The organism is Micromonospora sp. BL4 (assembly GCF_003667505.1).
Taxonomy (GTDB): Bacteria; Actinomycetota; Actinomycetes; order Mycobacteriales; family Micromonosporaceae; genus Micromonospora.
In genome coordinates this window covers 1-55,929 of sequence record NZ_RCVJ01000119.1, presented here as the reverse complement: position 1 = coordinate 55,929, position 55,929 = coordinate 1, and the positions used below count along the sequence as shown (strand labels likewise).

General features: G+C 72.8%; 55 protein-coding genes, 2 tRNA genes and 1 pseudogene (1 of these 58 only partly in view). 34 read left to right on the top strand and 24 right to left on the bottom strand.

Annotated elements, in window-relative coordinates; all coding sequences use genetic code 11:
* From EAD89_RS13850 to EAD89_RS13820, 7 genes are all read left to right on the top strand, one after another.
* Positions 1–693: the 3' portion of a PDZ domain-containing protein gene (locus EAD89_RS13850; RefSeq protein ID WP_199723318.1), read on the top strand. Its footprint begins 321 nt before the window's first position; the window shows 693 of its 1,014 coding nt (coding positions 322–1,014); the start codon falls outside the window, past its left edge; its stop codon occupies positions 691–693.
* 97 nt (positions 694–790) lie between these two features.
* Positions 791–3,793, top strand: a complete 3,003-nt coding sequence (locus EAD89_RS13845) for a UPF0182 family protein (RefSeq protein ID WP_121653233.1) — start codon at positions 791–793, stop codon at positions 3,791–3,793.
* A gap of 182 nt (positions 3,794–3,975) precedes the next feature.
* A complete protein-coding gene (locus tag EAD89_RS13840) occupies positions 3,976–4,485 on the top strand; it encodes a SigE family RNA polymerase sigma factor (RefSeq protein WP_121653225.1) in 510 nt (169 codons plus the stop codon).
* The gene (locus EAD89_RS13835; RefSeq protein WP_121675978.1) at positions 4,475–5,398 is read left to right on the top strand and encodes a hypothetical protein; all 924 of its coding nucleotides are present in this window, start codon (positions 4,475–4,477) and stop codon (positions 5,396–5,398) included. The genes EAD89_RS13840 and EAD89_RS13835 overlap by 11 nt, the downstream gene beginning before the upstream one ends.
* An 89-nt stretch (positions 5,399–5,487) precedes the next feature.
* Positions 5,488–5,561 (top strand) — tRNA-Met (locus tag EAD89_RS13830).
* Positions 5,562–5,707: 146 nt separating this feature from the next.
* Positions 5,708–5,784, top strand: a tRNA-Met gene (locus tag EAD89_RS13825).
* A gap of 161 nt (positions 5,785–5,945) precedes the next feature.
* The gene (locus EAD89_RS13820) at positions 5,946–6,197 is read left to right on the top strand and encodes a hypothetical protein (RefSeq protein ID WP_121653232.1); all 252 of its coding nucleotides are present in this window, start codon (positions 5,946–5,948) and stop codon (positions 6,195–6,197) included.
* A gap of 74 nt (positions 6,198–6,271) precedes the next feature.
* Here EAD89_RS13820 and EAD89_RS13815 read toward each other — a convergent pair whose 3' ends face one another.
* On the bottom strand, positions 6,272–7,603 hold the full coding sequence (locus EAD89_RS13815) for an ABC transporter substrate-binding protein (protein WP_121675977.1): 1,332 nt from the start codon (positions 7,601–7,603) through the stop codon (positions 6,272–6,274).
* 151 nt (positions 7,604–7,754) lie between these two features.
* On the opposite strand from EAD89_RS13815, the gene EAD89_RS13810 reads away from it, so the two are divergent.
* The gene (locus EAD89_RS13810; RefSeq protein ID WP_121675976.1) at positions 7,755–8,588 is read left to right on the top strand and encodes a phosphoribosylaminoimidazolesuccinocarboxamide synthase; all 834 of its coding nucleotides are present in this window, start codon (positions 7,755–7,757) and stop codon (positions 8,586–8,588) included.
* A gap of 61 nt (positions 8,589–8,649) precedes the next feature.
* Here EAD89_RS13810 and glpK read toward each other — a convergent pair whose 3' ends face one another.
* Entirely contained in the window at positions 8,650–10,134 is a 1,485-nt protein-coding gene (gene glpK, locus EAD89_RS13805) for a glycerol kinase GlpK (protein ID WP_121675981.1), read from the bottom strand.
* Positions 10,135–10,236: 102 nt separating this feature from the next.
* Between glpK and EAD89_RS13800 the strand changes: the two genes are divergently transcribed.
* Positions 10,237–11,175 (top strand): ribose-phosphate pyrophosphokinase, encoded by a 939-nt coding sequence (locus EAD89_RS13800; protein WP_121653221.1) that lies wholly within the window; start codon positions 10,237–10,239, stop codon positions 11,173–11,175.
* 19 nt (positions 11,176–11,194) lie between these two features.
* Here EAD89_RS13800 and EAD89_RS13795 read toward each other — a convergent pair whose 3' ends face one another.
* Complete coding sequence (locus tag EAD89_RS13795) at positions 11,195–11,650, bottom strand: ATP-binding protein (RefSeq protein ID WP_121653220.1); 456 nt, start codon at positions 11,648–11,650, stop codon at positions 11,195–11,197.
* Between the two features lie 119 nt (positions 11,651–11,769).
* Here EAD89_RS13795 and macS point away from each other — a divergent pair, with 119 nt between their 5' ends.
* Positions 11,770–12,903 carry a MacS family sensor histidine kinase gene (gene macS / locus EAD89_RS13790; RefSeq protein WP_121675975.1) on the top strand — a complete coding sequence of 378 codons (1,134 nt, stop codon included), beginning with the start codon at positions 11,770–11,772 and terminating at the stop codon, positions 12,901–12,903.
* A 14-nt stretch (positions 12,904–12,917) separates the two neighbouring features.
* Complete coding sequence (locus tag EAD89_RS13785) at positions 12,918–13,571, top strand: response regulator transcription factor (protein ID WP_121675980.1); 654 nt, start codon at positions 12,918–12,920, stop codon at positions 13,569–13,571.
* 6 nt (positions 13,572–13,577) lie between these two features.
* On the opposite strand, the gene EAD89_RS13780 is transcribed toward EAD89_RS13785, so the two are convergent.
* The 3 genes from EAD89_RS13780 to EAD89_RS13770 all read right to left on the bottom strand — a co-directional run bounded on the left by EAD89_RS13780 (position 13,578) and on the right by EAD89_RS13770 (position 16,034).
* On the bottom strand, positions 13,578–14,150 hold the full coding sequence (locus EAD89_RS13780) for a DUF5709 domain-containing protein (RefSeq protein WP_121653218.1): 573 nt from the start codon (positions 14,148–14,150) through the stop codon (positions 13,578–13,580).
* Positions 14,151–14,238: 88 nt separating this feature from the next.
* A complete protein-coding gene (locus EAD89_RS13775) occupies positions 14,239–14,976 on the bottom strand; it encodes an ATP-binding protein (RefSeq protein ID WP_233578642.1) in 738 nt (245 codons plus the stop codon).
* A 59-nt stretch (positions 14,977–15,035) separates the two neighbouring features.
* A complete protein-coding gene (locus tag EAD89_RS13770) occupies positions 15,036–16,034 on the bottom strand; it encodes an SDR family oxidoreductase (RefSeq protein ID WP_121675973.1) in 999 nt (332 codons plus the stop codon).
* A 235-nt stretch (positions 16,035–16,269) separates the two neighbouring features.
* Between EAD89_RS13770 and EAD89_RS13765 the strand changes: the two genes are divergently transcribed.
* Positions 16,270–17,469, top strand: a complete 1,200-nt coding sequence (locus EAD89_RS13765; protein ID WP_121675972.1) for a glycosyltransferase — start codon at positions 16,270–16,272, stop codon at positions 17,467–17,469.
* Positions 17,470–17,496: 27 nt separating this feature from the next.
* Here EAD89_RS13765 and EAD89_RS13760 read toward each other — a convergent pair whose 3' ends face one another.
* From EAD89_RS13760 to aroA, 4 genes are all read right to left on the bottom strand, one after another.
* A complete protein-coding gene (locus tag EAD89_RS13760) occupies positions 17,497–18,384 on the bottom strand; it encodes a hypothetical protein (protein WP_121675971.1) in 888 nt (295 codons plus the stop codon).
* Between the two features lie 26 nt (positions 18,385–18,410).
* Positions 18,411–19,229, bottom strand: coding sequence for a histidinol-phosphatase (hisN, locus tag EAD89_RS13755; protein WP_121675970.1), 819 nt, complete (start codon positions 19,227–19,229; stop codon positions 18,411–18,413).
* Positions 19,230–19,257: 28 nt separating this feature from the next.
* Positions 19,258–20,268, bottom strand: coding sequence for a ribosome small subunit-dependent GTPase A (rsgA, locus tag EAD89_RS13750; RefSeq protein ID WP_199723317.1), 1,011 nt, complete (start codon positions 20,266–20,268; stop codon positions 19,258–19,260).
* Positions 20,269–20,389: 121 nt separating this feature from the next.
* Complete coding sequence (gene aroA / locus EAD89_RS13745; RefSeq protein ID WP_121653211.1) at positions 20,390–21,691, bottom strand: 3-phosphoshikimate 1-carboxyvinyltransferase; 1,302 nt, start codon at positions 21,689–21,691, stop codon at positions 20,390–20,392.
* 101 nt (positions 21,692–21,792) lie between these two features.
* Here aroA and EAD89_RS13740 point away from each other — a divergent pair, with 101 nt between their 5' ends.
* From EAD89_RS13740 to EAD89_RS13705, 8 genes are all read left to right on the top strand, one after another.
* Complete coding sequence (locus EAD89_RS13740; RefSeq protein WP_121675969.1) at positions 21,793–22,503, top strand: SOS response-associated peptidase; 711 nt, start codon at positions 21,793–21,795, stop codon at positions 22,501–22,503.
* 197 nt (positions 22,504–22,700) lie between these two features.
* Positions 22,701–23,093, top strand: a complete 393-nt coding sequence (locus EAD89_RS13735) for a WhiB family transcriptional regulator (protein ID WP_121675968.1) — start codon at positions 22,701–22,703, stop codon at positions 23,091–23,093.
* A 53-nt stretch (positions 23,094–23,146) separates the two neighbouring features.
* Positions 23,147–23,764: an alpha/beta family hydrolase gene (locus EAD89_RS13730; protein ID WP_121675967.1), complete on the top strand. Its 618-nt coding sequence runs from the start codon at positions 23,147–23,149 to the stop codon at positions 23,762–23,764.
* A gap of 226 nt (positions 23,765–23,990) precedes the next feature.
* On the top strand, positions 23,991–24,818 hold the full coding sequence (locus EAD89_RS13725; RefSeq protein WP_121675966.1) for a sigma-70 family RNA polymerase sigma factor: 828 nt from the start codon (positions 23,991–23,993) through the stop codon (positions 24,816–24,818).
* Between the two features lies 1 nt (position 24,819).
* Entirely contained in the window at positions 24,820–25,107 is a 288-nt protein-coding gene (gene rsrA / locus EAD89_RS13720; protein WP_121675965.1) for a mycothiol system anti-sigma-R factor, read from the top strand.
* 75 nt (positions 25,108–25,182) lie between these two features.
* The gene (locus EAD89_RS31235; RefSeq protein WP_255421269.1) at positions 25,183–25,314 is read left to right on the top strand and encodes a hypothetical protein; all 132 of its coding nucleotides are present in this window, start codon (positions 25,183–25,185) and stop codon (positions 25,312–25,314) included.
* 206 nt (positions 25,315–25,520) lie between these two features.
* Entirely contained in the window at positions 25,521–25,742 is a 222-nt protein-coding gene (locus EAD89_RS13710; RefSeq protein WP_199723320.1) for a biotin/lipoyl-binding carrier protein, read from the top strand.
* On the top strand, positions 25,739–26,248 hold the full coding sequence (locus EAD89_RS13705) for a GNAT family N-acetyltransferase (protein WP_121653203.1): 510 nt from the start codon (positions 25,739–25,741) through the stop codon (positions 26,246–26,248). Before EAD89_RS13710 ends, EAD89_RS13705 begins: the two co-directional genes overlap by 4 nt.
* 46 nt (positions 26,249–26,294) lie before the next feature.
* Here EAD89_RS13705 and EAD89_RS13700 read toward each other — a convergent pair whose 3' ends face one another.
* On the bottom strand, positions 26,295–26,918 hold the full coding sequence (locus EAD89_RS13700; RefSeq protein ID WP_121675963.1) for a TetR/AcrR family transcriptional regulator: 624 nt from the start codon (positions 26,916–26,918) through the stop codon (positions 26,295–26,297).
* Positions 26,919–27,030: 112 nt separating this feature from the next.
* On the opposite strand from EAD89_RS13700, the gene EAD89_RS13695 reads away from it, so the two are divergent.
* A complete protein-coding gene (locus tag EAD89_RS13695) occupies positions 27,031–28,608 on the top strand; it encodes an MDR family MFS transporter (protein WP_121675962.1) in 1,578 nt (525 codons plus the stop codon).
* Positions 28,609–28,671: 63 nt separating this feature from the next.
* Here EAD89_RS13695 and EAD89_RS13690 read toward each other — a convergent pair whose 3' ends face one another.
* On the bottom strand, positions 28,672–30,534 hold the full coding sequence (locus EAD89_RS13690) for a tetratricopeptide repeat protein (protein WP_121653200.1): 1,863 nt from the start codon (positions 30,532–30,534) through the stop codon (positions 28,672–28,674).
* Positions 30,535–30,699: 165 nt separating this feature from the next.
* Between EAD89_RS13690 and EAD89_RS13685 the strand changes: the two genes are divergently transcribed.
* Both EAD89_RS13685 and EAD89_RS13680 read left to right on the top strand, forming a co-directional pair.
* Positions 30,700–31,731, top strand: coding sequence for an SIS domain-containing protein (locus tag EAD89_RS13685; RefSeq protein ID WP_121675961.1), 1,032 nt, complete (start codon positions 30,700–30,702; stop codon positions 31,729–31,731).
* 25 nt (positions 31,732–31,756) lie between these two features.
* Complete coding sequence (locus EAD89_RS13680; RefSeq protein ID WP_121653198.1) at positions 31,757–33,334, top strand: PAS domain-containing sensor histidine kinase; 1,578 nt, start codon at positions 31,757–31,759, stop codon at positions 33,332–33,334.
* 261 nt (positions 33,335–33,595) lie between these two features.
* Here EAD89_RS13680 and EAD89_RS13675 read toward each other — a convergent pair whose 3' ends face one another.
* Entirely contained in the window at positions 33,596–35,053 is a 1,458-nt protein-coding gene (locus tag EAD89_RS13675) for a glycosyltransferase family 39 protein (protein ID WP_233578644.1), read from the bottom strand.
* A 360-nt stretch (positions 35,054–35,413) separates the two neighbouring features.
* On the opposite strand from EAD89_RS13675, the gene EAD89_RS13670 reads away from it, so the two are divergent.
* The 4 genes from EAD89_RS13670 to EAD89_RS13660 are packed head-to-tail and all read left to right on the top strand — an operon-like array spanning position 35,414 to position 38,839.
* Positions 35,414–37,129, top strand: a complete 1,716-nt coding sequence (locus EAD89_RS13670; RefSeq protein WP_121653195.1) for a nitrite/sulfite reductase — start codon at positions 35,414–35,416, stop codon at positions 37,127–37,129.
* The gene (locus tag EAD89_RS30745) at positions 37,126–37,287 is read left to right on the top strand and encodes a hypothetical protein (RefSeq protein WP_199723315.1); all 162 of its coding nucleotides are present in this window, start codon (positions 37,126–37,128) and stop codon (positions 37,285–37,287) included. The genes EAD89_RS13670 and EAD89_RS30745 overlap by 4 nt, the downstream gene beginning before the upstream one ends.
* On the top strand, positions 37,284–38,045 hold the full coding sequence (locus tag EAD89_RS13665; RefSeq protein WP_121675959.1) for a phosphoadenylyl-sulfate reductase: 762 nt from the start codon (positions 37,284–37,286) through the stop codon (positions 38,043–38,045). Before EAD89_RS30745 ends, EAD89_RS13665 begins: the two co-directional genes overlap by 4 nt.
* Positions 38,042–38,839 carry a sirohydrochlorin chelatase gene (locus tag EAD89_RS13660; RefSeq protein ID WP_121653228.1) on the top strand — a complete coding sequence of 266 codons (798 nt, stop codon included), beginning with the start codon at positions 38,042–38,044 and terminating at the stop codon, positions 38,837–38,839. The genes EAD89_RS13665 and EAD89_RS13660 overlap by 4 nt, the downstream gene beginning before the upstream one ends.
* A 100-nt stretch (positions 38,840–38,939) precedes the next feature.
* On the opposite strand, the gene EAD89_RS13655 is transcribed toward EAD89_RS13660, so the two are convergent.
* Positions 38,940–39,197, bottom strand: coding sequence for a WhiB family transcriptional regulator (locus EAD89_RS13655; RefSeq protein ID WP_007072794.1), 258 nt, complete (start codon positions 39,195–39,197; stop codon positions 38,940–38,942).
* 450 nt (positions 39,198–39,647) lie between these two features.
* Positions 39,648–40,598 carry a diacylglycerol kinase family protein gene (locus EAD89_RS13650; RefSeq protein ID WP_121675958.1) on the bottom strand — a complete coding sequence of 317 codons (951 nt, stop codon included), beginning with the start codon at positions 40,596–40,598 and terminating at the stop codon, positions 39,648–39,650.
* 43 nt (positions 40,599–40,641) lie between these two features.
* On the opposite strand from EAD89_RS13650, the gene EAD89_RS13645 reads away from it, so the two are divergent.
* A complete protein-coding gene (locus tag EAD89_RS13645; RefSeq protein WP_121653192.1) occupies positions 40,642–41,031 on the top strand; it encodes a hypothetical protein in 390 nt (129 codons plus the stop codon).
* Positions 41,032–41,064: 33 nt separating this feature from the next.
* On the opposite strand, the gene EAD89_RS13640 is transcribed toward EAD89_RS13645, so the two are convergent.
* The 3 genes from EAD89_RS13640 to sodN are packed head-to-tail and all read right to left on the bottom strand — an operon-like array spanning position 41,065 to position 42,481.
* Positions 41,065–41,472: an ATP-binding protein gene (locus tag EAD89_RS13640; protein WP_121653191.1), complete on the bottom strand. Its 408-nt coding sequence runs from the start codon at positions 41,470–41,472 to the stop codon at positions 41,065–41,067.
* Positions 41,473–41,504: 32 nt separating this feature from the next.
* A complete protein-coding gene (locus EAD89_RS13635; protein WP_121675957.1) occupies positions 41,505–42,080 on the bottom strand; it encodes a GNAT family N-acetyltransferase in 576 nt (191 codons plus the stop codon).
* Positions 42,077–42,481 carry a superoxide dismutase, Ni gene (sodN, locus tag EAD89_RS13630; protein ID WP_121653189.1) on the bottom strand — a complete coding sequence of 135 codons (405 nt, stop codon included), beginning with the start codon at positions 42,479–42,481 and terminating at the stop codon, positions 42,077–42,079. Before sodN ends, EAD89_RS13635 begins: the two co-directional genes overlap by 4 nt.
* Positions 42,482–42,564: 83 nt before the next feature.
* Between sodN and EAD89_RS13625 the strand changes: the two genes are divergently transcribed.
* The 3 genes from EAD89_RS13625 to EAD89_RS13615 all read left to right on the top strand — a co-directional run bounded on the left by EAD89_RS13625 (position 42,565) and on the right by EAD89_RS13615 (position 45,292).
* Positions 42,565–42,915 carry a S24/S26 family peptidase gene (locus EAD89_RS13625; RefSeq protein ID WP_121675956.1) on the top strand — a complete coding sequence of 117 codons (351 nt, stop codon included), beginning with the start codon at positions 42,565–42,567 and terminating at the stop codon, positions 42,913–42,915.
* Between the two features lie 143 nt (positions 42,916–43,058).
* Positions 43,059–44,237, top strand: coding sequence for an NADP-dependent malic enzyme (locus tag EAD89_RS13620; protein ID WP_121653187.1), 1,179 nt, complete (start codon positions 43,059–43,061; stop codon positions 44,235–44,237).
* Between the two features lie 92 nt (positions 44,238–44,329).
* Positions 44,330–45,292: a zinc-binding dehydrogenase gene (locus tag EAD89_RS13615; RefSeq protein WP_121653186.1), complete on the top strand. Its 963-nt coding sequence runs from the start codon at positions 44,330–44,332 to the stop codon at positions 45,290–45,292.
* A gap of 66 nt (positions 45,293–45,358) precedes the next feature.
* Here the strand turns inward: EAD89_RS13615 and EAD89_RS13610 are convergent, their stop codons facing one another.
* Positions 45,359–46,324 (bottom strand): dienelactone hydrolase family protein, encoded by a 966-nt coding sequence (locus tag EAD89_RS13610; RefSeq protein ID WP_121675955.1) that lies wholly within the window; start codon positions 46,322–46,324, stop codon positions 45,359–45,361.
* Positions 46,325–46,429: 105 nt separating this feature from the next.
* The gene (locus tag EAD89_RS13605; protein WP_121675954.1) at positions 46,430–47,338 is read right to left on the bottom strand and encodes an alpha/beta hydrolase; all 909 of its coding nucleotides are present in this window, start codon (positions 47,336–47,338) and stop codon (positions 46,430–46,432) included.
* A 158-nt stretch (positions 47,339–47,496) separates the two neighbouring features.
* Here EAD89_RS13605 and EAD89_RS30740 point away from each other — a divergent pair, with 158 nt between their 5' ends.
* The gene (locus EAD89_RS30740; RefSeq protein WP_199733502.1) at positions 47,497–47,664 is read left to right on the top strand and encodes a hypothetical protein; all 168 of its coding nucleotides are present in this window, start codon (positions 47,497–47,499) and stop codon (positions 47,662–47,664) included.
* 69 nt (positions 47,665–47,733) lie between these two features.
* Here EAD89_RS30740 and EAD89_RS13595 read toward each other — a convergent pair whose 3' ends face one another.
* The 4 genes from EAD89_RS13595 to EAD89_RS13580 form a co-directional block, all read right to left on the bottom strand.
* Positions 47,734–48,849: an acetate/propionate family kinase gene (locus EAD89_RS13595; protein WP_121675952.1), complete on the bottom strand. Its 1,116-nt coding sequence runs from the start codon at positions 48,847–48,849 to the stop codon at positions 47,734–47,736.
* Positions 48,846–50,915 carry a phosphate acetyltransferase gene (gene pta, locus EAD89_RS13590; RefSeq protein ID WP_121675951.1) on the bottom strand — a complete coding sequence of 690 codons (2,070 nt, stop codon included), beginning with the start codon at positions 50,913–50,915 and terminating at the stop codon, positions 48,846–48,848. Before pta ends, EAD89_RS13595 begins: the two co-directional genes overlap by 4 nt.
* A gap of 134 nt (positions 50,916–51,049) precedes the next feature.
* Positions 51,050–51,235 carry a DUF6104 family protein gene (locus EAD89_RS13585; RefSeq protein WP_121653181.1) on the bottom strand — a complete coding sequence of 62 codons (186 nt, stop codon included), beginning with the start codon at positions 51,233–51,235 and terminating at the stop codon, positions 51,050–51,052.
* Between the two features lie 106 nt (positions 51,236–51,341).
* Positions 51,342–55,100: a multifunctional oxoglutarate decarboxylase/oxoglutarate dehydrogenase thiamine pyrophosphate-binding subunit/dihydrolipoyllysine-residue succinyltransferase subunit gene (locus tag EAD89_RS13580; protein ID WP_121675950.1), complete on the bottom strand. Its 3,759-nt coding sequence runs from the start codon at positions 55,098–55,100 to the stop codon at positions 51,342–51,344.
* A gap of 265 nt (positions 55,101–55,365) precedes the next feature.
* Here EAD89_RS13580 and EAD89_RS13575 point away from each other — a divergent pair, with 265 nt between their 5' ends.
* A complete protein-coding gene (locus EAD89_RS13575) occupies positions 55,366–55,713 on the top strand; it encodes a hypothetical protein (RefSeq protein ID WP_147458799.1) in 348 nt (115 codons plus the stop codon).
* A pseudogene (locus EAD89_RS13570) lies at positions 55,710–55,929 on the top strand (hypothetical protein); the annotation flags it as partial. The gene EAD89_RS13575 and the pseudogene EAD89_RS13570, both read left to right, overlap by 4 nt.

Below are 55,929 nucleotides of genomic sequence, written 5' to 3'. Positions count from 1 at the left end.
GAGCAGCGCAACGCCGAGGACTTCAAGGTGTCCCAGACCAGCGCCGAGACCGCCGCGCTCCGCGAACTGGGCTTCCCGGTGCGGGTGGTCATCAAGACGGTGGCCGCGGACGGACCGTCCGCCGATGTGCTCAAGGTCGGTGACGTGGTCACCTCGGTCGACGGGCAGCCGGTGCCGGTGGCCTCGAAGGTCACCGAGCTGGTCCGGGCCAAGCCGGCCGGCACCGCCCTGACCATCGGTTACACCCGCGACGGCCAGCCGGCCACCGCGACGGTGACCAGCCAGGAGCAGGACGGCCGCCCACGGATCGGCGTCGAGATCGACCAGCAGCAGCCGCACCCGTTCACGCTGGGCATCGACCTGGAGGACATCGGCGGACCGAGTGCCGGCCTGATGTTCGCCCTGGGCATCGTGGACAAGCTGACCCCGGCCGATCTCACCGGCGGTCAGGTCATCGCCGGCACCGGCACCATCGACGACGAGGGCAACGTCGGCCCGATCGGCGGGATCGCCCAGAAACTGGTCGGTGCGAAGCGCGCCGGGGCCAAGGTCTTCCTCGTGCCGGCGGACAACTGCGCCGAGGCGGTCCGCAATCCGCAACCCGATCTGCCGCTGCTGCGGGTGGGCTCGTTGGACGAAGGGTTGACCGCGCTGGAGACGCTGCGGGCGGGGGGACAACCGACCCGCTGCTGACGCGTGTGACCGTGCCCCGCCACGTTCAGGAACACCCCGTACTCTGGGTGCCTGGTCGGAGCCGATCACATTCGAGCGTGCGGAGCCAACAGTGGTCATGCGTAGCAGCAGCCCCCTTCCGAGGATGAGCCGGCGCGGGCGCGTCACCATCGCTGTCCTGGTCGGGGTGTTCGTGCTCTTCACCCTGCTCGGTTGGGGTGTGCAGGCGTGGACGGACTGGCTCTGGTTCGACGAGGTCCGCTACACCGAGGTCTTCACCGGCGTGCTGGTCACCCGGCTGCTGCTCTTCCTCGCCGTCGGCCTCGGCATGGCGGTCATCGTCGGCGGCAACCTGTGGCTGGCCCACCGGTTGCGCCCGCGGCTGCGTCCGCACTCGGTCGAGCAGGCGACCCTGGAGCGCTACCGGATGGCGCTCAGCCCGCGCCTCGGCACCTGGATCGCGCTGACCGCCGCCGTGGTCGGGCTCTTCGCCGGCCTCTCCGCGCAGAGTCGCTGGAACCAGTGGCTGCTCTTCCGCAACGGCGGCGACTTCGGCATCAAGGACCCGGAGTTCGGGGTCGACGTCGGCTTCTACGTTTTCCAGCTGCCGTTCTGGCGCTACCTGCTCGGGGTCGCGTTCACCGCGGTGGTGTTGGCCGTGATCGGCGCGCTGGCGGTGCACTACCTCTTCGGCGGGGTCCGCCTCCAGGGCGTCGGGGACCGGATGAGCAACGCCGCCCGGGCCCACCTGAGCAGCCTCGTCGCGGTCTTCGTGCTGCTCAAGTCTGTCGCGTACGTGCTGGACCGGCGGGCGATGCTGCTGGAGTACAACGAGGGCGCCAAGCTGTACGGTGCCGGCTACGCCGACGTCAACGCGCTGCTGCCGGCGAAGGAGATCCTGGCCTACATCTCGATCGTGGTGGCGATCGCGATCATCGTGTTCTCCAACGCCTGGATGCGGAACCTGGTCTGGCCGGGGATCTCACTCGCCCTGCTGGGTGTGTCCGCGGTAGCCATCGGCGGCATCTACCCCTGGGCGGTGCAGACCTTCGAGGTCAAGCCGAGCGCCAAGGACAAGGAGGCGCCGTACATCCAGCGCAGCATCGACGCGACCCGGGCGGCGTTCGGGCTGGCGGCCACCGAGACGACGCCGTACGCGGCGAACAACCTCACCCCGCCGGCCAACCTGGCCACCGACACCTCGGTGGTGTCAAACGTGCGGCTGCTCGACCCGCAGCTGGTCAGCGAGACGTACACCCAGCTCCAGCAGGTGCGCGGCTTCTACGACTTCGGCCCCAAGCTGGACATCGACCGGTACGGGGTGAACGGCAAGATCTCCGACTACGTGGTCGGCGTTCGGGAAATCAACTACGGCGAGCTGACCGACCAGCAGAACACCTGGATCAACCGGCACACCGTCTACACCCACGGGTACGGGCTGGTGGCCGCGCCGGCGAACCAGGTGGTGTGCGGCGGGCAGCCGTTCTTCGTCTCCGGCTTCCTCGGCGAGCGGACCCAGGAGGCCTGCTCCTCGCAGACCGAGCAGATCCCGGCGAAGCAGCCGCGGATCTACTACGGCGAGCGGATGGCGGCCGACGACTACGCGATCGTCGGGCAGTCCGACCCGAACAAGAAGGCCGAGTTCGACCGGCCGGTCGGTGAGGGTGGCGGCGAGTCCTACACCTACACCGGTGAGGGCGGCGTGGAGATCGGCTCCTTCGCCCGGCGGCTGCTGTACGCCATCAAGGAGCAGGAGTCGAACTTCCTGCTCTCCGAGGCGGTCAACAAGGACTCCAAGCTGCTCTACGTGCGCAACCCTCGGGACCGGGTGGAGAAGGTCGCGCCGTTCCTGACCCTGGACGGCGACCCGTACCCGGCGGTGGTCGACGGTCGGGTGCAGTGGATCGTCGACGGCTACACCACGGCGGCGACCTACCCGTACGCGGAGCGGGTCAACCTCCAGACCGAGACCACCGACGAGCTGACGAACCGGGGCACCTTCCAGCTGGCCCGGGAGAACGTCAACTACATGCGCAACTCGGTGAAGGCCACGGTCGACGCGTACGACGGCACCGTGAAGCTCTACGAGTACGACGACACGGACCCGGTGCTCAAGGCGTGGAACAAGGCGTTCGGCGGTGACCTGGTGCTCCCGAAGGAGGAGATCCCGGTCGAGCTGACCGAGCACCTGCGCTACCCGGCCGACATGTTCAAGGTGCAGCGCAACCTGCTGACGAAGTTCCACGTGACCAACCCCGGCGACTTCTACTCGGCACAGGACTTCTGGCAGGTGCCCAACGTGCCGGACGCTCCGGACAGCGGCCAGAAGCAGCCCCCGTACTACCTGTTCACCCAGTTCCCCGGTCAGGAGAGCCCGCGGTTCCAGCTCACCTCCGCGGTCACCCCGAACGGCCGGCAGAACCTCGCCGCGCTGATCTCCGGGTCGTACGTCGAGGGGCAGCCCCGGCTGGAGGTGCTGGAGCTGCCGGACCAGACCCGGGTCTCCGGCCCGGTGCAGGTGCACCAGCAGATGACCAACAACGCCAACATCCGCCAGCAGCTCAACCTGCTCTCCAGCAACCAGGCGCAGGTGCAGTACGGCAACCTGCTCTCGCTGCCGTTCGCCGACGGCATGCTCTACGTCGAGCCGGTCTACGTGAAGAGCAACCAGCAGGACGCGTACCCGCTGCTGCAGAAGGTGCTGCTCTCGTACGGCGACGGCGGCTCCTTCGTGGCGCTCGCCGACAACATCAACGACGGCATCAAGCAGCTGGTCGAGCAGGGCAAGAGGGCCGGGCAGGGCGCGCCGCCGCCCCCGACCACCGGGGGCAACCCACCGCCACCGCCGCCGACCACCGGCGACGGCACTCCGCCGCTGACCGGTGAGCTGGCCGCCGCGGCGAACCGGGTGCAGACCGCCATCACCGAGGTCCGTGCCGCTCAGACCTCCGGCGACTTCGAGCGGTACGGCCGCGCGCTCAAGGCGCTGGACGAGGCGCTCACCGCTTTCCAGCAGGCGCAGCAGGTGGCCAACCCGCCCACGGCGCCCAGCGGCAGCCCGTCGCCGAGCGGCAGCGCTCCGCCGCCGACCGTCGGCCCGACCGCCAGCGCGGGCGGCTGACCGGCCCCTTCGGGGAGTACGTCTCGGAGCCCTCGTCGTCGGATCGCATCTGGTCCTGACGCCGGGGGCTCCGCCGTGTCCGTCTGTCGCCTCCCCGACACATTGCGGCCGGCTGGTCCGCAACCTGCGGCACCGGTCCGTCGTCCTCTCTGCAACGGGGTGCGGACGAGGGGAATCCACCGATGAGGGACGCACAGAGTTTCGACGAGTTGTACCGCGGCACCGCCCGGCGGTTGTTGCGGTACGGCTACGCGGTCACCGGCGACCACACTGAGGCGCAGGATCTGGTGCAGGAGGCGTTCGCCCGGGCCTGGCGGCAGTGGGGGCGGCTGTCGGCGCACCCGGCGCCCGAGGCGTGGCTGCGGCTGGTGGTGGCCCGGCTCGCGACGGACCGCTGGCGGCGTCTGCACCGGTGGCGGGCGGCGCTGAGCCGAACCGGACCCCCGCCGGACACCCCGGCGCCGAGCGAGGACGGGGTTCTGCTGGTTCGCGCCCTCCGCCAGTTGCCGACCGCCCAGCGGCAGGCGCTGGCCCTGCACTATCTCTTCGACATGTCGGTGGAGGACATCGCCCGGGAGACCGACGTGCCGGTCGGCACCGTGAAGTCCTGGCTGTCTCGCGGCCGGTCCCGGCTGGCCGCGCTGCTGCCCGACCTCTCCACCGTGAAGCTGGGGGTGAACGATGTCAGCTGAACTTCCCGACCTGTACCGGTCGCTCGGCGCCGCTGTCGACGACCAGGAGCTTGCTCCCCCCGCACTGGTTCGCCGGCGCGCCGACCGGCAGGCCCGCGTTCGGGTCGTCGGCACCGCGCTCGCGGTGGCGGTGCTGCTCGGCGGGGTGGCCGTCGGTGGCCGGCTGGTGCTGGCGGCGGACGGCACCACACCGCTGCCGCCTCCCGCCGACACCCCCGGCCCGGTGCCGACCACGTCGACTCCGACTCCCTCAACGTCCCCGTCCGCGTCGCCGCCGTCTCCGCCGCGCGGCACGCCGAGCGGCACACCGCCGGCTGCCACGACGGGTGCGGCGACCCCACGCCCGCCAACCTCGATCCCGGACCGTGCCTTCTTCGTCCTGGCGTCCGCGAACCGGACGGGCCTGGAATCGCGGATCGAAGGGCCTCCGCTGCCGGCGCTCTGCGCGGCCCGCTACCCCAGCGAGTCCGCCGTGGTGCAGCGCCGCGGCCGATACCTGGCCTACAAGCAGTCGGGAACCCCGCAGGGGTACGTCCCGGCCGGCAGCTACCGGCACACCATCACCATCTACCGGACCGGTCGTGCCGACGACGCGCTGCGAGAGCTGCGGAAGGCTGTCCGCGCCTGCCCCGAGCAGGAGTTGCCCGACGACGGCGCAAGGACGTGGCGGCAGCGGCTGCTGGACCCGGGCCGGTACGGGGACGAGTCGGTGCTGTTCGAGATGCGGGCGGCGTACCCGGAGGGCAGAGGTGAGCCGGGTACGGACGAGGTCCGGTTGGTCCGGGCGGTGCGGATCGGCGACGTCGTGACGGTGCTCTGGGAGCAGGGCTGGGAGAACACCTCCGCCGAGCGCGCCCAGGTCGATGCCGACAGCCGGCGGGCGGTCGCGGCCATCGAGGACTGGCTCGACTGACCGTGGCCCAGGTCGGCGCTGACCGGCGGCAGCGGTATCAGGGTCGCTTTGCGGTGCCCCGGGTCGGTGCGCTACGGTTATCGAGCCGACGCGGGGTGGAGCAGCTCGGTAGCTCGCTGGGCTCATAACCCAGAGGTCGCAGGTTCAAATCCTGTCCCCGCTACGAGAGAAACACCAGCTCGACAGCCCGTCTCCGGTTCGCCGGAGGCGGGCTGTCGACGTTGTGGGGCTCGTGTCGGCAGCGGGCTGACGGTCGTGGCGACCCCGCTGATCATCGTCGGGGCGCATGGGTTAGGGTTAACCAGTCGACGCGGGGTGGAGCAGCTCGGTAGCTCGCTGGGCTCATAACCCAGAGGTCGCAGGTTCAAATCCTGTCCCCGCTACCACCGCAGGTGCACGTCGAAGCCCGGCCCCGGATCGTGGGGGCCGGGCTTTTCGATTCCCTGCCGGTGCGATCCGCGCGGCCGGCGGAATCCGCCGGATCTTCGTTCGATGGTTCGGCGTGGACCGACGTGCCGAGGTTGCGCCCTTCGGCGAGGATGGGGACATGTCTTCATTCGGCAAGTGGTGGGGCCGGCTCAGCGCGGTCCTCGGTGTGGTCGTGCTGTCGGTGTTCGTGCCCGTCGCGGCCTGGGCGTCCACCGGCACCGGCGAGCTGGTGGTGGAAGCCGCCCGGCGGCGGGGCCGCGGCGGCGGCTTCGGCTTCCTCGGCCTGCTCTGCTGCCTCGTGGTGGTGGCGATCATCGTGTTCCTGGTGCTGCGGCTGACGCGCAACCGCCGGGGCGGCCCGCCGCGCTGACCCGCTCGCTGCCGTCCTGCCCGGCCGTCGGCGGCTGTCGCCACCGGCGGCGGGCACTCGGCCGCCGCCGGTGGTCACGCCGCGAGGGCCGCGTTCGCCTGGGCGATGAAACGGGAGGTGGCCGCGCGGGTGCCGGCGCGCCCGGAGCGGATGCTCTCGGCGGCGGCGACGAGCAGGGTACGTACCTTGGCGTGACCCTTCGGCGGCGGCGCCGGCGCCGGCCCGAGCTGTTCGGCGATGCTGGCGTTGAACGCGGCGGCCCGTTGCTGTGCCGGGTCGGTGATGCTGCCCTCGGTGTAGCGGCGGACGGGGACGCTGGCGTTGAGGCCGCGTTCGTGACCGAGGACCGCGCCGGCCTCGCCGTTCGTGGTCAAAAAGTTGATCACGTCGATGACGGTGTCCGGGTGGCGGGTGCCGCGGAAACCCGCCCAGTACATCGACGCCCGCGCCCACTGCGAGCCCGGCGGGCCGGGGAAGCCGATGACGCCCAGCTCGGACTCGGTGAGCCGTTGCAGCTCCGGTAGCTGGTGGGACCAGGCGAAGGACGCGGCGGTCAACCCACTGACCACCAGTTGCCGGGCCGGTTCCCCGCTGTCGGCCTGCTCGACCAGTGCCGCGCCCGGCGTGGCCCGTCGGCTCCGGGCGCGCTGCCACAGCTCGAACCAGCCGATCAGCTCATCCGCGCCGAAGCCGAGCTGGCGCCCCCGGTAGAGCTCGCCGCCCTGCGCCCGCAACCAGAGCCAGAGTGCGCGGTAGTCGCCGGACGGGTCCATGGTGCCGGCCACCCGGCCGTCGCTGGCCTCGGTGACCTGCTCCGCCCAGGCGATGTAGTCCACCCAGGACATCCCGCCGCGTGGCTCCGGCACCCGCAGCTCCCGCAGCAGGTCCCGGTTGAAGACCACCGCCGCGAGGGTCTGCCCACCGGCCACCGCCATCGTCCGCCCGTCCACCGTGCCGTAGCGGATCAGGCTCTCCGGCAGGCCGCGCAGGTCCAACCGGTGATCGGCGACCCGCTCGCTGAGGTCGAGGACGATCTGGCGGTGGGCGTACTCGGTCAGCACGGCGTCGTCGAGCTGGATCAGGTCCGGCACGTTGCCGCCGGCCGCCTGGGTGGCCAGCCGGTCGTAGTAGCCGTCGGCGCCCTGCCAGGTCACCCGGAAGGTGACCCGGGGGTTGCGTTCCGAGTAGAGCCGCAGCGCCTTCTCGGTCAGCTCGGCCCGTTTCGTCCCGCCCCACCAGAAGACCGACAGCTCGACCGGCCCCTCGTCGGTCGATGCGGCGGGGCCGTCGGTGCACCCGGCGAGCCCGCCGGCGGCCAGCAGGGGAGCACCGAGCAGCGCGCCCAGGACTCTGCGCCGGCCGGGGTCGGCACCGAGGCGGTCGATCGGGGGTCGAACAGGGGGCACGGGGTCTCCTGGCACCTGCGGGCGGCGGCGGTCGGACCATTCACGCAGGCGGCGCGGGAAGGTGTCAACGTCCGTCCGGGCACCCCTGCCCGCAACGGCGGCGTGGGTGGTCGAAGCGGGCGCCCCGGTGCCGCGTGGTGTACTAGGGCGCGTGGAACTTCTGCACTCGGGCAAGGTCCGGGACCTCTACGCCGACGGCGACGACCTGATCCTGGTCGCCTCGGACCGGATCTCGATCTACGACGTCGCGTTGCCGACGCCGATTCCGGACAAGGGTCGCCTGCTCACCGCGCTCTCGCTGTGGTGGTTCGAGCAACTCGGCGACCTCGTGCCGAATCACGTCATCTCGGCCACCGACGTGCCGGCGGAGTTCGCCGGGCGGGCGATCCGCTGCCAGCGGCTGGACATGGTCCCGGTCGAGTGCGTCGCCCGGGGTTACCTCACCGGCGGCGGCCTGCGGGAGTACGAGCGCACCGGCGCCGTCTCCGGCGTGCCGCTGCCCCGGGGCCTCGGCGAGGCGTCGATCCTGCCTGAGCCGATCTTCACGCCGTCGAGCAAGGCGCCGATGGGCGAGCACGACGAGCCGATCACGTTCGCCGACGTGGTGGACAAGGTGGGCCAGGCCACGGCCGAGCGGCTGCGGCAGATCACCATCGACATCTACCGGCACGGGGCGGAGCTGGCCGCCGACCGGGGCATCCTGGTCGCCGACACCAAGATCGAGCTGGGTTGGGCGCCGGACGGCACCCTGGTCCTCGCCGACGAGCTGCTCACCTCCGACTCGTCCCGGTTCTGGCCGGCCGAGTCGTACCAGCCCGGGCGGGTGCAGTTCTCCTACGACAAGCAGTACGTGCGGGACTGGGCCACCGGCAGCGGCTGGGACAAGCAGGGCCCGGCGCCGGACATGCCGGCCGAGGTGGTCGAGGCGACCCGGGCCCGCTACGTCGAGGTCTACGAGAAGATCACCGGCAACCGCTGGAGCTGAGCGGGTCACCGTGCGGACGGCGGAACCGGTGTACTCCGCCCGCCGTCCTCGCTGCCCCGGCTCACTCCACCCAGTCGAGGGTGCGCCGCACGGCCTTGCGCCAGTTGTGCAGCTCCCGGTCCCGCAGCTCGGAGGCCATGGCCGGCTCCCACTGCGCGTCCGAGCGCCACTGCTCGCGCAGGGTGGCCAGGTCCGGCCAGAAACCGACCGCGAGACCGGCCGCGTACGCGGCGCCAAGGCAGGTGGTCTCGGTGATCCGCGAGCGGACCACCGGAACGTCGAGCACGTCGGCGAGGAACTGCATGAGCAGCAGGTTCGCCGTCATGCCGCCATCCACCCGGAGCCGGCGCAGCGCCACGTCGGAGTCGGCGTTCATCGCGTCCACCACCTCGCGGGTCTGCCACGCCGACGCCTCCAGCACCGCCCGCGCCAGGTGTCCCTTGGTGATGTAGCCGGTCAGGCCGGCGATCACGCCGCGTGCGTCGCTGCGCCAGTGCGGGGCGAAGAGCCCGGAGAACGCCGGCACCACGTAGCAGCCGCCGTTGTCGTCGACGGTGCGAGCAAGCTCCTCCACCTCCGGAGCGGTCGAGATCAACCCGAGGTTGTCCCGGAGCCACTGCACCAGCGACCCGGTGACCGCGATGGCGCCCTCCAGCGCGTACGCCGCCGGCTGCCCGTCGATCCGATAGGCGACCGTCGTGAGCAGGCCGTGCGTCGACGGGACCGGGCTGGCTCCGGTGTTGAGCAGCAGGAAGCTGCCGGTGCCGTAGGTGCACTTCGCCTCACCCGGCTGGAAGCAGGTCTGGCCGAACAGGGCGGCCTGCTGGTCGCCGAGCGCACTGGCCACCGGCACTCCGGCCAGCACTCCGGTGGCGGTGCCGTACACCTCGGCGGAGCTGCGGATTTCCGGCAGCATGGCCGCCGGCACGCCCATCGCGTCCAGCAGCTCCGGGGCCCAGGCCAGGGTGGCGAGGTCCATCAGCATCGTCCGGCTGGCGTTGGTCACGTCGGTGACGTGCTTGCCGGTCAATTTCCAGATCAGCCAGCTGTCCATGGTGCCGAAGAGCACCTCGCCGCGCTCGGCGCGCTCACGCAGGCCGTCCACCTCGTCCAGCAGCCAGCGCAGCTTCGGGCCGGCGAAGTAGGTGGCCAGCGGCAGGCCGGTGCGGGTCCGGAACCACTCCTCGCCGTACGCCGAAGCCAGCTCGCGCAGCAACGGCCCGGTCCGGGTGTCCTGCCAGACCACCGCGTTGGCCACCGGGCGGCCGGTGACCCGGTCCCAGACCAGGGTCGTCTCCCGCTGGTTGGTGATGCCGACCGCGGCCAGCCCGGCCGTGTCGGTGCCGGCCGCGCGCAACGCCTCGGAGACCACCTGCTGGACGTTGTCCCAGATCTCCTCGGCGTCGTGTTCCACCCAGCCGGGTCGGGGAAAGATCTGCCGGTGCTCGCGCTGGGCCACGGCGACGATCTCCCCGGCCCGGTCGAAGACGATGCACCGCGAGGAGGTGGTGCCCTGATCGATGGCGGCGACGTACTGGGGGGTCACGGCAGCACCGTACCCGGACCCGCCGCGCGGTGCGACCGGCGTCACGGTCGGTTGCGGGCTGCCGCCGTCCAAGCCCGACCGCTTCGCCTACGATGTGCGAACGTGCGTGACATCGCCGTTTTCAGTGGAACCGCCCATCCCGACCTCGCCGCCGAGATCTGCGCTCATCTGGGGGTGCCGCTGCACCCGGTGCGGGTCTCCCGGTTCGCCAACGACTGCCTGGAAGTGCAACTGCAGGCCAACTGCCGGGAGCGGGACGTCTTTCTGATCCAGCCGCTGGTGCCGCCGGTGCAGGAGCACCTCGTCGAGCTGCTGCTGATGATCGACGCCGCCCGGGGCGCGTCCGCCGGCCGGATCACGGTGGTGCTGCCGCACTACGCGTACGCCCGCTCGGACAAGAAGGACGCGCCGCGGATCTCGATCGGCGCCCGGCTCGTCGCCGACCTGCTCACCTCGGCCGGCGCTGACCGGGTGCTCGCGATGACCCTGCACTCGCCCCAGGTGCACGGCTTCTTCAGCGTCCCGGTGGATCACCTGCACGCTCTGCGCGAGCTGGCCACCCACTTCCGGCGCTACGACCTCAGCAACACCGTGGTCGTCTCGCCCGACCTGGGTAACGCCAAGGAGGCGGCGGCCTTCGCCCGGCTGCTCGACACGCCGGTCGCGGCGGGGGCGAAGCAGCGGTTCAGCGACGACCTGGTCAAGATCAGCGCGGTGATCGGTGAGGTGGCCGACCGGGACGTCATCGTGCTGGACGACGAGATCGCCAAGGGCAGCACGGTCGTCGAGCTGATGGAGCACCTGCGTGGCCTGAAGGTCCGCTCCATCCGGCTGGCCTGCACGCACGGCCTCTTCTCGGGCGACGCGCTGCGGCGACTGAGCGACCAGGACGGCGTACTGGAGATCGTCTGCACCAACACGGTGCCCATCCCGACGGCCAAGCGGGTCCCGAAACTTCAGGTCCTCTCGGTGGCCCCGGCTCTGGCCGAGGCGATGCGCCGGATCCACAACGGCGAATCGGTCTCCGCGCTCTTCGCCTGACCCGGCGAGTGGGCGGGGGTCAGTTCGGGGTGTGGTCGCGGACGGTGAGGACCGCGGTGATGCGGACGGTGGTGCCGGCGGTGCCGGTGGCGACCTCCATGGCGTCGGTCAGCTCACGGGCCAGCCAGAGGCCCCAGCCGCCGGCGGTGTCCGGGGCCGGCCGGCGGCGGTCGCCCAGCCGCTGCGCGCTGATCCCGTGCCCGTGGTCGGCGACCTCGCAGACCAGGACCCCTGGCTCCTGCCAGAGCCGCAGCCATCCTCGCCCGCCGCCGTGTCGTACGGCGTTGGTGATCAGCTCGTTGACCGCCAGAACGAAGTCGTCCAGCCGTTGGCCGATCAGCCCGCAGGCGTTCGCGCAGGAGGTGACCGAGTGTCGGATCTCGGTCACCTCGGCCTTGTCGAAGGCCTCGGCGATCAGGAGCGCAGGTTCGATGGGCACAACCGTACGCGGTGCGTGCGGATCTGCGTTCGTCATGGCCCCGTCCCGCGGCGGATCTCGGAGAATTTCGCGGCTTTTCCACCGTACGTCAGGGTTTCCCGAACCGCACTCGCTGCCGGCGCTCCGGCTGGTCCGGCTGTGGCATCCTGACCGCCATGCCGTCGCCGTCGGGTGGGTTCGAGGTGCCGCTCTGGCGGGCGCTCGCGGTGTTCCGGTTCGCCTCCCTGGCGTACGTCCTCGGGCTCGCCGTACGCGACGCCGACCGGTACGCCCATCCCCTCGCCGTCGCGACCCTGGTCCTGGTGATGATCGCCTGGACGGTGGTGACCGCGATCGGCTACGCCCGCCCGGCCTGGCGGCGCTGGCCGCTGCTGCTGGCCGACCTGGCGGTGGTGATGGCCATCGTGCTGGCCACCCCGTGGGTCGTCGGCCGGGCGGCGCTCGCCGCCGGCGTGCCCACCCTGGGGGTGGCCTGGATGGCGGGCCCGGTCCTGGCCTGGGCCGTCTCCGGCGGGCGGCGCCGGGGCACCCTGGCCGCGCTGCTGGTCGCCGCCGCGGACCTGGCCACCCGGGAGCGGATCGGCCAGTCCTCGTTCACCGGGGTGATCCTGATGCTGCTCGCCGGGGTGGTGGTCGGGCACGTGGCCCGGCTCGCGGCGACCGCCGAGGAGCGGCTGCAACGCGCGGTGGAGCTGGAGGCGGCCACCCGGGAGCGGGAGCGGCTGGCCCGGGGCATCCACGACTCGGTTCTCCAGGTGCTGGCACTGGTGCAGCGGCGCGGCGCCGAACTGCCCGGCGAGGCCGGCGAGCTGGCCCGCCTGGCCGGCGAGCAGGAGGCCGCCCTGCGCGCGCTGATCGCGGGCGCCGCCGCGACCGGCGCCACCACCCCGGATGCGGCCGGCACGGTGGATCTCCGGGCGCTGCTCGGCCGGTACGCCTCACCGGCGGTGTCGCTCTCGGCGCCGGCCACCCCGGTGCCGCTGCCCCGGCGCGTGGCGGGGGAACTGGCCGCCGCGACCGGCGCGGCGCTGGACAACGTGGGGCGGCACGCCGACGGGCGGGCCTGGGTGCTGATCGAGGACGAGGGGGCGACCGTGACCGTGTCGATCCGTGACGAGGGGCCGGGCATCCCGGACGGCCGGCTGGCGGAGGCGGCCGCCCAGGGGCGGCTCGGCGTGACCCAGTCGATTCGGGGCCGGATGGCCGACCTGGGGGGAACCGTCCGGATCGTGTCGGCGCCCGAGGCCGGCACCGAAATCGAGCTGACCGTGCCGAGGGCGCGGCCGTGACCCCGGTGCGGGTGATGGTCGTCGACGACCATCCGATGTGGCGCGAGGGCGTGGCCCGTGACCTGACCGAGGCCGGGTTCCTGGTGGTGGCCACCAGCGGCGAGGGGCGGCAGGCGATCCGGGTGGCCCCCGCCGCCCGACCGGACGTGGTCGTCCTCGACCTGCAACTACCGGACATCTCCGGCGTCGAGGTGGTCCGGGGGCTGCGCGCGGCGCTGCCCGACGTGCGGGTGTTGATGCTCAGTGCCAGCGGCGAGCAGCAGAGCGTGCTGGACGCGGTCAAGGCGGGGGCCACCGGGTACCTCGTGAAGTCGACCGCGCCGGCCGAGTTCCTCGACGCGGTGCGCCGCACGGCGGCCGGCGATCCGGTGTTCACTCCCGGCCTGGCCGGGCTGGTCCTCGGCGAGTACCGCCGGCTGGCCGCCGGGCCGGCGTCGGACGCCGGGTCGGCCGGCGGCGCGGAGCCCGGGACGCCGCGCCTCACCGACCGGGAGACGGAGGTGCTGCGCCTGGTGGCCAAGGGGATGTCGTACAAGCAGATCGCCCAGCGGCTCGGGTTGTCGCACCGTACGGTGCAGAACCACGTGCAGAACACCCTGGGCAAGCTGCAACTGCACAACCGGGTCGAGCTGACCCGGTACGCCATCGAGCGCGGCCTGGACGACTGACCCCGGTCAGACCGAGCGCGGCGGTTCCGTCTCGTGGATGGCCAGTTCCTCGGCGGTCGCACCGCCGCCGGCCGAACCGGCGTCGTACGCCACGGAGTCGGTCTCCTGGTCGGTGTGCGCCCCCTCGTCCGGTTCCACCAGTCGGCCCACTGTGGCGTCGGCCACGGTGCCGAGCTGACCGTGGTCGTAGAGGGAGACCGGCGAGTTCGGGTCCGACGTCGGACCGGGGTCCATCACGTCGGCGTCGAGTTGGGCCTCCGCCGCGGCCGCCTCGTTGTCCGCCTCGAATGCGATCTTCGGGTCGACCGGGCCGGCCAGCGGGTCGTCCACCGGGCGTTCGAAGCTCTCCCGCTGGAGCTTGTAGTCCAACGACTCACCGTCGAGCTGCTCCTCGGCGGTGGTCCCGAACCGGTCCACCGCCACCGGGGTCCGGTCGCCGGGCAGCTGCGCCGGCTCGGGGCCATCCGCCTCGCGCCCGGTGAGCACGTCGTCGTTGGCGGTCGAGTCGTCGTCGGCGGTGTCGGGCAGCCCCTCCGCCTCGGTGTCGGATACGGGGGTCGGGTACTCGTTGTCGCGCATGTCTGATCACTACCCGCTGCCCTGCCGCCGTAACCGGCGGCCGCCGGCCGTGTGGTGCTGAGCCGGACACCAGGGCGGGAACGGCCCGTCAGTCGGGGGGGTCGGTTTCGTCCTCGGGATGCAGCACGCACCAGACGACCTTGCCGTCCGGTACCGGGCTGGTGCCCCACCGGCGGGCCACCGTGTCGATCAGCAGCAGGCCGCGCCCACCGGCCCGGGTCGGTGGGGCCAGCCCGACGAACGCGGGGCGGAGGTGGGAGTGGTCGCGAACCGCCACGCGCAGGGTGCCGGCCTGGGGAGCCAGCCGGATGGTCATCGAGGTGTGGGCGTGCGCCACCACGTTGTTGACCATCTCGGTGATCGCGATGCTCGCCGCATCGGCCAGAGTCCGCACGTCCCAGTGCCGGCAGCCGGTGGTGACCAGCTCACGGGCCTGCCGGGCGGCGCCGACGGTCGGAGCCAGCTCGGCCGTGAGGACCGCCGCCAGCGGCGCCGCGGCGAGCGCGTCGTCCAGGGTGGGCCAGGCCGGTACGCCGGCGAGTGCGGCGTCCGGACCGGGTCCGGGGACCGCCGGGTCGCAGAGCAGCAGGTCCGCGGCGGGCCAGTCGGCGATCTCGCGGCGAACCTCGGCGAAGAGGCCTCGCCCCACCTGGTCGGCGACCCGCAACCCGGTCACGTCGGCCACCACCGGGCCGGGCCGGTCGCAGAGTTGGGCCAGCAGCGCGGCCCGGACCGTGTCGGCGCCGGCGGCATCGAGCACTCCGGTCAGCCGGACCACCCCGGTCGGCTCGTCGATCTCCACCAGACAACGCGCGTCGGTCGGCATGATCGCCCCATTGTGCTCCCGGGTGACGGCGGTCGCATCCGGGCGGTCGATGCCCGCCATCAGCGGGCCAACCGGGACCGGCGGGTGATCGCCGCCATCGTGCCGACCGCGGTGCCGGCGGCGGCGAGCCCGAACGCGGCGGTGACCCGCACCAGGTGCCGCCGCCGGCCGTGCCAGCCACCGTTCCGGCGACCCTCGGCATCGGCATGGAACACGTTGCCGCTGCTGTCCATCCGGGCGCCGGGGCCGAACTGGGTCCGGTGGGCGTACCAGCCGAGGGTGCGCTCCATCAGCGCCGGCGCCAGCCTCCACTGGAGGCCGATCAGCCGGGCGGCGCCGCCGGCGTACGCCTCGCGGCGGGGCCGGCGCAGCAGCCGGACGATGGTCTCGGCGACCACCTCCGGCGGGTACACCGGCGGTGGTGGCACCAGTTGACGTCCGCTGTGGTTGGCCGCGTGCCGGAAGAACGGGGTGTCCATGGTTGCCGGCAGCACGGTGCAGATGGAGATCTGCCCCCGGCCGGTGACCCGCAGTTCCTGCCGGACCGTGTCGGCTAGCCCCCGGATGCCGTGTTTGGTGGCGTTGTACGCCGACTGGTACGGCATCGCCACCTCGGCCAACACGGAGGCGTTGTTGACCAGCACACCTCCGCCGGCGGCGCCGAGGTGCGGCAGCGCGGCCTTGATGCCGTGCACCGCCCCGAGCAGGTTCACCTCCACCACCCGGCGGAACTCGGCGACCGGGATCTCGTCGAAAAGGCCCACGGCACCGACCGCGGCGTTGTTCACCCACGCGTCGATCCGCCCGAACTCGGTCGCCGCCCGGTCGGCCAGCCGCTGCACCGACTCCAGGTCGGTCACGTCGGTCGGTACGGCCAGCGCCCGGCCGCCCAGCTCCCGGCAGTGTTGTGCGACCTGCCGCAGCGCCGGCTCACTGCGGGCGGCCAGCACGACGGCGGCGCCCCGGCGGGCCAGCGCGTACGCGGTGGCCGTGCCGATCCCGCTGGAGGCGCCGGTGATCACCACGGTCGAATCGTCGAGGCTGCGGGTCAGCGGCATTCCTGAGCGGTACCCGCGGTGCGGCCTGGTCATACCACCGGCCGGTGGTCGATCAACGCGGGAATCGCCCCGCCCGGCAGCCGTGCCGGGTCTCTGGTGATTGTCGTGGCGCAAGTGTCGGTGGCACCTGCGCTGACTGTTCCTGATCTGCCAGGTTTCGGCTCCCGGTCACCCGGTTAATGGGACGCTCTGACCGGGAGGACACCGCCGAGGAAAGATCGCAGGGAGGTGACCCATGCGCGTCGGCCTCGTCTGCGCGCACACCAGCTCGTACCGGCATGCCGACGGCCCGCCGGTCGGTACCCAACAGCACATCGCGCGGGTCGCCGCGGAGCTGGCCGGCCGAGGCCACGACGTCCGGCTCTACGAGCGCCGGGACGGCCCGGGGCTGCCGGCGACGGTGGACGTCGACGGTTATCAGGTGCATCGGGTGCCCGCCGGTCCGCCCACGCCACTGCCCACCGCCGGGCTGATCCCACACGTGACGGAGTTCGGCCGCTGGCTGACCGACGAGTGGGCCGGCGCCTGGCGGCCCGAGGTGGTGCACGGGCACTACTGGATCGGCGGCCTGGCCGCCGCGCACGCGGTCCGGGAGACCGACATCCCGGTGGTGCAGACCTTCCACTCGCTCGGCGTCGAGCAGTTGCGCCACCTGGGGGGCCGGTACGACGGGCCGGGGGAGCGGATCCCGCTGGAACGCGCGCTGACCCGGGCGGTGGACATCGCGGTCGCCCAGTCGAACGACGAGGTGGACGAGCTGACCCGGATGGGCCTGCAACGCAGCTCGGTGGCGATGGTGCCGGCGGGGGTGGACACCGAGCATTTCCACCCCGACGGTGAGGCGGCGCCGCGCGAGCAGCGGGCGCGGATCCTCTCCGTCGGCGGGCTCTCCCCGGGCCACGGCCAGGAGGACCTGATCCGGGCGATGCGCCTGGTCGGCGACGCCGAGCTGGTGATCGCCGGCGGGCCGCTGGTCGACCAGCTGACCAACCACACGGAGGCGCGCCGGCTGCGCGAGCTGGCCGAACAGGTCGGGGTGGCCGATCAGGTACGACTCGTCGGCGGCGTGCCGCACGACCAGATGGCCACCTGGTACCGGTCGGCGGACGTGGTGGCCTGCACGCCGCACTACTCGTCGGCGGGGCGGGTCTCGCTCGAGGCGATGGCCTGCGGGGTGCCGGTGGTCGGCTACGCGATGGGTGGGCTGGCCGATGCCGTCGTCGACGAGGTCACCGGCCGGCTGGTGCCGCCCGGCGACGTACGGACCCTCGGGGTCTCGCTGCGCCGGCTGCTCGCCGACAACGCCGGGCGGTTCGCGTACGGCCACGCCGCGGTGGATCGGGTCCGGAGCAGCTACACGTGGGAACGGACCGCTGGTGCGCTGGAGCGCCTCTACGAGCGCGTGGTGAGCCGCCGCAAACCGGTCGAGGCCTGAGCGGGGCGCGGCGCGGGTGGGTGTCGGTCAGCCGGGCTGACCGACGCCCACCATGGCACGGTCGCGGTGGCGTGCCTTCGCGTGGTGGTGCTGCGGCTCCGCGTACCGCGTCAGCCCGATCACCGAGGCGAGGGTGACCAGGAAGCCGACCGCGGCCAGCCACTCCCGACCCGGCCAGATCTTGTCGTTCAGCAGCAGCAGGCCGACGATCGCCGCCGGCACCGCCCCGGCGGCGTCCATCGCGGCGACCGCGGCGGTGGTGGAGCCGCGCTGCATGGCCAGGCCGAGCAGCAGCTGACCGACGATCGAGTGGACGATGAGCAGGTAGAACAGCGGGTCGGCGAGGAACGCCTCGGCGGACGGCGCGGAGGCGAGCGGCCGGGCGGCCACCGCGGCCGAGGAGAACGCCAGCCCGGCCAGCGAGCCGAGGGCCACCGAACCGGGCGACCCCTGTAACCGGACGGCGAAGAAGCCGAGCACCGCGATCACGCCGAGCGCCACCAGCAGGGCGACCGAACCGGCGGTGCCGAGCTGCTTCGACGGCGCCGGCCGGGCGGCCAGCACCAGCGCGGTGATCCCGGCGAAGAGCAGCGCCAGGAGCGCCACCTCGGCCATCGGCAACCGCCACTTCAACACCAGCACGCCGAGGATGGCGGTGACGCCGAGCCCGGCGGCCACGCTGGCCTGGACCAGGAACAGCGGCAGGTCACGCCGGGCCAGAAAGGCGAGCACGAAGCCGCCGATCTGGCAGCTCAACCCCACCAGGTACGTCCGGTGCCCGGCCAGCCGCAGCAGCAGGCCCGGATCGAAGGTGTGGTGCACCGTGGTGCGCGCCGCGGCCACCGACTGAAGGAGGTTGGCGACGCCGTACGCGACGATCATCGCCGCGAGGAAACACCAGCCGGAGGAGACCACCTGGCGAGGATAGAGGCTGCCGAGGGTCAGCGCTCGGCTGGTCGATCGAGCCGGGCGAGGATGTCGGCGTGCAGCACACCGTTGGTGGCCACCAGGCTGCTCTCGGTGCCCGGCGCGCCCGCCGGGGCCGGTCGACCGGCCAGATCCGTGACCGTCCCACCCGCCTCGGTGATGATCGGCGCCAGCGCCGCCATGTCCCACAGCGACAGTTCGGGCTCGACCATCACGTCCAGTGCGCCCTCGGCCAACAGCATGTAGCCGTAGAAGTCGCCGTACGCCCGGCTGCGCCAACTGGTCCGCATCAGGTCGAGCATCGCGTCGAGCCGCCCGGCGCGCTCCCAGCCGGTCAGCGACGAGTAGCAGAAGCTGGCGTCGGCGAGCCGCCGCACGGCGGAGACCCCGATCCGCTCGCCGGCGGCGGGGCCCGGCCCGGCGTACGCGCCCGCGCCGAGGCTCGCCCACCAGCGTCGGCCCAGCGCCGGGGCGGAGACCACGCCGACCACCGGCCGGTCCCCGTCGAACAGCGCGATCAGGGTGGCCCACACCGGCACCCCGCGGACGAAGTTCTTGGTGCCGTCGATCGGGTCGACGATCCACCGCCGGCCGTCGGGTGCGCTGGCCGGCTGGTCGCCGTACTCCTCGCCGAGCAGCCCGTCGGCCGGCCGGTGCTCGGCCAGCAGCGCCCGGATCTCCCGCTCCACGGCGGTGTCCGCGTCCGAGACCGGGGTCAGATCGGGCTTCGCCTCGACGCGCAGGTCGAGCGCGCGGAACCGGGCCGTGGAGATGGCGTCGGCCCGGTCGGCGAGCAGGTGGGCGAGGTCGAGGTCATCGGCGTACCCGGTCATGCCGGCAACCTAGCCGACGCCCGGCGGGTCACTCGTCCGGGCCGCGCCGGTCGCCCTCGCCGGGCCCGCGCTGGTCGGTCTCGCCGCGCGCGTCGCCCTCGCCGGCCCGGGAGGCGAGCAACCGGCGGTACGAGGCCAGCCGGCGCGGGTCGGCCTTGCCGGCGGCCACCCAGGCGTCCAGCCCGCAGTCGGCCTCGTCGGCCGTGTGCGGACAGTTGGGTGGGCAGTTGACGGTCCCCTCGACCAGGTCGGGGAAGCCGTGCAGCAGGCTGTCGGCGGAGACGTGGGCCAGCCCGAAGCTGCGGATCCCCGGGGTGTCGATGATCCAGCCCGGGTCGGTGTCGACGCCGGGCACCGGCGGCAGTCGCAGCGCCACCGCGCTGGTCGAGGTGTGCCGGCCACGGCCGATCGCGCTGACCACGCCGACCGCCCGCGCGGCGTCCGGAACGAGGCGGTTGACCAGCGTCGACTTGCCCACCCCGGAGTGCCCGACCAGCACCGACACCCGGCCGGCGAGCAGGGCGCGCAGGGCGTCCAGGTCGGAGTCGGGGCGGTTGAGCACGTACGGCAGCTCCAGCTCGGTGTAGTAACCCAGCACCTCCTCCGGGCCGGCCAGATCGGCCTTGGTGAGGCAGAGCAGGGGCTCCACGTCCGCGTCGTACGCGGCCACCAGGCAGCGGTCGATGAACCCGGTGCGGGGCGGCGGGTCGGCCAGCGCGCTGACGATCACCAACTGGTCGGCGTTGGCAACCACCACCCGCTCCAGCCGGCCCTCAGCGGTGGTCTCGTCGTCGTCGGCGGTGCGGCGCAGCACCGAGCGGCGCTCGGCGATCCGGACGATGCGGGCGAGAGCGCCCTCCGCGCCGGAGGTGTCCCCGACGAGACCGACCCGGTCGCCCACCACGACCGACTTCCGACCCAGCTCACGGGCCCGCATGGCGGTGACCGTGGGCAGCTCGGCCTCGGCGACGCCGTGCTCGGCCCCGGCCAGCACACAGGTGTAGCGCCCCCGGTCGACGGCGATGACGAAGCCGTCCACCGCGTCGGCGTGCAGGGGTCGGGTACGCGTACGCGGACGCGAGGACTTCCCGGGCCGGACCCGTACGTCGTCCTCGTCGTACTCCCGCCGTCTGGTCGCCAGGACCCGTCCTCTTCTCGCCTCAGCTCTTGCCGGTCACCATCGCTGACCATAGTGCCGGGAACTCGGGCATGGTCTTGGAGGTACACCCGACGTCGTCGACCTCGATGCCCGGCACGGCCAGCCCGGCCACCGCGGCGGCGTGTGCCATCCGGTGGTCGTGGTAGGTGCGGAACACACCGCCGCGCAGCGGTCGGGGCCGGATCTCCAGCCCGTCCGGCGCCTCGGTGATGTCGGCGCCGAGCGCGGTGAACTCCCGCGCCAGCGCGGTCAGCCGGTCGGTCTCGTGGCCGCGGATGTGCCCGATGCCGGTGAAGACCGACGGCGAGTCGGCCAGCATGGCCAGCGCGGTCAGCGCCGGGGTCAGCTCGCTCACGTCGGAGAGGTCGGCGGTCAGGCCGTGCACCACGCCGGAGCCCCGGACGGTCAGCCCGGTGGTGGAGAGGGTGACCTCGCCGCCCATCCGGTGCAGCAGCGAGCGCAGCTGTTCGACCGGCTGGGCGCTGCTGCGCGGCCAGCCCTGGAGGGTGACCTCACCGCCGGTGACCAGCGCGGCGGCGAAGAACGGCACCGCGCCGGACAGGTCCGGCTCGATCTCCCAGCCGCGACCGGTGAGCGGACCGGGCTCGACGGTCCACACGTCGGGGGTGGTGTCGTCGACGGCCGCACCGGCGGCGCGCAGCATCTGCACCGTCATCCGCAGGTGCGGCGCGGACGGCACCGGTGGGCCGACGTGCCGCACGACGACACCCCGGTCGAAGCGCGGGGCGGCCAGCAGCAGCCCGGAGACCAGTTGGCTGGACGCGGACGCGTCGATCACCACCTCGCCGCCGGTGATCCGGCCGGCGCCGAGCACGGTCAGTGGCAGGCTGCCGGCCCCGGTGACGTCGATCCGGACGCCCAGCGAGCGCAGCGCGCCGATCAGCGGGCCGAGGGGCCGGGTGCGGGCGTGCGGGTCGCCGTCGAAGGTGATCCGGCCGTCGGCCAGCCCCGCGACCGGCGGCACGAACCGCATCACCGTGCCGGCCAGCCCCACGTCCACGTGCGCCGGGCCGACCAGCGGGTGTGGCCGGACCAGCCAGCGCTCGTCGTCGCTGATCGACATGTGCGCGCCCATCGCCCGCAGGCCGGCCGCCATGAGTTCGGTGTCCCGGGCGCGCAGCGGCCCGGCCAGCGTCGACGGGCCGGCGGCCAGCGCGCTGAGCACCAGGGCGCGCGCGGTCATCGACTTGGACCCGGGCAGGCGCAGCGTGGCCGCCACCGGATCGGAGGCGGTTGGTGCGGTCCACGGCTGAGGCGGCCGGGTCGCGGTCAGATTCCCCACGGTTACATTCTGCCGTGTCGGCCGGCGACCGGCGGCGACCGGCGGTCCAACTCCCGGTTGGCGGGACAGCCGGCGCGTCGTCGACGGGTTAGCGTGTGCCCATGTGCGGCAGGTACGCGACGACCCGGAGCTCCGGCGAGCTGAGCGCGCTGTTCGAGTCGTCCGACGACACCGACGGCCGGATCGGGCCGGACCACAACGTCGCGCCGACCGACCCGGTGCCGCTGGTCCGGGTCACCCCGGAGGGGCACCGCAGCCTCTGCGTCGGCCGTTGGGGCCTGCTGCCGCACTGGTCGCGGTCGGCCGCCGGCGCGGCCCGGATGATCAACGCGCGGGTGGAGACGGTCGCCACCAGCCGGGCGTACGCCGGGGCGTTCGCCCGCCGCCGCTGCCTGGTCCCGGCCGACGGCTGGTACGAGTGGGTCCGCCACCCCGAGGGTGGGCGGCAGGCGTACTACATGACCCCCACCGACGGCTCGGTGCTGGCCCTGGCCGGCATCTGGTCGGTCTGGGGGTCCGGGGCCGACACCCGGCTCACCTTCAGCGTGCTGACCACCGCCGCGCTCGGCGAGCTGGCCGAGGTCCACGACCGGATGCCCGTGTTGCTGCCGCCCGAGCGGTGGTCGTCGTGGCTGGGGCCGACCGAGGAGCCGGACCGGTTGCTCGTCCCGCCGGCGGCCGACCAGCTCGCCGGGTTGGAGATCCGTCCGGTCGGGCCGGCGGTCGGTGACGTCCGCAACGACGGCCCGCAGTTGATCGCCCGGGTGCCGCTGGCGCCGACGGTGGCGCCGCAGGAGCTGACCCTCTTCTGAAGGCCCGTGCGCATCGTCGGGCGCCGATTTGCCGGGGTTGCGCGTGATTCGTCGCCTGGCCGTTCAGTCATCTTCCCGGCAGGCCCTTGTCTCGGTGTCCGGAAGTGCGATAGAACACAGCGCCGGTAGTGGGTGTCGATTCGCACGGGGCGGACGACATCCACCGATCTTGCCGGTCCCACGGGGGAGGTGGGTGGATGACACGGGCGCGTATGCCCCGCCCGCACGAGGTGGCCGCGGCGCGGCGAGATCCGCGACTGCTGCGGGCCTTGCACGAACGTCGACAGGATGACGCCTGGCGTACCAGAGGGACATGCCAGAGCGTCGATCCGGAAACGTTCTTTCCGGCGCCGAACGAGCCGGCGGACGCCGCCGTCGCGCTGTGCCGCAGCTGCGACGTCCAGGGGTCCTGCCTGGCCTGGGCGCTGGACGTGGGTGACTGCCACGGCGTGTGGGGCGGCACGACGCCGCGCGAGCGGCGGGCGATGCTGGTGGCCTGGCGCGGCCAGGTCGAGCCGGATCCGGACGCCGTCGACGAGGCGGGCCCACCGGTACGGGACCGACTGCTCACCCTGGTCCCGCTGAGCTGACCACCGGCGCGGTCCTGTCCCGGCCGCCGGCCGGGGCAGCGCAGAATGGGTCGGTGCTGCCCAGCGACGAAATCGGGACCCCGCGCGGTCCGGCCCGGATCGACACCGACCTGCCGGTCGGGAAGGCCGCCGCCCTGCTGGTGCTCGGGCACGGTGCGGGCGGCAGCGTGGACGCGCCCGACCTGCTCGCGGTGCGCGACGCGGCCGTCGCGGCCGGTCTGGCGGTGGTGCGGGTGACCCAGCCCTACCGGGTCGCCGGCCGCCGTGCGCCGGCTCCCGCCGGGCACCTCGACGAGGCCTGGACGGCGGTGCTCGACGGGTTGCGCGACCGGCTGCCCGACGTCCCGACGCTGCTGGTCGGCGGTCGATCCAGCGGCGCTCGGGTGGCCTGCCGGACAGCCCGCGCGGTGGGCGCGGCCGGCGTGGTCGCGCTGGCCTTTCCGCTGCACCCGCCCGGGCGCCCGGAGCGCTCCCGGGCCGCCGAACTGGCCACCGGGCTGCCAACTCTGGTGGTCAACGGCGACCGGGACCCATTCGGAGTGCCGGAGCCGGGGCCGGCCGTGCAGGTGGTGACCCGGCCGGGGGAGACCCACGACATGCGCAGGGATCCGGCCGGCACGGCAGCCGTCGTGCGGGACTGGCTACGCGCCCAGGGCTGGGCGGCCGGCTGACCGGGTCGGCCGGACGAACCGTGTCCGGTGCCGGGCGCGGGTCGTTGCATCCGATGGTGCCGCCGGCCCGATTCGGACGGGCGGGGCCACATCCTCCCAGGCCCTTCCTGGTCCCAGCGCCGGCCGTCGCCGCTGCCGGGACCAGGAACGGGAGGGCGGGCCGGAATGCCCCACCCGTCTTCTCGCGTTACTACCCGCGGACGACTTTTCTGCGAGGGGGTGGCCGGTGCCGACCGAAACACGGAGCCGGGAACGGGACGAGCGGGAGGCCCGGCAGCTGAAGCAGCTGCTGGATGGCCCGGACTGGCCCGCGACGACGGGACCGGGCGGGGTGGGTGCGGTGAGCACGGGCACACCGGCCGGAAGTGAATCTGTGGGCAGGTCCGTGCGCGTATCCTCGGCGGGAAAGCATCCGACGCGAGGGGATGTGCGGTTGACCACGGAGAAGACGGACGAGCGCAGGGCCCGCTTCGAGCGGGACGCGATGCCATTCGTCGATCAGCTCTACGCTGCTGGGCTGCGCATGACGCGCAACCCGGCGGATGCCGAGGATCTGGTCCAGGAGACATACCTGAAGGCGTACGCCGCCTTCCACCAGTTCGAGCAGGGCACAAACCTGAAGGCCTGGCTCTACCGGATCCTGACCAACACCTACATCAACTCCTACCGCAAGCGGCAGCGCCAGCCGATCCAGGCGCCGACCGAGGAGATCACCGACTGGCAGCTCGCCGAGGCCGAGTCGCACACCTCCAGCGGGTTGCGCTCGGCGGAGACCGAGGCTCTGGACCGGCTGCCGGACAGCGACGTCAAGGAGGCCCTCCAGCAGTTGCCGGAGGAGTTCCGGCTCGCCGTCTACCTCACCGACGTCGAGGGCTTCTCCTACAAGGAGGTCGCCGACATCATGGGCACGCCGATCGGCACCGTGATGTCGCGTCTGCACCGGGGCCGTCGTAATCTGCGCAAGCTGCTCGAGCAGTACGCCGCGGAACGGGGCTTCAGTGCGGCCCGCTCCTCGAAGGGTTCGACCGCTGCCGCTGCCGGCCGGGAGGTGTGACGTGAGCTGTGGGGAGCCGCACGAGACGGACTGCCGTGAGGTGCTCGCGGAGGTCTACCTCTACCTGGATCTGGAGTGCGCCGACGAGCGGCGCACGCTGATCCGGCACCACCTCGACGAGTGCGGGCCGTGCCTGCGCGAGTACGGGCTGGAGCAGGAGGTGCGGGCGCTGGTGGCGCGTTGCTGCGGCAACGAGACCGCGCCGAACGAGCTGCGCGAGAGGCTACGCGTCAAGCTGACCGAGCTGGTGGTCTTCGAGACCAGCGATTCCCGCGAACTGGCCGACTGAGCGTCGGCGTAACGGACAAACCGGTGGCCCGGGTCGATCTCGACCCGGGCCACCGGCGTTCCCGGCGTCCGCCGGGTGGGTCTGACCGGTGACGGGCCGTCGGCCCGTCGGCCCGTTCAGGAGTTGGGACGCTTGCCGTGGTTCGCGGCGTTCTTCTTACGGGCCTTCTTCTTCCGGGACTTCTTCGCCATGCTGACCTCCTCGTGATGGGTCGGATCCGCCCTGCGCGCGGCCTCGGCGCCGGTGTACCCACCGGCTGCCCGGCGTCGGGTCCGACCCGCTGATGGTAGTGCGGCCGGCACCCGACGCCTTCCGGCGGGGCGGTCCCGGCGCCCGGGCCGCACCGCTCCGCGCCCGCCGCGGACCGCCGCATGATTGGATACGTCGACAGGCACATCGGGAAAAGGGAGGGCCTGGACATGGCCGAGGAGATCCGCGCCGAGATGGTGGCGAACGTCTGGAAGGTCGTCGCTTCGGCCGGCGACACCGTGTCCGAGGGCGACACCCTGGTGATCCTCGAGTCGATGAAGATGGAGATCCCGGTCGTCGCCGAGTCCGACGGTGTGCTCAAGCAACTCGCCGTCAACGAGGGTGACGTCGTGCAGGACGGCGACCTCATCGCGGTGATCGATTGAGCGGGCTGCTGGTCCGGCTCGCCGACCCGGCCGACTTCCCGGCGGTGGCCCGGCTGACCGTGGCCGCGTACGAGGCGGACGGCCAGCTCAAGGGCGAGCACGGGTACGGCGCGGTGCTGGCCGACGTGTCGACCCGGGCCACCAGCGGTGAGGTGCTGGTCGCGGTGGACGAGGCGACCGGCGCGGTGCTCGGCTCGGTGACCTTCGTGCTGCCGGGCACCCCGTTCGCCGAGCTGTCCGGGCCGGGCGAGGCGGAGTTCCGGATGCTCGCGGTCGACCCGGCCGCGCAGGGCCGGGGCGTGGGCGCGGCGCTGGCCCGGGCGTGCGTCGACCGCGCGGCCGAGCTGGGCTGCGCGGCCGTGGTGATCTGCGTCCGTGCGGGGATGGCCGTCTCGGCGCACCGGCTGTACGAGCGGCTCGGCTTCGTGCGGTGCCCGGAGAAGGACTGGTCGCCGGTGGCGGGCGTGGACCTGCTCGGCCTGCGGCTGGAGCTGCCCCGCGGCTGATCCGCTTGTCGGTCAGCCCTGCGGGCTCGGCTGATCCGCCGGTCGGTCAGCCCTGCGGGCTTGCCGAGGCGACCCCCGCGTCACTCTCGTCGGGACTCTCGTCGGGCTCCGCGCCGATCGCGGCCAGCAGCTCGTCGGCCACCTCCAGCGCGATCCGGCGGCGCTCGTCGTCGGTGATGTTCGGCGCCCGGACGGCGAACCAGCTGCTGTGCACGGCGAACAGCGACAGCACGGCGCGCAGCTGGGCGGTGGGCGAGTCGTCGCCCCGGCAGAGCGCGCTGGCCAGCTGCATCATCCGGCCGCGCATCTGCTGGCCGGAGGCGAGGCTCTTGAGCACGGTCTGGTTCTGCTCGAAGAAGCGCATCACCGACGGCTGGTCGCCGGCGAACATCGTGTCGGCGTACCGGGAGATCAGCGCGCGCCGGGTGGCCAGGGTCGCCGGCTGCGACTCGGCCCAGGTGGTCAGCGCGTCCATCCGCTCCAGCCGGTCCTCGACGAAACTGGCGACGATGTCGTCCTTGCTCTTGAAGTGGTAGTAGAGCGCGGCCTTGGTGACGTTGAGCCGCTCGGCGATCTCGCGCAGCGAGGTCTTCTCGTACCCCTGCTCGGTGAAGAGCTCCAGCGCGACGGCCTTGATCCGCTCACGGGTGCCGCCTGTGCTCTCCCTCACCCACGCCCTCCAATTGGCTTGACCGTCACTTGGTGCCCAACTTACCGTGCGGCTAGTAAGGTGACTAGCCGGGCGGCAAGTAAGTGTGGCAATCCTCGGGGGGAGCTTACCCATGACTCAGGCAACCCAGGCCGGCGCGCGACCCAACGTACGGGTCGTGCTGTTCGGCCTCATGATCGCGATGATGCTCGCGATGCTCGACAATATGATCGTCAGCACCGCGCTGCCGCGGATCGTGGGCGAGTTCGGCGGCCTCGACCACTTCACCTGGGTGGTCACCGCGTACGTCCTCGGCACCACCGTCTCCACCCCGATCTGGGGCAAGCTCGGTGACCTCTACGGGCGCAAGTCGGTCTTCCTGACCTCGGTCGGCATCTTCCTGCTCGGCTCCGCGCTCTGCGGCATGGCGGGCTCGGGCATGTTGGGCGGCCCCCAGGACGGCATGGTGCAGCTCATCGCCTTCCGGGCCGTGCAGGGTCTCGGCGCCGGTGGCCTCATGGTCGGCGTGATGGCGATCATCGGCGACCTGGTGCCGCCCCGCGAGCGTGGGCGCTACCAGGGCATGATCGCCGGGATCATGGCCATCGCCATGGTGGCCGGTCCGCTGGTCGGCGGCTTCATCACCGACCACCTCTCCTGGCGCTGGGCGTTCTACGTCAACCTGCCGCTGGGCGGCGTCGCGCTGCTGGTGCTGATCACCACCATGCACCTGCCGAAGTACCGCACCGAGCACCGGATCGACTGGCTCGGCGCCGGGCTCCTCTCGGTCGGCATCACCGCGATCGTGCTGATCACCACCTGGGGCGGCAACGAGTACGACTGGACGTCCCCGCAGATCCTCGGCCTGGCCGTGCTGTCCGTGCTCGCGCTGGTGGCGTTCGGCCTGGTGGAACGCCGGGTTCCGGAGCCGATCCTCCCGCTGGGACTCTTCGCCAACCGCAACTTCGCGCTGATCTCGCTGATCGGCTTCCTGCTCGGGTTCGCGATGTTCGGCGCGATGAACTTCCTGCCGCTCTACCAGCAGACCGTGCAGGGGGCTTCCGCGACCAACAGTGGCCTGCTGCTGCTGCCGCTGATGTTCGGCATGCTGGTCGTCTCGCTGGTCATCGGCCGGGCGATCACGAAGACCGGCCGGTACCGGGCGTACCCGATCATCGGCGGCGTGGTGATGGCCACGGGCATGGGGCTGCTGACCCTGCTCGACACCGACACCAGCAAGCTCCAGTCCTCGCTGTACATGATCGTGCTGGGCGCCGGCATGGGCTTCCTCATGCAGACCTCCATGCTGATCGCGCAGAACAGCGTGGAGCAGAAGGACCTCGGCGCGGCCAGTGGCGCGGCCACCTTCTTCCGGTCGATCGGCGGTTCGTTCGGCATCTCGCTGTTCGGCGCGATCTTCGCCAGCCGGTTGGCCGACTCCGCCGCCGGTGGGGCCTTCGGTGGCGAGGGTGGCGGAATGGACCTGGCGAAGCTCAAGGCGCTGCCCGCGCAGGCGCGCGAACTGGTGCTCGGCGGCCTCGCCGACGCGATCTCGCACGTCTTCCTCTGGGCGGTGCTGTTCACCATCGCGATCCCGGTGCTCGCCTGGTTCATCAAGGAGATCCCGCTGCGCACCGCGAACGAGGCGCCGACGCAGGCCACCCCGGAGGAGGAGGCCGAGATCGCTCTCGGCAAGGCTCCGGTCGCCTGACGCCGACACACCGCCGCGCCGCGCTGTCCCTCCGGGGCGGCGCGGCGCGTCTTTTCTACGGAATCAGGGGCGGTGGCGTGCGGCGGTGAGGCGTCGCCAGAGGCGGCGGAGCGGGTTGCGGGGGCGCGGGAGCCCGGGTGGCTGGTCGCCGAGCAGTTCGGTGGCGAGCGCGGCGGTGGCCGGGTCCAGTGCCGGGGCGGCCAACGCCAGGTGGGCCAGGGAGACGGCGATCGGAACCGGGCGGGCCCGGGCCACCGCAGCCGCGTCGGCCAGCCGCTCGGCCACCACCCGGGCCACGTCCGATCGCACCGCCGGGTCCACCCAGGCGGCGGTGACCAGGGCGAACAACGCCGCCTCGGTGACCCAGTCCTCCACGCCCCAGACCAGGTCCAGCAGCACCCGGCGCCGGGTCGAGTCCTCCCACGGCTCGTCGGTGCGGTGGTGCAGCAGCCCCAGGCAGGCCCACACCTGCACGCCGCGTACCCAGACCGACGGGTCGTGGGCGGCCAGGAGCCGGCCCACCGCGTTGGCCGGCGCCGTCGGTGGGTGCACGAGCAGCCCGAGCAGGTCGGCCACGTCCAGGCCGGCCAGACCGACCGCCGCGTCGTAGGCCGCCGGCGGGTGCGGCCACGCCGGGTGGGCGACCTGCCCGATCCGCTCGACCGCCGCCGCCGAGGGCGCCGGCAGCGCGGGCGTCGGAACGCTGTCCGCGTAGTGCCACAGCCGCCGGGTGGACGCCCGCCGCGGTTCCCGCGGGTCCGGCTGCGGCGTGCCGGTGACCTCGATCCGCAGCCCGGGCGCGGCCGACGTGGCCGTCCGCACGGCGCTCGGCGGGGCTGCCGCCAGAAGGCGTACGGCACTGCCGACACCGTTGTCGTCGTCGGCAACCGCCTGGCGCAGAGCATCGACCAGCGGGCCCCCGGCCGGCGTCAGCTGGCCGAGCCACGGCCGACCGCGACAGCACTGGGCCAGGTCGCCGTGCTCGTGGCTGTCGTCCGGATGGTCGCGGACGAAGTCGGCGAGCGCCACCAGGTGGGCGAGGTCGCCGTCGCGCAGATGCCGCAGGCGGTGGGCGGTGTGCACCGCGCAGTCGAACGACGGGTCCCGGGCGAGCGCCCGCTCGGTCCACTCCAGCGCCTCGTCCAGCCGGCCGGTCTCGGCCAGGGTGCCCGCGATGTCCGCGTAGATGGCCAGGTCGTCGGGGTCCAACGCGACGGCCCGGCCGAGCGCCGCGAGGGCGTCGCGGGTGCGGCCGGCGCTGCGGTACGCGTACCCGAGCCAGACCTCGCCCATCTTCGACGGCTGGGACCGTACCCCCCGGCTGGCCCAGCGGATCGCCAGCGTGACCTCGCCGAGCCGCCTGGCCAGCGCGGACGCCGCGCCCAGCAGCAGACCGTGCTCGGGGCGGACGGTGACCGCGTTGCGGGCCAGCGTGAGGTACGGCGTCAGCGCGGCCCGTCCGACGCGTGGCACCGGGTCGGGCAACGCGGCGCAGACCTGCATGAGGACCCGGGCGACGTGCTCCGGGTCCAGTCTCTCGGCGAGCTCGGGTGCGATCACCCACGGAACGCCGGCCCACTCCGTGCCGGGCGCGTACCCGGTGGCCGCGGCCAGCAGTTCCAGCCCCTCGGCCGGACGGCCGGCGGCGGCCAGCAGGTGGGCGCGGGCGACGACCGCGCCGACGAAGGTGTGGTGGTTGATCGGGAAGAGGTCCAGCCCGCCCTTGCCGACCGCGGCCAGCCGGGCCAACGTCTCGTGCACCTCCGGCAGGGTGGGCGCCCGGGCCAGCGCGCCGGCGAGGTGGCCGGCGGCGTGGTGCAGGTCGCCCTCGTCCAGTGCCAGCCGGGCCAGGGCCAGCTCCTCCGTCGCGGAGAGCGCGGGGTCGTCCCTTCCCTCGGGCACGTCGTCCTCTCGTCGCAGCGACATCGGGTGGAGCGGGGGCAAGCCTAGTTGATATTGAGATCATTCGGTGATCAACTGCGCACTACTGCTCGTTCGATTGCTCAGATACTTTCAAAGGTGCAAGACTGAGCAGGAAACGCGCGGAAACCGCGCAAGGGGGGAGTGTCCGTGACGCGTGCAGGGGCCGGGATGGCCGCCGACATCGAGGAGCAGCCAGCCGGCTACGCGCGCCTGCTCTCCACCGCCAACGCCGGGGAGGTCGCCCGGGTTGCGGCCGCCGTCGCTGAGCGGCGGCCGCGGCACGTGGTCTTCACCGCCCGGGGCACCTCCGACCACGCGGCCCTCTACGGGGCGTACCTGGCCGAGATCCGGCTCGGGCTCCCCGCAGGGCTCGCCTCGCCCAGCGCGGTCACCCTGTTCGGCGCCCGCCCCGACCTGTCCGACGCGCTGGTCATCGGGGTCAGCCAGAGCGGGGGCTCGCCCGACCTGGCCGAGGTGCTGCGCGCCGCGCGTGCCTCCGGTGCGCTGACCCTCGCGGTGACCAACGCCCCGGAGTCCCCGCTGGTCGAGGTGGCCGAGCTGAGCATCGACATCGCCGCCGGGCACGAGCGGGCGGTGGCCGCCACCAAGACGTACACCGCCGAGCTGCTCGCCCTGCTGATGCTCGTCGAGGGGATCCGGGCCGGCGACGGCGTGCTCCCGGCCGCGGAGCGGGAGGCGCTCGCCGCGCTGCCCGAACTGGCCGCCCGCACCCTGGCCGACGACACCCCGGCGCAGCTCGCTCCGCGCTACCGCTTCGCCCGTCAGCTGGTCACCACCGGGCGCGGGTACGCCTACCCGACCGCGCGGGAGGCCGCCCTGAAGCTGATGGAGACCTCGTACCTGCCGGCTCTCGCCTTCTCCGGCGCCGACCTGCTGCACGGTCCACTCGCGATGACCGACCCGGAGGTCCCGGTGCTCGCCGTGGTCGGCTCGGGCCCGGGTGGCCGGTCGATGGGCGAGGTGCTGCCCCGCCTCGGTGAACGCCGCGCCGACGTGGTGGTGGTCGGCTCCGCCGACGTGCCGGGCGCGACCCGGCTCGCCGTTCCCGAGGTCGACGAGCGGTACGCCCCGCTGCTGGACATCCTGCCGTTGCAGCGGCTGGCGTTGGCGTTGGCGCTGACCCGGGGCGAAGATCCGGATGCGCCGCGCGGGCTGAAGAAGGTCACCGCGACGATGTGAGACGCGGCGTGGCACGCTGGTCATCGTGTCCACGCTGCGCGACCTCGCCGAGGAGCACACCCGTCTCCGTCCGGCCGACATCGACCACCTGCACCGGATCGCCGGCGACTGGCAGTTGCTCTCCGACCTGTCCTTCGCCGATCTGCTGCTCTGGGTGCCGGTCGACGCGGACGGCACGTTCCTCTGCGTCGCCCAGGTCCGCCCGACGACCGCCCCGACGGCATACCAGGACGACCAGGTGGGGCGGATCGTCGGCGGGCCGGAGGTGGCCCACCTCGAAGTGGCCTACTCCCAGGGCCGGATCTGGCGGGAGGGCGACCCGGTCTGGTACGGCGACGTCCCGGCCCGGCATGAGGCGATCCCGGTCCGGCTGCGTACCGCCGAGGGGGAGGCCGGCGAGGTGATCGCCGTGGTGGGACGGGACACCAACCTGTCCACCGCGCGTACCCCCAGCCAGCTGGAGCTGAACTACCTGACCACGGCCGACGACCTGGCGCAGATGATCGCGGACGGCACCTTCCCGCCGCCCCGGCATCCGGGCGAGACCACCTCCGCGCCCCGGGTCGGCGACGGCCTGGTCCGGCTCGACGCCGGCGGCAAGGTCACCTACGCGAGCCCGAACGCGCAGTCCGCGTACCGCCGGTTGGGCTACGCCTCCCACCTGGTGGGGGAGGATCTGGCCGCGCTGCACCGCCGGCTGGCCGGTGACCCGCTGGACGGCACCGAGGCGGCGAACGGCATCCTGGCCGCGCTGCGTGGCGAGGCGCCGCCCCGGCGGGAGATCGACGCGCGTGGCGCCACGATGCTCACCCGGGCGCTGCCGCTGATGCCCGCCGGGGTGCCGATCGGCGCGCTGGTGCTGGTCCGGGACATCACCGAGGTCCGTCGCCGGGACCGGGCGCTGATCACCAAGGACGCCACCATCCGGGAGATCCACCACCGGGTGAAGAACAACCTCCAGACGGTGGCCGCTCTGCTGCGGTTGCAGGCCCGTCGCGTTTCCATGCCGGAGGCCCGGGTCGCGCTGGAGGAGTCGGTCCGTCGGGTCGCCTCGATCGCCCTGGTCCACGAGACGCTCTCCATGTCCAGCGACGAGGCGGTCGAGTTCGACGGCATCGTCGACCGCGTGGCGAGCGCGGCGACCGAGGTCGCGGCGACCGAGGTGAGCGTCGGCATGCGGCGGCGGGGCAGCTTCGGCGTGCTGCCGGCGGAGATCGCCACCTCCCTGGTGATGGTCCTCAACGAGTTGCTGCTCAACGCCGTCGAGCACGGTTTCCCACCGGCCGACGAGGCGGACATCCCCGACGCGGCGCCCGTCGTCGTCGTCCCCGCGACCGACCCGTCGACCCGGCCGGAGGTGGTGGTCTCGGCGCACCGGTTCCGCAAGATGCTGCACGTATCGGTGGCGGACAACGGGCGCGGGCTCCCGCCGGATTTCGACGCCGAGAGCGGCAGCCGGCTCGGCCTCCAGATCGTCCGGGCGCTGGTCACCGGGGAGTTGCGCGGCACCATCGAGTTGCGGGCCGGCGCCAACGGCGGCACCGAGGCGGTGCTGGTCGTGCCGCTGGCCCGCAGCGCGCCCGACGGCCGGTCGCAACCCTGACCGACCTTGGGTGTCGCGCGCCCGGGTGGGTGGGCTCCGGGCGCGGGTCGGCTCCGGGCGCGGGTGGGCGGATGAGCGCTATACCTGTGAGTCATATTTATGCCTCTGAGGTATAGCGCTCACCAAGGTGGGCCGGGCCCGAAGGTCCTACGCCCGGCCTGACCGCGCGCCGTCGGGCGGTTCAGGGTCCGGCCAGGTCCGGCCAGGTCCGGCCAGGCCCGGCCAGGCCCGGCCAAGTCCGGCCAGGAAAGCCAGGCCAGGTCAGCGCCCGGGGCGGGTCAGCAGGGCGACGGTCAGGCCGGGGCGCTGCCACGCCTGCGTGACGGTGAAGTCCGCGCGCAGCGCGTCGCCCTTGGCGCCCGGCACGGTGGCCAGCGGCTCGGCGTGCCACCCGGCGACGACCAGCCACACTCGTGGCGCGTCGGCCAGGCACCGCGCCGGTTGCGGGCACTCGGCGGCCCACAGGTCGCCCCGGCGGACCTCGTCCTCGGTGACCAGCACGTCCCGGGGCGGCTCCGCCAGGTGGTACTCGACGCCCAGATCGAGGAACAGCCAGCTTTCCCGGGGTGAGTAGACCACCGCGTCCCGGGGCCGCTGCCCGTCGGCGATCACCCGGGCGGCACCCGCGTAGTCCACCGGGGCGCTGCGCGGCCACTCGTGAGTCCGCCGCAGCGCCGCCTGGTCGGGCAGGCCGACGAGCCCGGCGAGGACCACCACGGCCAGCGCGGCCGGGGCGGACACGCCGGCCAGCGCCGCGCCGGCCAGCAGGCATGCGAAGGGCACCACGAAGACCAGATACCGGGGTACCCACAGCGGCACGACCGTGCCGGCGGCGAAGAGCAGCAGTACGGGCAGCAGCACCGTGCTCGCCGGCAGCAGGGCGCGTCGGCCGAGGTGGGCCGCGCCGAGGGCGGCGAGGCCGACCAGCAGGCCGCCCACCACGCTGCTCTGGGCCACCCCGCCGGGCAGCGCGGCCAGGTCGTCCAGCCGGGCGGGATCGACCCAGTCCAACTGCCGGGAACGCTGCATGCCGGCCTTCAACAGCAGCGGGCCGACCAGCAGCGCGGTCGGCAGCAGCGCGACCGCCCACCGCCCTGCTCGCCGATCCGGCCCGCCGGCCCCGTCCGACCCGGCAACCCCGGCCGCGACGGAACCCCGCCACCAGGTAACCAGCACGACCAGCGCGTGTGCGGCGAGCAGCGTGAGCGCGATCAGGTGGGTGAGCCCGAGCGCGGCCACGGCGGCGGCGTACCCGGCCCAGCGGGCCCAGCCGGGCCGGCGCAGCGCGGTCACCAGCAGCAGGGTGGCGAGGACCGCGAGCGCGGTGGCCAGGGCGTACGGACGGGCCTCCTGCCCGTACCGGGAGGTGCCGGGGAGCAGGGCGAAGAGCAGCCCGGCGAACAGGCCGGTGCGCCGGTCGACAAGCTGTGCGCCGAGCACGCCGAGCAGCCCGGCCGCGACGGTCATCGCCAGCGCCGCCGGCACGCGCAGGGCCACCGTGGAGTCGCCGACGAGCGTGAGCCAGCCGTGCATCAGCAGGTAGTACGGGCCGGTGGCGGCGTCGATGGTGCCGGCCAACCGGGCCAGGTCGCCGGGGGACCGGGTGGCGGCGCTCCAGGTGGCCAGCTCGTCGCGCCAGAGCTGAGCAGAGCCCAGCCCGGTGCAGGTGACCACCAGGGTCAGCACCGCCGGGGGAACCCAGACCGGAACGCGGCGCAGCGGCTCCCGCCCTGCCGTAATCGACCTTTCGGACAATATGCCCACGGCCCGAGCCTGTCACGGCCGGCCCGGCCCGTGATGTGGGATCCGGCACGCGCGCATTGGCCGAGCCCCATGCGGTGTGGCAGCATGAGCCCATGACCGCCGCTGTCGTCCGCCGCTTCGTGGCTCGTCGCCACGTCGATTACGGCCGCGTGCGCAGCGCGATCTGTCCGGCCGACTGACGACGCCCGACCCATCTGTCTCGGGCGCGCTCCGCGCCGGCTGTCTTCAGACACCGTTGTCCCGCCCGCTCTCGACGGGCCGGCCGCCGCGCCCCGCGCCCGCCCCGAGGCACCGCAGACAACGGAGGACGCCCCGATGGCGGTCAGCAGCATCCCGGCCCGTTCCGAGGACCCGACGGCCCGTCCTGCCCGGACGGCGACGCGCCGGCCACGGGGTGAGGGTCAGTGGGCGCTCGGCCACCGCGAGCCGCTCAACCCGAACGAGCGGATCAAGAAGGACGACGACCCGCTCAACGTCCGGGCCCGGATCGAGAACATCTACGCGCACCGCGGCTTCGCCTCCATCGATCCGCAGGACCTGCGCGGCCGGTTCCGCTGGTGGGGCCTCTACACCCAGCGCAAGGCCGGCATCGACGGTGGGCGCACCGCCGTGCTGGAGCCGCACGAGCTGGAGGACGAGTTCTTCATGCTCCGCGTCCGCATCGACGGCGGCCAGCTCAGCCTGGCCCAGCTGCGGGTCATCGCGGACATCTCCCGGGAGTTCGCCCGGGACACCGCCGACATCACCGACCGGCAGAACATCCAGTACCACTGGATCCGGGTCGAGGACATGCCGGAGATCTGGCGCCGGCTGGAGTCGGTCGGTCTGCAGACCACCGAGGCGTGCGGCGACTGCCCCCGGATCGTGCTGGGCAGTCCGGTCGCCGGGGTGGCCCGCGACGAGCTGCTCGACCCGACGCCGGCGATCGACGAGATCGTCGCCCGGTACGTCGGTGACAAGCAGTTCTCCAACCTGCCCCGCAAGTTCAAGACGTCGATCTCCTGGCTGGTCGACACCCCGTACGAGTCGAACGACATCGCCCTGCTCGGCGTCGACCACCCCGAGCACGGCCCCGGCTTCGACGTCTGGGTCGGTGGTGGCCTCTCCACCAACCCGATGCTGGCCCAGCGCCTCGGCGCCTGGGTGCCGCTGGCGGAGGTGCCCGACGTGTGGGCCGGTGTGGTCGGGATCTTCCGTGACTACGGCTACCGGCGCCTGCGCAACCGGGCCCGGCTGAAGTTCCTGGTGGCCGACTGGGGCATCGAGCGCTTCCGCGAGGTCCTGGAGAAGGAGTACCTGGGCCGGACGTTGCTCGACGGCCCGGCTCCCGAGCTGCCGGCGAAGCCGATCGACCACGTGGGCGTGCACGAGCAGGCCGACGGGCGGCACTACGTGGGCGCCGCCCCGGTGGTCGGGCGGGTCTCCGGCGGGCAGCTCGCCCAGCTGGCCGACGTGGTCGAGGCGCACGGCAGCGACCGGGTACGGCTCACCCCGTACCAGAAGCTGCTGGTGCTCGACGTGCCGTCGGAGCGGACCGAGTCGCTGGTGGACGCGCTGCGGGGGATCGGGCTGGAGGCCCGTCCGTCGGCCTGGCGGCGCGGCACCATGGCGTGCACCGGCATCGAGTACTGCAAGCTCGCCATCGTCGAGACGAAGGCCCGCGGCGAGGAGCTGGTGGCCCGGCTGGAGCAGCGGCTGCGCGACTTCGACGCCGACATCTCGATCCACATCAACGGCTGCCCGAACGCCTGCGCGCGCACCCAGGTGGCCGACATCGGGCTGAAGGGCCAGCTGGTGGTCGGCCCGGACGGTCGGCAGGTCGAGGGCTTCCAGGTGCACCTGGGCGGCGGCCTGGGCATGGCGCAGGGGCAGACCGCCGGGTTCGGGCGCAAGCTCCGTGGCCTGAAGACCACCGCCGAGGAGCTTCCGGAGTACGTGGAACGACTGGCCCTGCGCTACCTGGCCGGTCGGAGCGAAGGCGAGACGTTCGCCAACTGGGTGATCAGAGTCGACGAGGAGGAACTGCGATGAGCAGCGAGAACCGAGCGGCACCTCTGTACTGCCCGTACTGCGGCGAGGAGGACCTGCGGCCGCACGAGGCGGGGCACGGCGCATGGGAGTGCCACGCCTGCGCCCGGGTCTTCTCGGTGAAGTTCACCGGGCTGCTCCCGCGGGCGGTGACCCGATGAGCCTCGTCTCCGCCGCCGGCCTGGGCCTGGTCGGTCCGGGCGGTCCGACGCCGACCGATCCGGCCCGACGCGGCCCCGACGAGCTTCGGGCGCTGGCCGAGCAGGCGGGTAGGGAGCTGGAGGGCGCCCCGGCGCTGGAGATCGCCCGCTGGGCGGCGCAGACCTTCGGCGACCGGTTCTGCGTCACCAGCTCGATGGCCGACGCCGTGCTGGCCCACCTGGTGTCCCGGGTCGCCCCGGGAGTGGACGTGGTCTTCCTCGACACCGGCCTGCACTTCCCGGAGACCCTCCGGGTGCGGGACGAGGTGGCGCGGACGCTCCCGGTGAACGTCCGGTCGATCCGGCCCCGGCTCACCGTCGGTCAGCAGGACGGCCAGTACGGTCCCCGGCTGTTCAACAAGTCGCCCGACGACTGCTGCCAGCTGCGCAAGGTGGAGCCGCTGGAGCGGGCGCTGACCGGGTACGACGCCTGGGCCGCGGGCCTGCGCCGGGACGAGTCGCCGACCAGGGCCAACACCCCGGTGGTGACCTTCGACCCGCGGCGGGGCAAGGTCAAGGTCAATCCGATCGCGGCCTGGTCGCAGGGGGACGTGGACGCCTACATCGCCCGCTGGAACGTGCCGGTCAACGAGCTGTTCAAGCAGGGCTACGGCTCGATCGGCTGCTGGCCGTGCACCCGTCGGACCAAGGCCGGCGAGGACGCGCGGGCCGGTCGGTGGGCCATGTTCGAGAAGACCGAGTGCGGACTGCACGTCTGACCTCCCCGTCGACGACCCCGACCGGCCTCCGTGCGGCCGGCGGGGCGGATCCGGTGGTGCTGGTCGCGCACGGCAGCCGTGATCCCCGAGCGGCCGAGGCCACCCGGGCACTGGGCCGGGCGGTGTCGGCCGCCCGCCCGGGAACCCCGGTGTGGACGAGCTGGCTGGACCACACCGAGCCGGGGCCGACCGAGGTGCTGCGCGGGTTGGCGGCGGCCGGCCACCGGCGCGCGGTGCTGGTGCCGCTGCTGCTGACCGCCGCGTACCACCATCGGGTCGACATCCCGGCGGCCGTCGCCGCCGCGGCGCAGGCCGGGCCCGCGCTGGCGGTACGGGTGACCGACGTGCTCGGCCCGGCGGACGGGGCGGTGGACCCGGCTCTGCTGGCCGGGCTGCGACGCCGGCTCGGCGAGTCGTGTGCGGGTCCCTTCGACGCGCTGGTGCTGGCCGCGGCCGGCACCCGGGACGCGCGGGCGCGTGGCTCGATGGGCCTGGTGGCGGAAGCGCTCGGCGCGGAGTTCGGGGTGCCCTGCCGGGTGTCGTACGCCTCGGCGGCTCCGCCGGCCACCGGTGTCGCGGTGGCCCGGCTACGGGCGGCCGGCGCTCGTCGGGTGGCGGTCGCCGGGTACTTCCTGGCGCCGGGCCTCTTTCACGACGCGGTGGCCGAGGCGGCCCGGGCGGCCGGCGCGGTGGCGGTGGCGGACCCGCTGACCGACGCCCCCGAGCTGGTCGAGCTGGTGTTGCGCCGGGTCGACGAGTGGTCCGGCCGGCGCGTCCTGGCGCCGGCGGTGTGAGCGAGGTCGCCGGCCGGGAGTGATGTCAGCAGGGCGGGGGCCGGACAAGCAGAACGCCCCGGCGGGCGGACCCGCCGGGGCGTACAGCTGTGTCGTGGGTTCAGGCGGAGTGAGCGCGCAGCACCCGGAGGCCGCCGCGACGCTTGACAGCGCGCCGCTCCTCCTCGCTCATTCCGCCCCAGACGCCGGCGTCCTGACCCGACTCGAGCGCCCACTGGAGGCACTGGTCGGTCACGGAGCAGCGCCTGCAGACGGCCTTGGCCTGCTCGACCTGCAGGAGAGCCGGTCCGGACGTCCCGATAGGGAAGAACAGCTCCGGGTCCTCGTCGCGGCAGACAGCATGGTGACGCCAGTCCATGGCGGCAACACTCCTCATTCTGGATGGGGTGGCAATTATTGCTTGTAGTGCTTTTCCTATATGCATCCGCAGTGCCGATGGTGACAGTTAGCGTCGGTCCATTCGGCAGTGCGTGAGCAGGCGGTTAGCCCCGGGGACCTGCTGGAACAGCTCAACCTGACGAGCATATCCAGGCAATGTCCCGGTAACTCAAGTTCGCTTGTGAATACTTTCACGAATGCTCGCGATGTCAAGGGTGACGCTCGGAAAAACTCCGGGCGGTGAGCAAGCCCACAACCCATTTGTCCGGGTTCCAGTGCCTTCCTGGTTACCCGCCGTGCCACAGCCGAGGATCAATATAGTACAGTCCGCGTGACATTGCTGACATTTCCGGCACCTGCCCCTCGGTGTGGCGGCGACCGTGTCGATGCAGTTGTGGCGGCCGCGTCGACCTAGGGCAGTACCCGAGACCTAGCAGATTACTCTCAGTGCGGCGGGAACGGATGTGAATCTGACTTTCTCCCGCTCGCCAAGGTAGTCGCCGTCGAGCTGGAACGCCTGCGGGCGGCTGGAGACCAGGGTGAACTCCGCCGTGTCATGAAGTCGTAACACCTGCCGGCCGCGTGGATCCGGCCGCCGGGACAGGAATTGCGTCACTGTCCGTGTCGTACTGGCCACCCGCAGCTGACGCAACGCCAGCACGTCCAGCCCGAGATCGAACGACGCCTCCGGGTTCGGGTTGATCTCCCGATCGCCCAGGTACGTCCACGGCGCGGTGTTCTGGATGATGATGGTGGCCAGCTCGTCCTCCGCCGGTTCACCGGGACGCTCCAGTCTGATCGCCGGGTGCCGTCGGTCCGAGGCGAGGAAGTACTGGTTCATGATCGCGCGGAAATAGAGGCTCGGGGTGGAGACGCGCCCCCGACGGCGGGCCTGCTCCACCCGGTGGATCACGGCGGCATCCAGGCCGAACCCGGCGCAGAAGGTGAAGTAGCGGTCGTCCGCGCGACCCAGCCCGATCGTCCGGTGCCGACCCAGCCGCAGCCCTTCGAGGATCATGCTGGTCCCCTCCGGCCACTCCCGGGGCAGGCCCAGCGCTCGGGCGAACACGTTGGTCGAGCCACCCGGAACGGTCGCGAGCGCGGGCAGCCGCTCCGCGAAGGTGGCGCCGTCGGCGCCGGCGGGTGGCTCGGCCGTCATCAGGCCGTTCACCACCTCGTTGACGGTGCCGTCGCCACCCAGGGTGACGACCAGGTCGACCCCCTCCGCAGCGGCCTCCCGGGCCAGCGCCATGGCGTGCCCGCGCCGGCGGGTGTACCGCACGCTGAGGTCGACTTCGCTGCGCAGCGCCCGGACAAGCACGTCCCGGCTGCGTTCGCTGGTGGTGGTGGCCTTCGGATTGACCACCAGGACGGCCCGCATGGGCGGCACTGTACCTCCCGGTAGCCCGGGTATCGTGGCGCGCGTGACCATCGACTCGGCCCCGATTCCCGTCACGCTCCGCTGGGCGGTCCGGCTGCTGTGGGCGGAGGCGGTCGCCGTAGGGCTGATCGCCGCCTGGCTGGTCTGGGCCGACCTCACCGCCAGCACCAGCGACCTGCTGTCGGCGCTGCTGGTGACCGCGTTCGCCGTCGGGGCGGCGGCCGCGCTCTGGGCGCTGGGCCGCGCGCTGCTGCGTCGTCAGGCCGGTGCGCGTGCCCCCGCGATCGTGCTTCAGCTGATGCTGCTGCCGATCGGGTGGTTCATGATCCAGGCCGGGCTGGGCTGGCTCGGCGTGCCGGTGATGGCACTGGGCCTGGGCGTCAGCTGGCTGCTGGTCAGCCCCCCGACGACCCGGGCACTCGGCTTCGAGTGACCGCGCTCGGCGCGTGACGGGACGACGGGCCGCTCAGTAGCCGCTGGAGCGGCGGGTGAGCAGCGAGATCGTCGCCCGACCGTTGGCGGCCGTGGCGGACGCGGACGTGGTCAACGCGGTGAGCACCTTCCAGGCGAAGGACGACTCGGCGGGCAGCGTGGCGCCACGCACGGTCGGCACGGTCACCTCGACGGTCAGCGCGTCCTCCGTGACCGAGAACCGGCACTCCAGTTCGGCGTCGCGGGTGGCGATGGCGAGCAGCATGGCGCACGCCTCGTCGACCGCGATCCGCAGATCCTCGATCTCGTCGAGCGCGAACTGCAACCGGGCCGCGAGACCGGCGGTGGCGGTGCGGAGCACGCCGAGGTAACCGCCGTCGGCGGGCACCGTGAGGTGCACCACGTCGTCGTCGGTCGCTGGCTGGCCGGTCAGTTGAGTCACGCCTCATCCCCCCGGTCGGGGACTCTACCCGGTCAGTCGCCCGGACGCGTGCCGGCGGCGGTGGCCTGGCTGGCGAGGTCGCGCAGCGCGTCGCCGCTGAGCCGGTAGGGAACCCACTCGCTCATCTGCTCGGCGCCGATCGAGGCGTAGAAGCCGGCGGCCGGGTTCCAGTCGATCATCCACCACTCCAGCCGCCGGTAGCCGCGTCGTACGCAGATGTCAGCCAGGGTGGCGAGCAGCAGCCGGCCCGCGCCGGTGCCCCGGGCGGCCGGTCGGACGTAGAGGTCCTCCAGGTAGATGCCGTGCACTCCCGCCCACGTGGAGAAGTTGAGGAACCACAGCGCGAAGCCGATCGGCTGGTCGTGCTCGTCGACCGCGACGTGGCCGAAGAGCGCCGGCGCGGAACTACGACTGCTCCAGTTCGGCGTGTCTGACGCCACGCCGCGACCTGGAGCAGTCGCGAACAGGGCCGAGGCCAACTGCTCGGTGGTGAGGTGGCACTGGTCGGGAGCGCGTTCGTACTCCGCCAGCTCGTGGACCATGGCGACGACGGCCGGCACATCCTCGGGACGTGCCGGCCGGATCGTCGGGGTGACGGGAGAGGTCACGCCTTCTTGGTCTCCCAGAAGATCTTCGAGATGTCGTCGATCTTCGCGAGCAGCTTGTCGGCGGTGGCCGGGTCGAGGCTGCCCTTGACGCCACCGGCGCCGGCGAGCTTCGTGGCCTCGTTGAACAGCTGGTGCAGCTGCGGGTACTTCTCGAAGTGCGTGGCCTTGAAGTAGTCGGTCCAGAGCACCCACAGGTGGTGCTTGACCAGCTCGGCGCGCTGCTCCTTGATGATGATCGCCCGGGTGCGGAACTCCGGGTCGGTGTTCGCCTGGTACTTCTCGCAGATCATTTTGACCGACTCGGCCTCGATCCGGGCCTGGGCCGGGTCGTAGACGCCGCACGGCAGGTCGCAGTGAGCGCTCGCGGTGACGCGGGGCGCAAGGATGCGTGGAAGTCGCATCGGGATCCTCCATGGGAAGTTTGCGATGATCAAAGGCGACATTACTCCTGGGATGCTCCCCGGAGCGGGTGGAGGTGAAACCAGTGCGGGCCGATCACCCGGCGGAGGCGCCCCGGTTGCGGGGGCCGCTGACCGCTGTCCTGGTGACCGGCCCGTCCATGGCGCCGACGCTGCGGCACGGCGACGCCGTGCTGGTCCGCCCGCACGGTCGCCCTATCCGCCCCGGTGACGTGGTGGTCGCGGTCTTCCGGACCCGTCCCGAGCTGCTGGTGGTGAAGCGGGCGGTCCGGCCGCAGGACGGCGGCTGGTGGCTACGCGGGGACAACGACCTGGTCACCGACGACTCCCGCGCGTACGGGGTGGCCGACGTGCGGGGACGGGTGGTGGCCCGCTACTGGCCGCGCCCGGGGCGCGTCCCGCGTCGACAGTTATGACCCTGCTCACATCACAGCGGCAGTGTCGACACTATGCTCGGAAAGTGCCCGGGTGACCCCCCGCACCGCGTGCCACCGCTCGCCGCCCACCTCGCGGCCGGGCCGGCCGCCCCGTCTGCTCGACAGATCCTGGAGTCACCACAATGCCTTCGTCCACCGTGGACCCCGCTGATCCGGTCTTCCAGCTGCACCGGGGCGGCAAGATGGCCGTCACCTCGACGGTGCCGCTCACCAGCCGGGAAGACCTTTCCCTCGCGTACACCCCGGGGGTGGCCCGGGTGTGCGAGGCGATCGCCGCCGACCCCGACCTGGTCGACGACTACACCTGGGTGTCGCACACCGTCGCGGTGGTCACCGACGGCTCGGCGGTGCTGGGTCTGGGCAACATCGGCCCGCGTGCCGCGATGCCGGTGATGGAGGGCAAGGCGGTGCTGTTCAAGCAGTTCGCCGGGGTTGACGCGGTGCCGGTCTGTCTGGACACGCAGGACGTGGACGAGATCGTCGCCGTGGTGCGGGCGTTGGCCCCCTCGTTCGGCGGGATCAACCTGGAGGACATCAGCGCGCCGCGCTGCTTCGAGGTGGAGCGCCGGCTCGACGAGGCGCTGGACATCCCGGTCTTCCACGACGACCAGCACGGCACCGCGATCGTGGTGCTCGCCGCGCTGCGCAACGCGGCCACCCTGCTCAACCGGAAGCTCGGCGACCTGCGGGTCGCGGTGAGCGGCGCCGGTGCGGCCGGCGTGGCCGTGACGAAGATGCTGGTCGCCGGGGGCATCAACCCCGACCAGGTGGTGGTCTGCGACTCCAAGGGGATCATCGGCCGGCACCGCACCGAGCTGACCGGCACCAAGGCCGAACTGGCCGCGAGCACCAACGCCGACGGCCGCCACGGCGACATCACCGAGGCGCTGCGCGGCGCGGACGTGCTGATCGGCGTCTCCGGCGGTCAGATCCCGGAGGCCGCGGTCGCCGGCATGGCGCCCGGCGGGATCGTGTTCGCGCTGGCGAACCCCACCCCCGAGGTGCACCCGGAGGTGGCCGCCCGGCACGTCGCGGTGGTCGCCACCGGCCGCAGCGACTACCCCAACCAGATCAACAACGTGCTGGCCTTCCCCGGGGTGTTCCGGGGTGCGCTGGACGCCGGGGCCACCCGGATCACCGAGGGAATGAAGGTCGCCGCCGCGGACGCCATCGCCGGAGTGGTGGCCGAGTCGCTGACCGCCGACGCGATCGTTCCGTCTCCGCTGGACCCGCGCGTCGCGCCGGCCGTCGCCGAGGCGGTCGCCGAAGCCGCCCGCCGCGACGGCGTCGCCCGCCGGTGAGCTAGGGCACCCTCCTGACGCCCGGTGCAAGGACCTTCCCTGACGCTGGGTGTGTGGAGGGCCCCTTCTTAACCGGCGCTCAGCTTGTTACCGTGCCGATCATGCGTGCTGCCTTCGTCTCCCGCTTCGACGACGCCGATCCGCTCGCCGCGCTCACCGTCGGTGAGCGGCCCGAGCCCACCCACCCGGCCGACGACTGGGTGACCGTGCAGCTGCGGGCCACCTCGCTCAACCACCACGACCTGTGGTCACTGCGCGGTGTGGGGCTCACCGAGGCGCAGCTGCCGATGATCCTCGGCTGCGACGCGGTCGGCCTCGACCCGGAGGGCAACGAGGTGGTCGTCTACCCGGTGGTGGTCACCCAGGGTGACCCGCGCGGGGTCTCCATCCTCTCCGAGCACTTCCCCGGCACCCTCGCCGAGCGGGTCGCCGTACCCCGGTCGAACCTGGTCCCGCTGCCCGACGGCATGGCGGCGACCGACGCGGCCTGCCTGCCCACGGCCTGGCTGACCGCGTGGCGGATGCTGACCACCAAGGGCCGCGTCGAGGACGCCGACAGCGTGCTGGTGCAGGGCGCGGGCGGCGGCGTGGCCACCGCGGCCGTCGCGCTCGCCGTCGCGATGGGCAAGCGGGTGTACGCGACCAGCCGCGACGCCAGCAAGCGGGACCGGATCACCGCGCTCGGCGCCACCGCCGTGGAACCCGGTGCCCGGCTGCCGGAACGGGTCGACGTGGTGATCGAGACGGTCGGTGCGGCCACCTTCGACCACTCGATGAAGTCGGCCGCGCCGATGGCCCGGATCGTGGTCTCCGGCGCCACCGCCGGTCACGAGCCGTCGATCAACCTCCGCCGGGTGTTCGCCATGCAGCTGGAGATCCTGGGCACCTCGATGGGCACGCCCGGCGAGCTGTACGAGCTGCTGGCGTTCTGCGCGGACAGCGACGTGCGGCCGGTGGTGGACAGCGTGGTCCCGTTCAGCCGGGTCGAGGACGCCTTCGCCCGCCTGCACTCGGGTGACACCTTCGGCAAGGTCGTCATCGACCACACCGCCTGACCGTCCCACCGCGCCGGGCCCGGTCGCGCGCCGAGCGTGCGGGGCACGCGGGGCGGCGCGTGTCGGTCAGAGGTGGTCGTCGAAGGTGGCGATGTCGCCACGCTTCGCGTCGGTGGGCATGCGCTTCCTGGCCGCCGGATCGCCGTAGAGGGTCCAGCGGAGGAACTCGACGGAGGTGTCCGAGACCACCCGCAGCGCCGCGCCGTCGCTGAGCAGCGCCCGTCCGTGGTCGCCCTTCGTCAGGCTCAGCATGGCCTTGGGCCAGGGCACCTTGTCGTACGCGGCTCTGCCCGCCGCGTAGTCGACCACCTCGTCCAGCTCACCGTGCACGAACAGCTGCGGGGCGGCGGCGCCGGCGAACGCCGTGCCCACGCCGAGCGCCGTACCGGCGAACACGACCCCCGCGTCCAGCCGTTCGTCCCGGCCGGCGGTGAAGAGACCGATGGTGGTCACTCCGCCCGCCGAGTGCCCGGCCGCGGCCACCCGGTCGGCGTCGAGCCGGCCGCGCAGCGCGTCGCCGGCGCGGTCGTTCAGCGCCAGCACCTGGGTCAGCGCGTACGACACGTCGGCCGGCTGGTTGAGCACGTCGAGGACGTTGTTGTCGCCGCCCCGGGACGTGTGCGGGAACGTCGGCGCGGCCACCACGAAACCGGCCGCCGCCCAGCGGGTCAGCAGCGTGGCGTAGTCGTCCGGCCGTCCGCCCAGGCCGTGGCTGAACATCACCACCGGAAACCGGCCCTCCGCGGCCGTCGCCGACCGCTTGGCCGCGCCGCCGGACTCCCCGGTCGCCGGGTACCACAGCGTCACCGGCAGCGCCCGGCCGTCCCGGTTCAGCTTGAGTTGGCGTACGCCGACGGCGAAGGCTCGCTGTGGTGCGGTCCCGGCGGGTACCCGCGGCGTCGCCGAGGCGGCGGAGGAGGGCTCGACCGGCGCCGGCGCGCTCCCGGCCTCGGGGGTGTCCGTGGAGCAGCCGACCAGGCCGGCCGTGAGCAGGGCGCTGGCCAGCAGCGCGGGGGTGACGCGACGGGACATGAATCCAATTGTGCCCTGCCGCGCCGGCCCGCCCGGCGGGGTTCGGCGCGGCGTGGCAGCGCGGTCACCCGGCGCTCAGGTGTCCGCGGGGCGGCCTCGGGGTCGTCAGCGGGCCGGTCGGGACTCGTAGTGGGTCAGGGCGGGGGTGCGGGCGTCGGCGGGGAGGCGGGCGCCGGCCGCGCTGTCGCCGTAGAGGGTCCAGCGGAGGAAGTCGATGGTCGTGGCGAGGACCGGCGCGAACCCCGGGTGCCCCGGTGTGAGGTACGCGCCGTGGTCCTGGTCGAGCAGGCTGAGAAAGGCGGCCGGTCCGGGGGTACGCCCGTACGCGGCCCGACCGACCGTCACCGGCACCACCTGGTCGGCCGTGCCGTGCACGAAGAGCAGAGGCGCGACCGGTCCGGCGAAGCTGCCGGGCAGTCCGCCCCCGGCGATGATGATCCCGGCGCGCAGCCGGGCGGGGTGGCCCTCGGTGAACATGCCGGCCGTGGTGAAACCTCCGGCCGAGTGGCCGGCGGCGGCGATCGATGCCAGGTCCAGGTGGCCGGCGAGCGGATCAGCGGGGTCGGCGTCGAGGCGGCTCAGCTGCCGGATGAGTCGCCAGCAGTCGGCCGGCTGGTTGCGGACGTCGGCCCGGGTGAAGCGCGGGGCGCCGCGCCGGGTGTGCGGGAACGCGGGAGCGGCCACCACGAAGCCGGCCGCCGCCCAGCGTGTGGTGAGTTCGGCGTGCAGCTCGGGCCGGCTGTCCAGGCCGTGGCTGTAGACGATCACGGGGAACCGCCCGGCGGCCACCCCGTCGGGGACTGCCGGATACCAGACGGTCACCGGCAGGGGGCGCGCCGAGCGGGGATCGAGGGTGAGCGTACGCACGCCGACGACGTACGACCCCTCGGGCGCTCGGCGCGCCGACGGCGGCCCGCCCGGGGCGGCGGTGGGCCCGTCCGCCACGGCGGTGGCCGGCGCGCAACCGGCCAGCAGCGCTGTCACCAGTACGGCGATCAGCCGCCCCGCCCCCATCGTTCCACGGTAGGTGCCTGGGTGTGGGCAGCGACCCCGCCGTCCGGCCCGGCTGCACCCGCCGGCCGGGTCGGGTCGGCTCCGCCGGCCGGGTCGACCCCGCCCGGCGGCGTGGGCGGGGGCGGTGCGTCGCGACCGGCTTCGCTAGGGTCACCCGCATGCCTGAGAACTACAGCGACCCCAGCGGCAACACCGAGGCGTTCCGCGCGTTCACCCAGACGCCGGAGGCCACCGCGCCGGCGGAGTCCCCGTCCCGCCTGCCGCTGATCATCGGTGCGGTGGTGGTCGTCGTGCTGCTGGTTGCTCTCGTCGCCTGGCTGGCGTAGGGCTGAGGCTGCGGACCGGCCGGCGCGACCCGGGCCGAGGCGCCCGGATGGTGGGCCGCCGGAGTGGCGTCAGCCGGTCTCGGCCACGGCACGGGTCTGTCGGGCGATCTCCCGCTCCTCGTCGGTGCGAATGACGCAGACGGTCACCTCGGCGCCCTCGGGCGAGATCACCCGGTCACCGTCCCCGGCGTTGCGGGCCGGGTCCACGGCGATGCCGAGCCGGTCCAGCCCGGCCAGCGCGGCGGTCCGCACCGGTGCCGCGTGTTCACCCACCCCGGCGGTGAAGGTGATCGCGTCGACCCGGCCGAGCAGCGCGTAGTACGCGCCCACATAGCCGGTGATCCGCCGGCAGTACACGTCGAAGGCCAGCTCGGCGGCCGGGTCCCCGGCGGCCCGGCGCTGGAGCACCTCGCGCATGTCGTTGGCGCCGGTCAGCCCGAGCAGACCGCTGCGGTGGTTGAGCAGGTCGTCGATCTCGTCGACCGACAGCCCGCCCTCCCGGCGCAGGTGGAAGATCACGGCCGGGTCCAGGTCGCCGCTGCGGGTCCCCATCACCAGCCCCTCCAACGGGGTCATGCCCATCGAGGTGGCCACGCTGTGGCCGGCCTGCACCGCGCAGGCGCTGGCCCCGTTGCCGAGGTGCAGGGTGATCGTGTTGAGCTGCTCGTACGGGCGGTCCAGCAGTTCGGCCGTGCGCCGCGAGACGTACGCGTGTGAGGTGCCGTGGAAGCCGTACCGGCGGATGGCGTACCGCTCGGCGGTGTCCCGGTCGATCGCGTAGGTCGCGGCGGCCTCCGGCAGGGTGTGGTGGAACGCGGTGTCGAAGACGGCGACCTGCGGAACGCCCGGCAGCGCTTCGCGGGCCACCTCGATGCCGGCCAGGTTGGCCGGATTGTGCAGCGGGGCGAGCGGGACCAGGTCCCGGATCGCGGCCAGCACCGCGTCGTCGACCAGGACCGGTGCGGTGAACGTCCGGCCGCCGTGCACCACCCGGTGCCCGACCGCCGCCAGCTCGCTCAGGTCCAGCCCGGCCAGGATCCGCCGGACGGCGGTGGTGTGGTCCGCCGGGCCGCCCCCCGGTTCACCGATGCGCTCGACGGTGCCCTGGTCGAGCACCCGGTCACCGTCGTAGTGGCGCCACTTGACGGATGACGACCCGCAGTTGAGCACCAGCACCCGACTCACGAGGCCTCCTCGGTGGCCGCCTGGATGGCGGTGATCGCCACCGTGTTGACGATGTCCGGCACGGTCGCGCCCCGGGACAGGTCGTTCACCGGCCGGCGCAGGCCCTGCATCACCGGGCCGACAGCGACCGCCCCGGCGGAGCGCTGCACCGCCTTGTACGTGTTGTTGCCCGTGTTGAGGTCCGGGAAGATGAAGACCGTGGCCCGGCCGGCGACCGGGCTGCCCGGCAGCTTGGTCGCCGCCACCGCCGGGTCGATCGCCGCGTCGTACTGGATCGGCCCTTCGACCAACAGGTCGGGCCGGCGCTTCCGGACCAGCGCGGTGGCCGCGGCGACCTTCTCCACGTCCGCGCCGGCCCCGGAGCTGCCGGTGGAGTACGACAACATCGCCACCCGGGGCTCGATGCCGAACCGGGCGGCGGTGTCGGCGGACGAGATCGCGATGTCGGCGAGCTGGGCGGCATCCGGGTCGCGGTTGACCGCGCAGTCGCCGTAGACCAGCACCCGGTCGGCGAGCAGCATGAAGAAGACGCTGGAGGCCACCGAGACGTCCGGCACGGTTCGGATGATCTCGAACGCCGGTCGGATGGTGGCGGCGGTGGTGTGCGTCGCGCCGGAGACCATGCCGTCGGCCCGCCCGGTGGCCACCATCAGGGTGCCGAAGTAGTTGGGTTGGGCGACGATGTCGTGCGCCACCTCGGCGGTGATGCCCCGGTGGGCACGCAGCTGGGCGTACTCGGCCGCGAAGTCGTCCCGCCACTCGCTGGTGACGGGGTCGACCACGTGCGCGTCGCCGAGGTCGATGCCCAGCTCCCGGGTACGCCGGGCGACGTCGTCCGGCCGGCCGAGCAGGGTCAGCTCGACCACCCCCCGGCGGAGCAGGATCTCCGCCGCGCGCAGGATCCGCTCGTCGGCGGCCTCCGGCAGCACCAGGTGCCGGCGCTGTGTCCGGGCCCGGTCGATCAGCTCGTTCTCGAACATCAGGGGGGTGACCCGGGCCGACCGGCTGACGCGCAGCCGGCGGGCCAGGTCGTCGGTGTCCACGGAACGCTCGAACGCGCCGAGCGCGGCCTCCACCTTGCGCGGGTTGGCCGCGCTGGGTCGGCCCTCGATCCGGCTGGACGCGGCCACCGTGTCGTAGCTGTCACTGCGCACGGAGAGCACCGCCAAGCCGGTGTTCAGCCCCTCGACCAGTCGCATCGCCCGGGGGTCGGGCTGCTCGCCGAGGGTCAGCACCAGCCCGGCCACCGACACCTGCCCGGCCACGTGGGCGGCGCTGGCGGCGACCAGCAGGTCGGCACGGTCCCCGGGGGTGATCACCAGGGCGCCGTCGGTGAGATGGTCCAGCAGCGTGGGCACGTGTGCGGCGCCGACGACGAAGTCCAGCACGTCCCGCCCGAGCGCCGCGTCGTCCCCGGCGAGCAGGGTGGCGCCGAGCGCCGCCGCCACCTCGGCCACCGTCGGCGCCGACACGATCGGCACCTCCGGGATGGCGTACGCCGGCACCGGCAGCTCGGGCAGGGTCATCGGCCCTGGCACCCGGTTGGCGATCACCGCGAGGACGGTCGCGCCCAGGTCGGCCAGATCGTGGTACGCCCCGCGCACGGCGGCCGCGACGGCCGCCGGCTCCTGCTCGAAGCCGTCCACGACGGGCACCACCACGCTGCCGAACTCGGTGGCCAGGCGGGCGTTGAAGGCCAGCTCCCGGGGACGGGCCGGGTCGCCCGGGTCGTCGAAGTCGCTGCCCACCACGACCACTGCCGGGCACTGCCGTTCCACCGCCCGGTAGCGCTCGACGACGGCGGAGATCAGCTCCTCCCGCCGGCCGTCGGCGACCAGTGCGGTGGCCTGGGCGTAGCTCATCCCGGCCAGCTCGGCCAGCGGCTGCTCGATCCGGTAACGCTCGCTGAGCAGGGCGAGGATCGGGTCCGGGACGGCGTCGGCGACCAGCGGCCGGAACACGCCGATCCGTCCGACCTGACGGGACAGCAACTCGGCCAGCCCGAGGGCGATGGTCGACTTGCCCCCGCCCGATCCCACACTCGTCAGATACACACTCCGGGCCACGCCCCAACCCTAGAAGATCGCAAGACCCCCCGCCCGGGTCCTCGGACCCCTCCAAGCTCCGGTGATCAAGAGCTTTGCGTCACTTCCGGCCCCGGTCGTGACCGAAACTTCTTGATCACCGGCAGCACCGGGGTCTAGGCGTCGTCGTCGTCGGGGTCATCCAGGCGGGCCAGGTAGGTGGCCAGGCGTTCGATGGGGGTCTCGAATTCGGGGTTGAGGTCGACGAAGTCGCGCAGGCGTTCGCCGAGCCACTCCAGGGTCACCTGCTCGTCGCCCCGGCGTTCGACCAGTTCCTCGATGCCACGGTCGGTGAAGTACATCGGTACGTCCTCGTGCTCGGCCCGGCGCGGGCCGGGCGGGTGGACCGACGGAGCCGGGACAGGGCCGTTGTGAACGGTCCTGCCCCGGCTCTCGCGGTGCGTCAGGTCACGGGCGGGGGAGGGCCGCCTCGATCAACGCGGTCTGCTCGACCTCGTGCGTCTTGGCCGAGCCGACCGCCGGGGCGGCCGCGGCCGGGCGGGAGATCCGCCGCAGCCGGACGTCCGTGAGGTGCTCCAGCAGGTTGAGCGCGACGAACGACCAGGCGCCCTGGTTGGCCGGCTCCTCCTGCACCCAGGCGAAGTCCTCCGCGTTGGGGAACTGCGCCAGGGCGGCCCGGATCTCCTCCACCGGCAGCGGGTACAGCTGCTCGATGCGGAGGATCGCGGTGTCGGTGACGGCGCGGTCCTGCCGGGCCTGGAACAGGTCGTAGTAGATCTTGCCGGAGCAGAGCAGCACCCGCTTCACCGCCTCCGGCGCCGGCGCGGCCGTGTCGCGCAGCACCGGCTGGAAGGTGCCGGTGGTGAAGTCCTCCACCGACGAGACGCAGAGCTTGTGCCGCAGCAGCGACTTCGGCGTGAAGACCACCAGCGGCTTGCGCTTCGGCGACAGTGCCTGGCGGCGCAGCAGGTGGAAGTAGTTCGCCGGGGTGGTCGGGATGGAGACCCGCATGTTGTCCTCGGCGCACATCTGCAGGAACCGCTCGGGGCGGCCGGAGGTGTGGTCCGGGCCCTGGCCCTCGTGGCCGTGCGGCAGCAGCAGGGTGACCGCCGAGCGCTGACCCCACTTCACCTCACCGGAGGAGATGAACTCGTCGATCACCGACTGTGCGCCGTTGACGAAGTCGCCGAACTGGGCCTCCCAGGCGACCAGCGCGTTGATGTTCTCCACCGAGTAGCCGTACTCGAAGCCCATCGCGGCGTACTCGCTGAGCAGCGAGTCGTGCACGAAGAACCGGGAGCGCTCGCCGTCGCCGGTGAGCGACTTCAGCGGCAGGTAGTCGTCGCCGGTGCGGGCGTCCACCACGGAGGCGTGCCGCTGGACGAACGTGCCGCGGCGGGAGTCCTGACCGGCGAGCCGGACGGTGATCCCGTCGTGCAGCAGCGCCCCGAGCGCGATGATCTCGCCGAAGCCCCAGTCGATGTTGCCCTCGACGGACATCTTCGCCCGCCGGTCGAGCAGCTGCTGGATCCGCTTGTGCGGGGTGAAGCCCTCCGGCAGGTTGATGTGCGCCTCGCCGATCGCCTTCACCACGGCGGCGTCGGTGGCGGTGTCGACCTGCGGCTCCGGCTCCTCCTCGCGGCGCGGCCGGTTGAGCTGGCGCGGCGCCGAGGCGGCGTCCCGGGTGGCCTTGAAGACCCGCTCCAGCTGCGACTGGTAGTCGCGCAGCAGCTCCTCCGCGTCCTCCACGGTGATGTCGCCGCGACCGATCAGCTCCTCGGTGTAGAGCTTGCGGACCGAGCGCTTCGAATCAATGATCTTGTACATCTGGGGGTTGGACATCGACGGGTCGTCGCCCTCGTTGTGCCCGCGCCGGCGGTAGCAGACCATGTCGATCACGACGTCCTTGTTGAACGCCTGCCGGTACTCGAAGGCCAGCCGGGCCACCCGGACCACGGCCTCCGGGTCGTCGCCGTTGACGTGGAAGATCGGCGCCTGGATCATCCGGGCCACGTCGGTGCTGTAGAGGCTGGACCGGCTGTACTCCGGGGCGGTGGTGAAGCCGACCTGGTTGTTGACCACCACGTGCACGGTGCCACCGGTGCGGTAGCCCCGTAGCTGCGACAGGTTGAGCGTCTCGGCGACCACGCCCTGCCCGGCGAACGCGGCGTCACCGTGCACCGCCAGCGGCAGCACGGTGTAGCCCTCCAGCTTGAGGTCTATCCGGTCCTGCTTGGCCCGGACGATGCCCTCCAGCACCGGGTCGACGGCCTCCAGGTGCGACGGGTTGGCCACCACCGACACCTTGACCGCGTGCTCGCCGTCGGGGGTGGTGAACTTGCCGTTCTGGCCCAGGTGGTACTTCACGTCGCCCGAGCCCTGCGTCGAGCGCGGGTCCAGGTGCCCCTCGAACTCGGAGAAGATCTTCTCGTACGGCTTGCCGACGATGTTGGCCAGCACGTTGAGCCGGCCCCGGTGCGCCATGCCGATGACGACCTCGTCCAGCCCGTTCTCGGCCGACGACTCCAGCACCTCGCCGAGCAGCGGGATCAGCGACTCGCCACCCTCCAGCGAGAAGCGCTTCTGGCCGACGTACTTGGTCTGCAGGAAGGTCTCGAACGCCTCGGCGGCGTTGAGCCGGTTGAGCACGTGCTTCTGCTCGTCCGGGGAGGGCTTCTCGTACTTGCGCTCGATCCGCTCCTGGATCCAGCGCCGCTCCTCCGGGTCCTGGATGTGCATGTACTCGATGCCGACGCGGCGGCAGTACGAGTCGCGCAGCACGCCGAGGATCTCGCGCAGCTTCATCCGCTGCCGGCCGGCGAAGCCGTTCACCGGGAACTCGCGGTCCAGGTCCCACAGGGTCAGCCCGTGCTGGAGCACGTCGAGGTCGGGGTGCTTGCGGATCTTGAACTCGAGCGGGTCGGTGTCGGCCATCAGGTGCCCGCGCACCCGGTAGGCGTGGATCAGCTCGTGCACCCGGGCGGTCTTGTTGATCTGGCCCTCGGAGTTGACCGCGACGTCGCGTACCCAGCGGACCGGCTCGTACGGGATCCGCAGCGAGGTGAAGATCTGGTCGTAGAAGCCGTGCTCGCCCAGGATCAGCTCGTGCATCACCTTGAGGAACTCGCCGGACTGCGCGCCCTGGATGATCCGGTGGTCGTACGTGCTGGTCAGCGTGATGATCTTGCTGACCGCCAGCTCGGCCAGGGTGGCCTCGGACATGCCCTGGTAGGGGGCCGGGTACTCCATCGCGCCGACGCCGATGATCGCGCTCTGCCCCTGCATCAGCCGTGGCATCGAGTGCACGGTGCCGATGCCGCCCGGGTTGGTCAGCGAGATCGTGGTGCCGGAGTAGTCCTCCATGGTCAGCTCGTTGCGCCGCGCCCGCCGGACCACGTCCTCGTACGCCTGCCAGAACTGACGGAAGTCCATCTGCTCGCAGCCCTTGATGGAGGGGACCACCAGGTTGCGGGTGCCGTCCGGCTTGGCCAGGTCGATCGCGATGCCGAGGTTGACGTGCGCCGGGCGGACCACGGCGGGCTTGCCGTTGGCCTCGGCGAAGGAGTTGTTCATCTCCGGGTGCTGGACCAGCGCCCGGACCATCGCGTAGCCGACCAGGTGGGTGAAGCTGACCTTGCCACCCCGCCCGCGGGCGAGGTGGTTGTTGATCACGATGCGGTTGTCCACCAGCAGCTTGGCCGGGACCGCGCGCACGCTGGTCGCCGTGGGCACGCTCAGCGAGGCGTCCATGTTCTGGACGATCTTCGCGGCGACCCCGCGCAGCGGCGTGGTCTGGGGGCCCTCGGCGCTCGGCGCGGCGGCCTTCGCGGCCGGCTTGGCCGGGGCGGCCTTCGCCGGGGCGGCCTTCGCGGGGGCGGGGGCTGCGGCGGCGGCCTTGGCCGGTGCGGGCTGCGCGGCGGCGGGCTTGCCGGCCGCCGGCGTCGCCTCGGCGCTGGGATGGCTGACCGAGGCGGCCGCCTCGGGCTGGCCGTCCGGCTCCGGCGCCGCGGCCGGCGTGCCCGCCGACTCACCGCCCCGCGGGGTGGCGGCGCCCGGCGCCGGTCGGTAGTCGGCGAAGAAGTCGTGCCAGGCCGAATCGACGCTCGATGGGTCGGCGAGGTAGCGCTGGTACATGTCCTCGACGATCCACTCGTTCGGGCCGAAACCCGCCAGTGGGTTATCCTGCGAAGTCTGCTGGGTCGACACGGCCGGTAATCGCCTCTTTCACGCGGGTTTGTGTGTCACGCGGTGTCCGTCGCGCCCGGTTCGGAGCACGGACAGGACGGCTCCCAGGCTACGCCGTACCGATCGCGCAGGCATTTCCGCCTCGGTCGCGTGGTCCGATTCACAGAAGATGCCAGAAGTTCAGCAAGTGCTGCGGGTCGGCCCGACGGCTGGTAGGACCGCCGGCGCCAGCGCCTGAGTACCGGTACGGATGTCCGCGCGGGCGCTCCGCGGCAGGATCGGCCGCATGGCTGACACGGGGGAACGGAAGCGGTACGGCCCGAGCATGGCGGTCGCGGTCGGTTGGTACGCCACCGCGATCGCGGCGGTGGTGGTCGGCACGACCAGCGTGCCGAGCGCGCCGCGGCAGGACTGTTCGGCGATGTTCAGCTGTCTCTCCCCGATGGAGTCGCTGGCGCTGGCCGGGCTGGTGTGGGGCGGGCCGGTGCTCATCGGGCTGCTGCTCGTCACGGCGGTGGTCAACGCGCTGGTCGTCCGCCACGTCTCCTCGGCGGTGCTCGCCGGCACCGTCTCCGTAGCGGTCACCGCGCCGGTCTGCGCCGTCATGGCCGCTGTCTACCTGGGTCGCTCGTGAAGCGGCTCGGCCTGGGCGGCCTCTTCTTCACCTGGCTCTACGGGGTGCCGTTCCTGCTCCTGGTGGGCCTGATCCGGCGGACGTCCACGCCGTACACGCCGACGCACGACGCGGCGCGGGCGTTCGGCGCGACCACCGACGCCCTGCTGACCGCGGGGCTCGTGCTCAACGCGGTGCTGCCGCTCGCCGGCCTGCTGCTCGGCGGGTGGGCGGGGG

Excerpts from the sequence above, each read along its gene's own strand:
- EAD89_RS13780 (WP_121653218.1), bottom strand. The coding sequence starts at position 14,150 with ATGCGCGACAACGAGTACCCGACCCCCGTATCCGACACCGAGGCGGAG.
- EAD89_RS13585 (WP_121653181.1), bottom strand. The coding sequence starts at position 51,235 with ATGTACTTCACCGACCGTGGCATCGAGGAACTGGTCGAACGCCGGGGC.
- hisN (WP_121675970.1), bottom strand. The coding sequence starts at position 19,229 with ATGACCGGGTACGCCGATGACCTCGACCTCGCCCACCTGCTCGCCGAC.
- macS (WP_121675975.1), top strand. The coding sequence starts at position 11,770 with ATGCCGTCGCCGTCGGGTGGGTTCGAGGTGCCGCTCTGGCGGGCGCTC.
- EAD89_RS13695 (WP_121675962.1), top strand. The coding sequence starts at position 27,031 with ATGACTCAGGCAACCCAGGCCGGCGCGCGACCCAACGTACGGGTCGTG.
- EAD89_RS13840 (WP_121653225.1), top strand. The coding sequence starts at position 3,976 with ATGAGGGACGCACAGAGTTTCGACGAGTTGTACCGCGGCACCGCCCGG.
- EAD89_RS13670 (WP_121653195.1), top strand. The coding sequence starts at position 35,414 with ATGGCGGTCAGCAGCATCCCGGCCCGTTCCGAGGACCCGACGGCCCGT.
- EAD89_RS13575 (WP_147458799.1), top strand. The coding sequence starts at position 55,366 with ATGGCTGACACGGGGGAACGGAAGCGGTACGGCCCGAGCATGGCGGTC.
- EAD89_RS13820 (WP_121653232.1), top strand. The coding sequence starts at position 5,946 with ATGTCTTCATTCGGCAAGTGGTGGGGCCGGCTCAGCGCGGTCCTCGGT.
- EAD89_RS13690 (WP_121653200.1), bottom strand. The coding sequence starts at position 30,534 with ATGTCGCTGCGACGAGAGGACGACGTGCCCGAGGGAAGGGACGACCCC.
- EAD89_RS30745 (WP_199723315.1), top strand. The coding sequence starts at position 37,126 with ATGAGCAGCGAGAACCGAGCGGCACCTCTGTACTGCCCGTACTGCGGC.
- EAD89_RS13610 (WP_121675955.1), bottom strand. The coding sequence starts at position 46,324 with ATGTCCCGTCGCGTCACCCCCGCGCTGCTGGCCAGCGCCCTGCTCACG.
- sodN (WP_121653189.1), bottom strand. The coding sequence starts at position 42,481 with ATGCGACTTCCACGCATCCTTGCGCCCCGCGTCACCGCGAGCGCTCAC.
- EAD89_RS13775 (WP_233578642.1), bottom strand. The coding sequence starts at position 14,976 with ATGCCGACCGACGCGCGTTGTCTGGTGGAGATCGACGAGCCGACCGGG.
- EAD89_RS13655 (WP_007072794.1), bottom strand. The coding sequence starts at position 39,197 with ATGGACTGGCGTCACCATGCTGTCTGCCGCGACGAGGACCCGGAGCTG.
- EAD89_RS13785 (WP_121675980.1), top strand. The coding sequence starts at position 12,918 with ATGGTCGTCGACGACCATCCGATGTGGCGCGAGGGCGTGGCCCGTGAC.
- EAD89_RS13835 (WP_121675978.1), top strand. The coding sequence starts at position 4,475 with ATGTCAGCTGAACTTCCCGACCTGTACCGGTCGCTCGGCGCCGCTGTC.
- EAD89_RS13770 (WP_121675973.1), bottom strand. The coding sequence starts at position 16,034 with ATGCCGCTGACCCGCAGCCTCGACGATTCGACCGTGGTGATCACCGGC.
- EAD89_RS13795 (WP_121653220.1), bottom strand. The coding sequence starts at position 11,650 with ATGACGAACGCAGATCCGCACGCACCGCGTACGGTTGTGCCCATCGAA.
- EAD89_RS13620 (WP_121653187.1), top strand. The coding sequence starts at position 43,059 with ATGCCTTCGTCCACCGTGGACCCCGCTGATCCGGTCTTCCAGCTGCAC.
- EAD89_RS13665 (WP_121675959.1), top strand. The coding sequence starts at position 37,284 with ATGAGCCTCGTCTCCGCCGCCGGCCTGGGCCTGGTCGGTCCGGGCGGT.
- EAD89_RS13735 (WP_121675968.1), top strand. The coding sequence starts at position 22,701 with ATGACACGGGCGCGTATGCCCCGCCCGCACGAGGTGGCCGCGGCGCGG.
- EAD89_RS13605 (WP_121675954.1), bottom strand. The coding sequence starts at position 47,338 with ATGGGGGCGGGGCGGCTGATCGCCGTACTGGTGACAGCGCTGCTGGCC.
- EAD89_RS30740 (WP_199733502.1), top strand. The coding sequence starts at position 47,497 with ATGCCTGAGAACTACAGCGACCCCAGCGGCAACACCGAGGCGTTCCGC.
- EAD89_RS13740 (WP_121675969.1), top strand. The coding sequence starts at position 21,793 with ATGTGCGGCAGGTACGCGACGACCCGGAGCTCCGGCGAGCTGAGCGCG.
- EAD89_RS13845 (WP_121653233.1), top strand. The coding sequence starts at position 791 with ATGCGTAGCAGCAGCCCCCTTCCGAGGATGAGCCGGCGCGGGCGCGTC.
- EAD89_RS13650 (WP_121675958.1), bottom strand. The coding sequence starts at position 40,598 with ATGCGGGCCGTCCTGGTGGTCAATCCGAAGGCCACCACCACCAGCGAA.
- EAD89_RS13765 (WP_121675972.1), top strand. The coding sequence starts at position 16,270 with ATGCGCGTCGGCCTCGTCTGCGCGCACACCAGCTCGTACCGGCATGCC.
- EAD89_RS13685 (WP_121675961.1), top strand. The coding sequence starts at position 30,700 with ATGGCCGCCGACATCGAGGAGCAGCCAGCCGGCTACGCGCGCCTGCTC.